We start from the raw sequence: 57,671 nt of genomic DNA on the forward strand, positions 1-57,671 counted from the left end.
TTCACCGTGGGCGTCAGGCCCCACCGTCAGGAGACACACTGTGACCTCGACCGCATCCCGCTCCGCTGACCCGTCGCCGCTCGAGGCTCCGGTCAGGCCGCTGGCCACACAACTGGCCGACGCTGTCGTCGCGCTTCAGTGGACCGATGTGCCACTGAAGGTGCGCGAGACCGCTAAAGAGCACCTGCTCGACGCTGTCGGCCTGGCACTGGCCGCGACGACCCTTGACTTCGGATCGGCGATCCACGAGGCCGGAGTGCGCCTCGACGGCGCCAAGGGTTCCGGTGTGGCGACCGTGCTCGGCTTCGGCAGCGGCCTCACCCCGGCTTACGCGGCGCTGGTCAACGGCACCCTGATGCACGGACTGGACTTCGACGACACCCACATTGGCGCGATCTACCACGCGAGCGCGCCCGCCGCCGCGGCCGCGCTCGCGGTGGGCGAGGAGGTCGGCGCCACCGGAGCAGACCTCCTGCTGGCCTACATCGTCGGCCTCGAAGTCGGCTGCAGGCTCGCGAAGGCCGGCGCCGGACGCTTCCACTTGCGTGGATTTCACCCCACCGGGGTCATCGGCACCTTCGCCGCCGCGTGCGTCGCGGCAAAGCTCCGCCAGACCGACGCTGCGACACTGGAAAACGCCCTCGGGCTTTGCGGAAGCCAGGCCGCCGGCATTCTCGAGCTCCACGACTCCTGGCTCAAGCGCATGCACCCGGGCTGGGCAGCTCACGCCGCGATCTCCGCCGTAACCATGGCGCAAGCGGGATTCCGTGGTCCCGCAACGGTCTTCGAAGGCCAAGGCGGCCTCTATCAAGCCCACATCGGCGAGAAACCGACGGCCACAGACCTGGCCATCGCCGACATCGGTGAAGTGTGGTGGACACCGGACATCGCGCTGAAACCCTACCCGTGCTGCCATTTCACCCACGCATTCGTCGACGCGGCGGCCAACATCCTCGGTGACCTCAAGGTCGACCGGCTGACCGCGGACGACGTTGCCGAGATCACCTGCACCGTGCCCGCCATGGTCATCCCGATGGTGTGTGAACCGCGCGACCGCAAGATCGCGCCACCCGCGATCTACGACGCCCTTTTCAGCGTCCCGTACGTCACCGCTGCCCGGCTCCTGGGCCGTTCGATGGACCTGGCCATGTTCTATGACCAGCCCCTCGACGACCCCGACACCCTGGCGCTCGCCGCCAAGGTCTCCTGCACCCCCGACCCCGACACTGCCTTCCCCTGGCATTTCCCCGGAACTGTCTTCGTGACGCTCCAGGACGGCCGGACGCTGCGGTCCCACGTCGCTGACAGCCGGGGCACGAAAGAACACCCCTTGGCCCGCGACGAAATCCTCGCGAAATTCGATCAAACAGCAGGACGCACCATGTCCGGCCACGAGGCGCAACGCCTGGGAGAACTCGTACTGGGTTTGGAGCACCACACCACCGCCGACCTGATGGCTGCGGCGACCCTCGATTCCTGATGGCCACGCCGGCTACAAGTCGGGAGGATCCGAACCCATCACCAGTGGTACTCCAGATCGCTCCCAAAACAGAACATGACTGCCGCAGCTGAAACAAGGTAGGCAAACCCGATCGCAACGAAGCGTATGTGTATTGCTATCCAAAGGCTGATGGATGACTGACGTGACTGCCGCAAGCGCGCTACCAGATCTTCTCCTTGAATCGGCCGCGGGCAAGGACTCCGAGTTACGCACGAGCACCGCAAACAGCAGTCTCCCGGATTCCTTGTCTTCGGGTTTTACGCCGGAGTCGCCCGGTCGTCGCGCAGGTCCGGTCGAGCGGCGGGATCTGGGCTCGCTGTTGCCTGCCCGGATGGCCCACTGGCTCGGGGAGCACGTTGACGCGCTGGCCGCGGCGATACTTGAGGAGATCCAGAATTCAGTCCCACAATTCCGGCTCGACACGACCACCAACCACGGCATCAGGCGAGCTGTCGGGCAATGCGTCGAGAGAGCCCTTGCCGCAGCAAAACCGGATGAAAACTGGAACCTGCTCTTCCGCACGTTCGGGAGGATCGAATTCGAGGAGGGCCGCAGTCTCGATTTCCTGCAGACCGCCTACGGGATAGGTGGCCGGGCGGCCTGGCAACACATCTCCGCGGGCGGTCGGGCGCTCGGGCTGACCACCGATGTTCTCTGTCGGTGCGCCGACGCCATCTTCGCGTATGTCGAGGAGATCTCCGCCTTGTCGATCGAGGGCTACGCCGTCGCGCAGAATCATTCGGCCGCTGCCCTCTCGCGGCACCGTCGGCGGTTGCTGGAACTGCTGGTGGCAGACACGCCTGCCACCGGGCGGATCGTGGCTGAGCACGCGACATCAGCGCACTGGGACCTGCCGCCCGACGTTGCCGTCGTCGTGCTCGAGCCCCGCACCGTGCACCCTGGTATCGGGATTCCCGACCTGCCTGGCGAGATACTGGCCGCTTTTGACGGTGGTCAACCGTGGCTGCTTACCGCCAACCCTGCCAGGGACATGCGGGACTTGGCCGGCAAGCTGGGAGACTGGCGAGTAGCGGTGGGGCCGACCGTCCCGCTCGCCAGTGCCGCCAGCTCGCTGGCTCGGGCGCGACAGACCATGCGGCTGCTCAAGCGCGGTGTCATCGCCGACACGGCCGTCGTCTGGTGCGCCGACCACCTCTCGACATTGTGCCTGCTCGCCGACGAAGTCCTGCTCGAGGAACTGTGTGCTCGCGCGTTGGCGCCGTTGGCCGGTTTGACGCCCAAGCGACGAGCCCGCCTGTGCGATACCTTGCTGACTTGGCTGCAGTCCCGTGGCAGCGCGCCCGAGATCGCCGCCATCCTCAAGGTCCACCCGCAAACCGTCCGATACCGGCTGCATCAGCTGACCGACTTGTTCGGAGAGCGGCTCGACAATGCCGACGACCGGCTGGACATGGAGATCGCGCTTCGCGCCGAGCACCTGCTCGCGGCGGCAGAGCCACGGCGGCCCGTAGGACTCGCGTAGCGGCACTGCGTTGACAAACGCCATGCCGCTCACACCGGGTGGTCGGGTTCATGGTCGAGATGTCGAATCGGCCGCAGTCGCCCGCACTAGTTCGGTGGGTAAGGAGACCGGCCGGACCGCCCGGCGCGCCGCTTTGGTGTGGCACGTTTGTCCGCTCAGCAGCCCTAGCCGACGATTTGCGGCTGCTGGGTGGTGTGAGTGAGATGGTCGCGGCCGTCGCGGGTGAAGTAGTGCAACAGGGTGAACCCGCACTCGATCCAGTTCGGCCAGGAGACGGTGTTCGTGGAGAAATTGTCAGGCACGACCTGCCGTCGTCCGGTCGGGAACCGGGCGCAGCTCTGGCCCAGGAGCTCCTGCTAGCGCTTGCGGCACGTGTGATGGAGGCGATACCCGCCCTGCGCCGGGCGGCGGACCTCGCTGGAGCTCCGTGAGGATGACCGTCAGGACGCTGTCTTCGCGGTTTGCGCCGTGTTGCTCGGAGTCAGCACCGCGGCTACGGCTTCGGCCAACGACGCGGCCGGGTTCAGCGGTCGTGTGCGCCAACGGGCCAGAACGTGCCCGTCGGGCCGAACCAGCACCGCTCCACCCGTCTCGATCTCATAGAGCCGGCGCCAGTGCCCTGGGGACACCGCGTCGACGAAATCCGCCTGATCGGCGCTGTCACCAGCCGGGTGAACGCCGTGGACGGCCAGCAGGATTCCGTGCTCCTCGCCGACCTGACCTGCTGGCGTGCGCCAGTCGCCCGCGTCACCAGCGACGAGCACTGTCCAGCCGCCGGTGACCAGGTCGATCGTCGTGATGTCCGGTCCGGCACCGTTTGCTGTACGTACGCGGGCATGAGGGGCGCGAGCCCCTGGGCGAGCGGTCGCGCGGTACACACTGATGGTGGAGTCACGCGCTGGTGAGCCGTCGTCGACCACTGCGGCGCCGCGGTACATGTGGCCGAACTGCTGGCCGAGCGAGTGGAATTGCTCGCGAATGCTGGAGAGGTTCTCCGCGATCCCCGCCCGCAGCTCGGCGCCCTCGGGGGAGGCCAGCAGTGCGAGGGTCTCGGGGTTGTTGAGGGAGGCGTCGGCCTCCATCTGGTGCTCGGCGTTGAGCGTGGACTGGGTCGCGTTGAGCACCGCGACCGGGCGGCGCTCGCTCTCGTAGCTGTCGAGCAGGGATTCTTCGGCGAGCCCGCGCAGTACGAGATCGAGCTTCCAGGCCAGGTTGTGGCTGTCCTGGATGCCGCTGTTCATGCCGAACCCGCCGGTCGGCGGGAACCGGTGGGCGGCGTCGCCGACCAGGAAGAGCGGTCCATCGCGGAATCGTTCCGCGACGCCCATGTCGAGGGTCCATGGCAGCCGCGCGCGCAGGTCGATCTCGAGGGCAGGGTCGCCGACAGCGGCGCGGACGAGGTCGAGGCAGCGCTGGTCGCCGTAGTCGGCGACACTCTCCCCGTCGGCCATGTCGACGGAGTAGACCCAGCGGCGCTCGCCGTCGAAGGGGATCAGGATGCCCTGGGTCGCGATGTTGTGGACGAACCAGAGGATGTGCGGTCGGCGACGGCTGTAGAAGGTCAGATCCGCGTGGAAGTACAGGTTGAGCTTGCGGCCCAGCGGAATGGTGCGCTCCATGGCCATCGCCGCGAGTCCGCGCACTGGGCTCGCCGCCCCGTCTGCGGCGATCACGAACCGGGCTCGCACAGTGTCGACGGAGCTGTCCGCGTTGCGTACTTCGACCTCGCCTACCGGGCCGGCCGTTTCGTCAACGGCCCGGTACCCGACGACCTCGCGGTTCTGCTCGATCGTTACCCGCCCCGAGGCCAGTGCCGCGGCCCGCAGCCGAGACTCGACCAGGTCCTGCGGGCAGCTGCAGAGTGTCTCCGCCGAATAGCGCTCGGCGGTTTCCGCGTCGATGTAGTCGATCGTGGCGAACTCCTCGCCGCGGATCTCGGTTACCCAGCCGAAGGAAGTCGCAAGATCGAGTGGTAGCCCGTCGCCGCGCACCTCGCTGGCGATTCCCCAGGCGCGAAAGAGTTCCATGGTGCGCGCGTTGACGACATGCGCCCGGGGTTGGTCGATGGGCCCGGCGCGGCGCTCCAGCACCTGGACACGCGCTCCAGCGCGGCCGAGTTGGAGGGCGGTCGAGAGACCGACCGGTCCTGCGCCCACGATCAGGACGTCGGGCCGGTTCTGGGGTTGCCTAGACATCGTGGTTCTCCAAAGTGGGGACGGCGAGGGTCTGAGAGGGCGTCCGGAAACTGATGTCATGTCGTCCAGTTTGGCGCCTAGGGCCGCTGACTGACGGGGGCTGGCACGCGGTCTGTTCTGGTGAAGGGGACTTTGCGAGGTTGAGTCGAGGGAAGGTCCCCTTCGGTCGCGACCCCAGGCTTTGCCGTGTGCCCTGATGGGAGCCTTCACGGCGTTTAACGCTGTCATGGTGGCCTTCAGGGGCACACATGAAACGGTCATCGCGGTATAGAAGGGGCGAATGGGTGGATTTTTCGTCCTTTGTGGAGGGTAAGCGGCTTTGAAGGACAGGTGCTCGAGGCTTCGAGCTGCGGCTGCTACGTCAGTTCTCAGACGCGTTCTGAGAAAAAGACAGTGCGGGGCTCATCGGGGGTTTGATCCTCAGCAGGCGTGGGAAGTTCGGCCCGAAGGTCTCGGCGGCGTGATGACCGGGCGCGCCTGTGCCGGGTCAGCGCGGCGTCGTTCTCGCCGGTGAGAACGGCCCGCTCCGAGGTGCACGATCCCGGTCGCCTCGTCGATCCGGATGTCTCCCAGCTGGTGCGGCGAACGGACGATTCCGTTGCCCCTCGGTGGGTAGTCCGAATGTACGGAGGGATTGACTATGAGTCAATCTCGGGTATTGACTGGTGTCGTCCTTCCCGTGGCCGCTCAGCGAATCGAGCTTGCTGATCATGAGTTCTCCCCAGGTTGATGTGGTGGTCGTCGGTGCCGGGCCGGTCGGGCTGAGCACCGCCCTGCAGCTCGGCCGCGCTGGGATCCGCACCCTGGTTGTCGAGCGCCACGACGGGCTCGCACATCACCCGAAAGCTGTCGGTGTGCATGCGCGCACGATGGAGCTGTTCCGGCAGTTCGGCATCGCGGACGCCGTGCGCCGGGTGGGCCTGCCTCCTGAGCGCACACTCGGCATCGCCTGGTTGACCAGGATGAACGGCATCGAGCTCGGAACCATCTTCCTGGCCGAGGATGCCGGGAAGTTCGCCGAATTCAGCGCGCAGAGCCCCGAAGCGCCCTTGTTCGCGCCGCAGCACCGCGTCGAGCCGGTGCTCTGCGCGGCGACAACGGAGTCGCCGCAGGTCGAGCTGCGGATGCGCACGACCGTCACCGAAATCGTTCAAGGCCCGGACACTGCCGAGGTCGTCCTGGTCACGGAGGACGGCGGAACCGAAACCATCCGTACCCGCTATGTCGTGGCGGCGGACGGAGCGCGGAGCCGGATCCGGGAGCGTCACGGTTTCGGGGACGTCGCCGGCGAACCGTACGGCGAGTCGGTGAACGTGTACTTCCGCGCCGACCTCGACGGGGTTGTCGCCGGTCGCCCCTACTTGCTGTGGTGGATCGCGAACCGAGACGTGCAGGGCACCTTCTGGCCCACTGACTCCGACGGTCACTGGATCTTCAACTTCGAAGGCGACTCGAGCCGGCCGGACGAATACTTCAGCGAGGCGCTGTGCGCCGGCCTGATCCGAGAGGCATCTGGGCTCTCCGACCTCGGCATCGAGGTGCGCAGCGTGCTGCGTTGGAGACACGAGCAGGCCGTCGCCGACCGCTGGCGGATCGGCCGCATCCTACTGGTGGGCGACGCCGCGCACCGATTCCCACCGCACGGTGGCTTCGGGATGAACAGCGGAATCCAGGACTCGGTGAACCTGGCCTGGAAGCTGGCCGCGGTGGTCCGGGGGCAAGCCGGCGAAGAGCTCCTCGACACCTATGAGGCCGAACGCAAACCCGTGGCGGAGTACAACATCGAGCAGGTCGCGCTCAACACCAAACGGATGGCGGAGACCGGCTGGCTGATGAGCGACCGCGGAATCCTCGACGCCATCGAGCTACCCGAGGGGGAGGCCGCGCGGCGCACGATCGCCGAAGCGATTCCGAAACAGCGTGAGCAATTCTGGTCCCAGGGCCAGCAGTTCGGTCGGATCTACCATGCCGGAGCCGTTGTGGCGGACGGCTCCGCCCCGGTCGAGTCGTCGGTGGACACCTACCGCCCCACAACGTATCCCGGTGCGCGGCTTCCGCACTTCTGGCTGACCGACGCCCGTGGCGGCACCCGTCTCTCCACCATTGACTTGCTGGGCGGCGGATTCGTGCTGTTCACGATGAGCGGCCCGGCCGGCAGATGGCGCGTCGCGGCCAAGCGGGTCTCGGACGAGCTCGGCGTCCCGATCGCGGTTCACCACCTCGGCTCGGACCTGCGACCGGTCGATTCCAGCGACCTCGCCCTGTTGGAGATCGAGCCGGGCGGTGCCCTGCTGGTCCGCCCGGACTCCCACGTCGGGTTCCGCGCCAGGACTTCGCCGGTTGATCCGGCAGCCGAGCTGCGAGCGGCCCTGACCACGATTCTCCGCCGTGCCTAGTGGTGGCGCACGGCCCAGCCAGATCACTGTGCGTTCGCCACCGCGGGGACGCGAAGAACCACCTACCAACATCGCGCGTGTCGACCTCGATCAGGCCGGGCGCCCGGCATCCGAGACAAGACGTCGTTGAGGTTGCCGACCGCTAATGTCCCTTCACTGGGTACCGGCTTCGGTCCGCCGGTGGACGGTCAGTCTTCGCGCCCGACGCCAGCAAGGTGGGCGTCGTTCTCGACCAGCGCGCGTTTGGTTGTCGAGATGCCGAACACACCGAAGACCGCCCCACCGAGGATGATGACCGCTGCCATGGTGATGAAATATCCGCCGAAGCCGATCGTCGCGAACAGCGGGGCGATGACGAACCCGCTGCCGAAGACCGCGACGCGGCCGAGCCCGGTTGCCGTACCGGCGCCCACCCCACGCAGATGTGTCGGGAACACTGCGGGCAGGTAGGAGTAGAGGAAGACCGTCTGGGTCTGGAGCAGCATGCTGAGCAGGAAACCCGAGACGAGAACGAGGACGCTCTGGTTCGCGAGGCCGAACACCACCATCACGGTGCCCACGGCGATGGTGGTGCCGAACAGGGCGTGTTTACGTTCGATCCGGTCGACGATCGGCCAGGCCAGCAGGGCCCCGGGTACCGCGGCGAGTGAGAACAAGGACGTCAGCATGAGACTGTGTGACGTGCTGGCGCCTCGTTGCACGAGAAGCGTCGGGATGTAGGCGTTCACGCTGAAGAATCCGACACCGACCAGGATGGCGCCGACGCAGGTGACCACGAGGTTGCGCGCAGTGGCGCCATGCAGCAGTTCCGTCAGCCTGCCCGACTGGACGCTGGCCGGATCACTCGGGGTGGGCAGCGGTCCACCGATCTTGGCTTCGGCCTCGGATTCAAGTATGGACACGGTCTCGTTCGCCTGCGCCGCGTAGCCCATCGAACTCTGCCAGCGCACGGACTCCGGGAGAGCGTGGATCGCCACCACACCGGCGATTGCGCCGAGCGAACCGAACACGAAGATCCAGCGCCACATTCCGGGTCCGAGGGAGATGACCAGGCGCGCGACCCACGCCGCGAGGGGAACTCCCAGCAGTCCGATGGCGAGCAGCATCGACTGATAACGCCCGCGTGCGCACTGGGGGAACATTTCTGCCACGTACACGATCAGCACACCGGTCATGGCCTGGATACCGAATCCGGTGAAGAATCGCATCACGATCAACAGTGGAAGGCTGCTTGCGACGATAGTCAGCAGCGAGAACGTCGAGAATATCATCACAGCCATGATGATGGTTTTCTTCCGGCCGATCCGGTCCGAGATCCTGCCCCCGACGATAGCGCCGGCGAAGTTGCCGAGGAAGGCCACAGAAGTGGCCATGGCCGTGTCGCCCAATGACAGATGCCACTCCTGAGAGAGTTGTGGCGCGGCATAGGAGAACGAGTAGATGTCGACGACATCGAAGGCGAACAGCACACCCAGCAGGGTGCACCAGATTTTTTGAGTACGAACGACGACAGGTAGCGAACTCAGACGGGCAGCGGCCGAATAGCTCGCGCGTTCGCCCTTTGCTGACGTCTCCGAAATTGACATGGTGGACTCCTCGTTGAGTACATCGGAACAGTTGACGCCAGACGCGCGGCAGCGCGACAGCTAGGCGGTCAGGCTCGCGCGCTGTGTCATTCGCCCGGCCGGGCGCCGATGCTGACCACGGCAACGACGCACGGTTCGTCATAGACGTTCTTCCAGGAATGGCCGACGCCGCCCATCACCACGAGGTTGCCCGGCACCAGCGTCCGTATCTGCCCGCTCGACAGTTCCAGGTCGACCTTTCCGGAGAGGATGACCTCTAACTCGATGGTGTCTGTCTGGTGCATGGTGGGGTCGGTGAACTCGGCGCGATGGAAGTTCGCTTGCGCGCTTTCATCTGCGGTGAACCGCCGCTTTCCCGCGGAGTGCGACGGGTAGCAGGTCACGCCGAACGTGATGGCGCCGACGCCGGGAAACGCGACATCGGCCGGGGTCGAGCCGATGTCGAACGGGAGTACCGGGGTCGAGGAAGCGGCCCAGAACTTCACCCGCTCCGACGCCCCGGGATGGGTGCGGCAAGGTGGTTCGTCGACGTCGAGGAAGGCGATTTCACCGGCAGCGTCGGTTCCCGCGACCACCAACTGAAAACCTTGGAGAAATTCCGACTGCGACTTGTCCAACGGCACATCCATCGTGGCCCCTTCGAATATTCGGGCTCGCGCCCGACTCCATAGATCCTTACGCGGGTGGCCATCACGCCGTGGTCAGGTGCAGCAGCTCGGACACGTCGGCGCATGACTCGATGTCACCGACAACCTTCACGATGGCGTTCACGTTGTCCGTCGGCAGTGCTCGACGCGCGTTCGACTCGAACTTGGCGGTGATGTCTTCGGTCGACATCGGCCATTGCCGGGAGCCGCGACTGTCGGGAATTCGCTTGTGGATCGAGCGCCCGTCGCGCAGGTGCACGGTCACGTCGCCGGTGAAGTGGGCGGGGTAGTCGCTGTGCTCGTCGGGCGGACAGACCACTTTGCGGGCGACGGCGAGTACCGCGGGATCGTCGAGCGGTTCGTCGTAGAAGGCCGCCAGATCGACACTGCCCCGCACCAGCGTCAGTGCGACGGCATATTGCACGCTGAACAGTGCCTGGTAGAGCGTCTGCGGCGCGATCTTCGTCTCGGTCGGTTCGGTGACCGAGCGCATCATTCGGGCAGCGATGGGACACTCGATGCGGTCGATGTCCTCCGGACTCAGCGCTGCGGCGCCCAGTTCGGCGAGCACCTCACGGGCACCGTCGATGAACGCGTGCGTCATGTGGCAACACGGATAAGGCTTGATGGCGATCTCGCTAGTCATCCAGCGTGATCCGAGGTCGTCGATGCGCAGTGTCGAGGCGTCCGGCACCTCGGCGAGATGGGTCGCGAACAGACCGCGCGGTCCTTCGAACACGCTCGTGGGGCCAAGGAAGCCGGCGCCCGCGACAGTCGAGGCGACGAGACCGGAATGCGCCGCCCAGCCAGGATGGAAGCGTTTGAGCCAGGACTCACGTACCTCCAGGATCCCGGCGGCCTGGCTCCCGCAGAGACCGAGAGCGTTGACCATCGTCGCCACGGACTGCCGCCGCAGCCGACCGGCGACCGTGGCCGCGGCGAACGCACCGGCGATACCGGTGGGATGGAAGCCACGGTCGTGGAATCGGCCGGCACCGATGCGGGCGATGCGGCAACCGATCTCCAGCCCCAGAACGTAGGCCACGAGCGCCGACGCTCCGTCCGCCTCCTGGGCTTCCGCGACGGCGAGGGTGGCGGCCAGCGACGGTGCCGTCGCGTGGTAGATCGCACCGATGTGCGTGTCATCGAAGTCGAGGCCATGGATCAACGTGCCGTTGGCAAGGGCGGCGGACGCGGCGGGCAGCGCCGTGCCGAATCCGATCACGTGGCTCTCGGTGCCGTGTCCCAGGTGCCTCGCGGCGTCGTGGATGGCCCTGCCGAAGTCCAGGGGCGTCGCGGCGAGTGCGGTGCCCACACCGTCGAGCAGGTGCGCGCGGGCGACGGCACGGACCGGCTCCGGAATGTCATCGAGCGACAGATCGTGCGCGAACTCGGCGATCCGTTCGGCCAGGTAGCCCGGCTGTCCTGCTGTTCGATGATCCATGAGAACTCCTCGCGATAGGCGCCGATGCCCTACGCAGCGTGCCCGATGACTGCGCCGGCATCGTCTGTGCCGGGTACCGTTGTCCACGGCCCGTGCCGGTGGCAAGCGAAGTTTCGCCAGGTGAAAGTCACCTCAGAGTTCGTCGGCGAGATCCTGGACAACGACGTCGGAACCCTCAAGCCGGGTGGCTGAGCGGGGGCCGAGGATCGCGGCAACGCGCGGCGCCAAGTCCGATGCCGCCGCGACGAGCGGGCCGGCGAGGCTTCGCATCCTGGCTTCGGGCATCCGCCGTTCGGAGCCGGCAAGGGCGATCGCGCTCAGAGCGACGCCGTCGTCGGGGTCGATCAGCGCGACGGCCACGCCGTTCATGTTGGTGTGGTTGGCGCTGAACGACAGGGCGTAGCCATCTGAGCGGGCCTGCATGATCTGCCGGCGAACGACCGACTTCCTCCGGGGGCTCAGGCCGGAGTCGATGATCGCCTCCGCGTCCGCCTCGGGCAGGTTCGCGAGAATCACCAGGCCGCTACAGCCGGACGTCAGCGGGGACCTTTCCCGTTTCCGCACGACTCGGTGTTCGGGGTTGTTCGCGGGCTCGACCGCGAGAATCATCGTGCGCTGCTGCCCGCTGCGCAGGTGCAGCGTCGCGGTTTCCTCGGCCATCGCAGAGAGTCGAGCGAGCACCGGCTTCGCGCGATTCATGAGCGCCGGGGCAGGACCGATCAACGAGGCGAGCGCGATCGAGCGCGGACCGATTCGGTAGCCACTGCGACCGATGTGGTCAAGGAAGCCTTGCTGGTGCAGGCTCCGCAACACCCGATACGTGCTCGGCGTGGAGAGCCCCGCAGCCGCGGCGATCGCGGGCAGCGTCGCCGGCTGGTCCATGCCGGCCAACACCTCGAGCAACCTCAGTGCCCGGTAATGGCTGTCCCCGGAAGGGGATCGACGATCTCCGTCGCTGCTGCCCACGCGCACTCACGCCTTTCCGAAGTTGCGTGTAGCGAAAGTTCTGTTGGTGTCGCAGCCTACCCCACCACACACTGGGCTACCTGCAAACGCAGGCAGAGACAGCGAGGTGGCCCGTGTCAGACGGTAAGCGCACTATGGCTTTGATTGGCTTTCTCCAAGCGCAGAATTGTTCCAATTACGTTGGCTCCTGGCGTAACCCGTCGACGATGACGGATTTCCTGACGCCTGAATATTTCACCCGCATCGCGCGCACCCTGGAAGACGCGAAGTTCGACATGGCGTTCTTCGACGACCGGCTGGCGATGCCCGATATCTACGGGCGAAGTCACGAACTCGCCGTGCGTCATGGAATTCGGTCCGTCAAGATGGACCCGACTCCGATTCTGATGGCGATGGCCGGTGCCACCACCCATCTCGGTCTCGGTGCCACCTATTCCACGACGTACTACGAGCCCTTCCACGTCGCAAGGTTGTTCGCGACGCTCGACCTGATGACGCACGGTCGCGTCGCTTGGAACGTCGTGACGTCGTTAAACGATTCGGAGGCAGCGAACTTCGGCGCGCGTGAGCATCTGGAACACGATCTGCGCTACGACCGGGCCGACGAGTTTCTGGAGGTGGTCACCGAACTGTGGTCGGCTTGGGACACGGACGCTATCCGCCTGGACAAGGCGGCCGGACTGTTCGCAGACCCGGCCAAGGTGCACCGCATCGATCACTCCGGGGCTTTCTTCCGTGTCACGGGCACCTTTCCAGTGCCGCGATCGCCGCAGGGGCAACCTGTACTGCTACAGGCGGGCGCCAGCGGCCGCGGCTCCCAGTTCGCGGGTCGATGGGCAGAGGTGATCTTCGCGTCGTACGCCGACCGTGAATCCGGCATCAGCAAATACCAGGCGATGCGGGCGGCGGTCCGTGACGCAGGCAGGGACCCGGACGCGATCACCATCGCACCCGCGGTCACCGTCATCGTCGGTGAGACCGAGGAAATCGCGGAACACAAACGTGCGCTGCTCGCCGACCTGGCGCGACCCGAGGACGGTCTGGCGTTGCTGTGCGAAGTGCTCAACGTCGACCTCTCTGACCGGCCGCTCGACGAACCCTTCACCGACGCGGAGTTGGCTGCGATGTCCTGGCAGGGTTTGCGCGACCGAGTGATCACGGTCAGCGGCAGCGCACATCCCTCGGTCAGCGATTTCGTCCGGTACTCCGGCCGCGGCACCCTCAACGAGGGAGCGACGTTCGTCGGCACCCCGAGTCAGGTCGCCGACCAGATGGAAAGCTGGTTCGGCGTGTGCTGCGACGGGTTCGTACTGTCCGCGCCAGCGGTGCCCGGCTCCTACGAAGACTTCGCCCGGCTCGTCGTGCCCGAGTTGCAGCGACGTGGTTTGGCGCGGACCGAATACCCGGGAGCCACCTTGCGTGACACGCTCGGCCTGACCGCTCCGAGCGCGCGGGCCCAGCGCGTCCCGGATCTCACTCAAGCCGCCCTGTGACTACCGGCGTGAGGATCCTGACGCCCGTCGGCATGCTCGGGTACGGCTACCCGATCAACGACTTCTGGGCCGCTGTCGACCGTGGCGTCGACGCCATCGTGGTCGACTCAGGTTCGACCGATCCCGGTCCGATCATGCTTGGCACGGGGACGCTGCTGGTCACCGAGGATTCCTACGTCCGCGACCTGCGCCCGTTGCTGCAGGCCGCGGGCACGCGCGGCATTCCGCTGGTGATCAGTTCTGCCGGTGGAGCGGGAACCAACGCACAGGTCGACTGGATGGTCGAACTCGTGGACAGGATCGCGACCGAAGAAGGGCTCTCGCTTCGGGTCGCGTCGGTGTACGCGGACATCGACCCGGCCATCGTCCTGGATCAACTCGACAAGGGACGGATTCGGCCGAACGTCCTGGGCGATCTGCCGACGCACGCCAGCGTGCACGACACGACGGCGATCGTCGCACAGATGGGTGCCGAACCGCTCGTCCCGCTCCTGACCGAGGACCACCCGGTCGACGTCGTGGTAGCGGGTCGTGCTTACGATCCGGCACCCCACGCCGCCTTCTGCCTCAGCCGTGGCATCGATCCCGCCATCGCCTGGCATATGGGCAAGATCATGGAATGCGGCGCCATGTGCGCCATTCCCAAGAGCGGCGGAGTAGTCGCCACGGTGTACCGCGACGCGTTCGAGTTGACGCCGATCAGCGCGCACCAAGCGTGCACTCCGCTGTCGGTGGCGGCGCACACGTTGTACGAGAAGGGCCGTCCCGACCTGTTGGTCGGGCCTTCCGGTGTGCTGGATGTGCGGCACTGCACGTATACCGCCGTGGACGACCGCACCGTGCGCGTGCAGAACAGCCGTTTCGAGCCGGCGAGGACAGCAACGGTGAAGCTTGAGGGTGCCAGTCCGGTGGGCTACCGAAGTGTGTTCATCGGAGGGATACGCGATCCTCTGCTGATTCGACAGATAGAGGACTTTCTCGACCAGGTGCGGGTCCACGTCGGTGTGCTGCAGCCGGACCTCGCGAACGGCGAGGCGAGCCTGAGATTCCATGTCTACGGGAAGAACGGGACGATGGGTGACTGGGAGCCGCATGGCGGCGTCGGACACGAGGTGGCGATTCTCGGCGAGGTGACCGCGCCGACCCAGGAACGTGCCACCGCGGTGTGTACGAGTGCTCGCGTCGCGGTGCTGCACAAGAGCTATCCGGGACAGAAGGCGACCGCGGGGAACCTCGCCCTGCCGTTGACCCCGCTCGACATCCCGATCGGCCCGGTCTTCGAGTTCACCCTCTATCACGTGATGGACAGCGAAGGGCTTCGGCTCTTCTCGACGGAAACCCGAAAGGTGGGCATCTGATGGGCACCATCGCGCTCGGCGAACTCGCCGACGTCGTCCGCAGCAAGAACGCGGGACCGTACGAGATCACCTTCGACGTGCTCTTCAACGACTACCGAACGTACGCGCATGTACGCGACCACGGCGATCTCACCGAGCAGGTCATGGCGAGTCTGTTCCGCATCCCCCTCGGCGACATCGTCTACTGCTCCTTCTTCGAACCGGCCCAATCGTTCAAACTCACGGTGCTGCGTCGTAACAGCGGGCAGGGCGGCGTGGGGGAGCGGGACACCTTCGGGTGCCAGCAGCACGCTCCGCTACTGGGACTGCCGATACCGGCCCTGTCGACGGGCCCCGACCTCGCCACAGGAGGCTAGCGATGGACACTTCCAAGGAGCATGTGGTCGGGTCGCCCGCGACGCTGGCAGTTCGGTTTCGGCAGGCCATGGCGACCCTTTGTACGCCGGTCACGGTCGTGACCGGCATGGACGGGGACCGTCCGCACGGTACGACCGTCAGCGCGTTCGGCTCTTTGCCGATGGATCCGACCATGGTCACCGTCGCGCTCGACAGAGGTTCGGCTCTGCTGGCGATGGTGCGCAGGACTCGGCGATTCGGTGTCAACGTACTGGGCAGTGACCAGTCCGATCTGGCGCTGAGGTTCGCGCGCAAAGGCACTGACAAGTTCGTCGGCGTCGAGTGGCACGCCGCTGAGGGCCTTCCCCGACTGACCGGCACGCAGACGTGGTTAAGCTGCGACGCGGCCGAACTGGTTGATGGCGGCGATCACGTCATCGCGCTCGGCCTGGTCACCGAGATCGACACTGTTCCGACATCGCCCCTGACCTACTGCGCACGGTCATTCGGCACGCATCTGGACCACGAGCATGATTGAGCCCAACGAGCAGGCGACGCCGTCCGGCCGCCCAGGTGTGGACAAGACGATGACCATGGCCGACGCGGTCGCCCACTTCGTCCACGACGGCGACACCGTCTCACTCGAGGGGTTCACCCACCTGATCCCGACCGCCGCGGGACACGAGATCATCCGTCAGGGCCGCAGGGGTCTCACTGTCGTCCGGATGACCGCGGACATCGTGGTGGATCAGCTGCTGGCCGGTGGGTGCGTGGCCAAGCTGGTCTCGTCCTTTGTCGGCAATTCCTCCGCCGGGTCGCTCGGCGAGTTGCGCCGCCGGGTCGAACACAGCGTGCCCGACCCGCTGGAGTTCGAGGAATACAGCCACTATGGCCTGGTGTGCCGCTACCTCGCGGGAGCCCAACGCCTACCCTTCTACCCCCTGCGCTCCTACGCTGGCAGTGATCTGCCCACAGTCAATCCAGAACTACGCAAGATCACCTCGCCTTACCCCGGCCCCGGTGGCCGACCGGAACAGGTTTACGTCGTACCACCAGTCAACCCGGACGTCACCATCGTCCACGCTCAGCGCGCGGACCGGTACGGCAACACCCAGATCTGGGGACTGACCGGCGTGCAAGCCGAAGCCGTGTATGCCGCAGGGAAGGCGATCGTCGTTGTGGAGGAAGTCGTCGCCGACGAGGTCGTCCGCTCTGACCCCAACCGGACGGTCATCCCCGGGCACGCCGTGGACGCCGTCGTCGAGTGCCCCAGGGGAGCCCATCCATCCTTCGTCCAGGGCCACTACGACCGCGACAACGCGTTCTACCGCTCCTGGTCGTCGATCAGCAAGGATCCCGCCCGGCTGCGTGACTGGCTGGCGCAGTGGGTGTACGGCACACGTGACCACGCGGAGTACGTCGCCAACCTCGGCGCTGACTTCTGGTCCGAACTCGCGGTTGGGGAGGCCCTGAGCCAGCCGGTGGACTACGGGCGGCGACTGTGACCGAGGCGCACGCCCCGTGCGGTAGGCCGATGGCACCCTGCGGATCCCCTGAACGAAAGCGAGTCCGAGATGAACGTCCTCCCCGCGGCCGCGACCTCCTCGGAGCTGCTGGCGGTGGTCGCCTCGCGTGCACTGGTGGGCAAGAATGTCGTGTTCGCCGGCATCGGCCTGCCCACCCTTGCCTCGTCCCTCGCCCAACTCACGGTCGCACCCGGCCTCGAGATCGTCTACGAGTCCGGCGTGTGCGGCGCCCACCCATCGCACCTGCCTGAAACCATCGCCGACTCCGTACTCATCACCGGGGCCGAAGCTGTGCTGTCTCTGCCTGCCCTCTTCGGGTACGTCCTACAGGGCGGACACATCGACGTCGGCTTCCTGGGCGCCGCCCAGATCGACCAGTGGGGGAACCTCAACTCGTCCGTCATCGGCCCGTGGGACCACCCGACTGTGCGCCTGCCCGGGTCGGGGGGAGCCGTGGAGGTCATCGCCAACGCCCGAGAGAGTTTTGTGGTGATGCGCCGCCACAATCCCCGTTCCTTCACTAAAACCCTCGACTTCTGCACCTCCCCCGGCCCCGACCGCGCCATGGCCGAGGGCGTCTACCCACTCGGGGCGGGGGTGACCCGAGTCATCACTGAACTCGGCATCCTGGCACGACCGGGTGCAGGGGAGGAGTTGCGTCTGGCGGCTACCCATCTCGGTGTCACGGTCGATCAGGTCCGCGACGCCACCGGCTGGGACCTGCAGGTCGCTGACACCGTAGGCACCATCGCGCCGCCAACCCTGGCCGAACTGCGTCTGCTGCGCGAGGACGTCGATCCTGGTCGCGTCTACCTACGTTAGACGACACCAGAAACGAGCGGTGCGTGAATAACGACAATATTTCGGTCCCGCACCGTCGGCCAACCAGAAAGGCACCAAGCAATGTTGAGCCGCCCCGAGGCTTCCGGACAGTGGGCCTTTTTCATCGTCGTCTGGTGTGTTGGCAGGTAAGGGCTTGGGGTTGTTTGAGGTTCCCCCCGGGGACCGGACACCGGGGTTTTATGCCGCGTGGGCGATAGCTTGACGATAGCTTTCGTGCGGCGTTCGGTGTCCGAGTGTCGAATGTAGACGGTCGTGATTGTAGTAACCCAGATAGGCGAACACTGCCCGGCGGGCGTTGTCGCGGGTGGCCCACACTGGGGTCCCGATCTCGGTTTTGAGAGTCGCGAAGAACGACTCCGCGACGGCGTTGGTGTGTCACGACCCGACCCGGCCCATCGACGGTCGCATACCCGCCTCCGCGAGTGCGGTGCGGAAGGTCGACGAGGTGTACTGCGAACCGCGATCAGAGTGGAAAATCGCATCAGCCCCGGTCAGGCCACGTCTGGCGGCGAGGTTGACCGCGTCGCACACCAGCTCCGCACGCATGTGCTCGGCCATCGCGTGACCGGCCACTTCGCGGGTATGCAGGTCGAGCACCGTCGCCATTATGTGGAATCAAAGTTGATCAAGTCGGCCCTGTCTGACGTCGACAATCGGCAGCAAGGTCACCGTAGGCGGGATCGCGAGCTGGCCGGGTGTGAGACCGCTCGGCGTTGGGACGTCGACAAGCCGGCCGATGAGCGTGTCGACTGCGGCCTGCCCGTCATCGACAGCGGCGCGTTCGTCATCGGTGAGCGGGACAGAAGCCAGCATCCGCTGCAGATTGTCCTTAGCCTCCAACAGTTGCGCTTTTGTTGATCCCTTCGGGGTGTAGAAGTCGCAGCGCGCGCAAGCCATCCGGTGCGGGCACTGCTCGAAGAAGGTGTAGCCGCAGTAGCCGTGGCCCAGGTCGTAGTGCTGCCAAGGATGGTCGGCGGCGGTCCCGTTGGTGACGGCGTCGCGGTCGAGGAGAACTTCGATGGTGCGCACGTTGCGGGCGAAGTAACCCGCGTCGCTGTAGGCCTGAGCGAGGGTGTTCGGGGTGATCTTCGCGTAGTGCTGGGTCGAGGCCGGTGTCCGGTGGCCCAGCCACGCCTGCAACTCGAACAGCGTCATCGGCTCTTTGGCGTTGTAGAGCTGGCTGGCGATCGTGGACCGGGCGCGGTGGCTGGTGATCTTCCCACGGACGTCGGCGTCGGGAACTCCGGCTTTGCGACACAACGCCGGGATGATCGTCCGGTTGATGTAGTTGCGGGCGACGGGATGCGCGCGGACCGCGAACAGCACGTTGACGCTCTCGCCGGTCTTGCGGTCGATCGTCTTGGGCTGAGCCGGGCGCAGCACCTGCCAGGCCTCGATCGCTTGCCCGAGCAACGGATCGACGGGTTTGGTGAACGCGGTGCCGGTCTTGTGGACCGGGACGTCGAGCAAGCAGACCGCGTCGTCGGCCAGGACGTCGGCCGCATCCTGACGGATCGGGGAGCCTTCGTGCTGCCAGCGGACGCATCCGACGGGCAGCCGGACGACCTCATCGCTGCGCAGCCCGGCGAACAACCAGGTAAGGGTGACCGCCCGGATGAGTTCCATCGGGTAGTAGGACCCAGCGGAGCTGGCCGGGAAGTCCTCGGGGACGAGGTTCAGCCCGGCCCACAACAACTTGGCCCACACGTCGTCGGCGATCACCCGCGGATCGGTGCCGATCAGCGCGGTGACACTACGCGACGGCGCCAGCGCCCGGTTCGGGTCAAACCGGCGCCGGATCCACTCCCACTCCTGGCAGTCACGGAAGAAGACCCGGCTGGTCGTGAGGTGATGGACTTTGGTCCTGGCGGCGATGGGTTGCCCGACTCGGTCGCCCAGCGCGTTCGTGCGCCAGACGTAGTCACCGATGTTCATCCGGTCGACCGCGGCGACCCACGCGGCGCACAACGCCCGGTCCCACTGGCCGGGTTCGGTGATCTCCGGGTGCTCAGCGGCCAACCACCGGCCGGCTTTGGCCATGATGCAGCGTACGATCGAGCGGACGCGTGGGGTCAGCGTCGAGGTTGTATGCCACCGTTCGACCCACTCGGCCCAGGCAGGGGCGACACCGTCGAGCTCGTCCATGTGATAGCTGCCGAACCGGGCCGGCGGGTCGCAGTGCCCGGCCGCGGCGGCAACCCGTTGCAGCCCGAATACCTCGCGGCGGTGATGGGTAGTGGCCAGTGACGGGTGTTCTCGAAGCCTGGTGAACGCCTCGTTCGTCAGGTCTATCAGGTGAGGACTGCGGTTGAGCAGGAGGAACTGGCTAACGTTCCGGGCAGCGGCCGTCCAGTGCCGTCGTGCCCTCGGTAGCCCCACGAACCGAGCAGCGATGCGACCTCTGCGAGGGTGGCGTCGACGGTGCCCGGACCGAACACGAGCCCGGCCAGGTAAAGCCGGTCGAACATCCCGATCTGATGGAAGTCGTCGAACTCGCCGAGCAGGTAGGCCAGCGCGATCGTGAACGGCCGCACTGTCGTGGACGCCCGCCAGGGAACCGCCGCGCGAAACATCGAGGCGTCGGCTCCCAGCAGGGTCCACCAGTCGCCTGGGGTGAACGACCAGTACGACCTGCCCGTTTCGGCGCAATGCAACAGAATCCGCGCGACCGCGTCGTTCCCGGCCAGTCGGTGCGCCGCGTCGTCGTGATGATGCAGCACGGCCAGTGCGTCGTCCAAAGGCCGCACCAAGCCGGTCACAGCAGACCACGACGACTCGTCGAGGACGGCGCCACGGGCGCGGCTTCGCCGCAACCCTTCCGCGCCCAGCGCCGCCAACGCAGCGGTCTCGGCACTCGACAGCGACATTCGCCGGTCGTAGCGCCCCGTGTCCAGCCCGAGCAAGAAGGAACCAGCCGACGCCGATTCCGTCTCGGCTGCCGGCAGCCGAGACGCTGACGCGCTCACCGGCTCTCCCCGCCGTCGGCGAGTGTCTCGACGCGCCAGGAGTGGATCTGCGCCATGCCGGCGTTGAGCTTCGCGGCCAGATCCCGGCCGGAGAGGTGGATGTAAGCCATCGTCGAGTCCGTGCTGCGATGCCCGGCGAACGTCGCGATCGCATGCAGCTCCCATCCCATCCGCGCCAGATCCGTCAGGCACAAATGCCGCAGCGTGTGGGTTGCGAACTGAGGAACATCAGCGGCCAGCGCGACGCGGCGCACCACCTTCGACCAGGTCCACAACGTCAACGGCTGCCCCGGATTGCGCCGTGACTCGGACAAGAACAGTGGTCCACGGGCACTGCTGAACGTGGCCCGGTGCACCAGATACTCCGCGAGCAGCGCCCCGGTTGCCGCCGAGTACGGAACTGCCCGACCGCGCCGAGTCTTCGTGGTCTCCGCTCGGATCCGCAACATCCGGTGGCCCGGATCGATGTCGTCGGTGCGCAGCGCACACAGCTCTTCGCGGCGCAGTGCCGCGTCGTAGGCCAACGCGAGCATCACCCGGTTGCGGACCGGCTCGCCGCGGAACACGTCAAGGACGTCACGCCACTGCTGATCGTTCGGTATCCACGGCAACTTGACCATCCGCGGGACCAGACCCCGACCGCCGGCACCGAACCCACCGCGCGGGGTGTAGCGACCCCGACCGACCGGGTTCGACTCCCGGACACCCTCCTCGATGAGGAAGTCGTAGAACAATCGCACCGACACCAGGCGTTGCTGCAGCGTGGCGTTGGCCAGCCCGGAACCCGAATCCAGCACGACAACGTTGGGACCGCGACTGCTGGGACGCGTAGTGAGCTCCCGCACGAACAACGCCACCTGGGAACGGTTGGCAGTCAGCGGATCGATGCCCTCACGTTCGCAGACCAGCAGATACTCGCCCAGCCCCCGCGCGTACGCATCGATCGTGCGCGGTGCTCGCCCCAGGTCGGTCCAGATCTGCAGCCATTCCGCCGCGCGCGGGTGCCGGCCGAGGACCGGCCACTTCTCCATGATGATCATTGACCGGCTCAACGGCACGACCCAGCGCGCACTGAACCCCCAGAACCAAGATCCACTCAGTCGGGTGATTCCACGTAACTAACAAGTACAGCCAGCCCTCCTGTGTAGGGAGATAGGTGATGTCACCGACGAACCGTTCGCCGGGCGCGTCGGTGGTGAAGCCCTGGCTGATCAGATCCGGTGTGGGCGCGGCGGTGGTGTCCTGCTTGGTCAGTGATCGGCGACGCCGGCGCGTGAGACCGGCGATCTCGGTGGCCAACCGCTACTCCGCCGCGGCGTAGGCGGCTCTGGCGGGCTCGACGGCGATCCACTCGTAGAACCCAGGGCGGCGCACACTGATGGGCCCCGCGTCCGCCACGCTCAGCGGCGTTCGGCATGGCCGCATGCTTACTCTCGCGCTGTTCGCAGCCACCACTGCCGCAGGAGGAGGCGGCAGTACGTCGTCCGATGGCCCCAAGGAACTCACCTACTGGGCTTCCAATCAGGGCACCAACCTCGACAACGACAAGGCGGTCCTGCGGCCCGGGCTCGAGGTCGTGCCGTGGCCGGACCTGCTCAACCAGATCCTCGCCGCCACCACGTCCGGCCAGGACCCGACGTGCTCAACATCGGCAACACCTCGTCGGCCTCGCTGCAGGCGACCGGTGCGTTCCTGCCCTTCGAGGACGTCTCGCCAGACAAGATCGGCGGCAAGTCCCGCTTGCTCGGCCCGTCGCTGGCCGCCATCGAGGCGAACGGCCAGCCGCTGTCGGCGTACCGGTCTGCGGCCAGGCTTACGGCCTCTGCTACAACAAGAAGCTGTCCGCTGAAGCCGGTATCGCCACCCCATCGGCGACCTGGGAAGAACTGGTCACGGACGGCAGGAAGCTGATCAAGCCGACAAGGGCCAGTGGGCTGTCTCTCCAGACCGGTCAGGTCACCGAGAACAGCCACCACGCCGCGATCCTCGGCGCCCAGCAGGGCGCGAACCTGTTCACCCAGGACGGTAAGCCGCAGCTCGCCTCCGACCCGTCGGTCATGGAGCGGATTCGCCTGCCGGAGCGGGATCATGTCGTGGCCATCGTCTGGCCTGCCGTCTACCGTGCGCCGACGTAGCGGGCCTGCGGATATCGCGCTGAAGCGCGGGTGTCGATGACAATGGGGCGCCGACCGGTCTTTTCACGCTGGTCGGCGCCCCGTGCCCAGAAAGTCAGTATGAGGATTTCAATACACGGTGATCATCGCGTGCCGGTGCAGGTCTTGACAGTGCCGGCTTGGATGGTGCAGGTGCTGCCCTTTCCGCCACCGGTAACCTCGCCGGCGTTGTCGGCCACGGTGACCGTGTTGACGCCGACGACGGTTTTGTCGTCCGGGTCGTCGCCGTAGACCGCGCCGCCGTCGGTGTTGGTCGCCACCTTGATGGTGTCGTCGCCACCATCCCCGGAGACGACACCACGCTGGGTCTTGCCCCCGCCGATGTCCGTGCCGTTGTTGATGTCGACGGTGATGACGTCGTTGCCCGCGGTGCCCTGCGGAGGTACGGCGCAGCCATGTTCCTCCAGGGATTTGACGATTTCGCTTAGTGGCGAGCGGAGCGGTTCGGCGTCCTTGATGGCTTTCTTGATTGTGGCGACGTCGTCGGGGCTGCCCAGTTTGTCGGGGCGGCTCAGCAGCCTGGCCAGGTCGGTGTCGAGAAAGTTCTCGAATCCGGCCAGCAGGTCTTTGGCATCGGTTTCGAGGTCGTTGGCGTCAAGGCCGCCGACCACCGCGCCCAGTTGGCGGTAGTCACCCGGGATGTCGAGGTCAAACTGGTTGGGAGCCTTCTCGATCACCGACTTCAGGTCGGCCAGGATGGGCTTGAGTTTGTCGAGCAGCGGCGTGAACTTCTGGTTGACGTCGGTGCACAGAGGCGCGGTGGGGATCGCGGCGTCGCCGCGGACGCGGCCGTAGTTTTCGTGCACGGTGATCTTGTCGGCCCCGTTGCCGCCCTGGACGTGCGCGTTGGTGTCCACCTCGCCCTTGATGGCGATGGTGTTGTCACCGAAGCCACCGTACACCGCTGCGGAGTCGGCTACGTTGCCTGCCACCTCGATGGTCTTGTGACCGTCCTCCCCGCCTTCGATAGACGCCTGGTCCGCAAGCCTGTCTGCGTGGACAACGTCATCGCCGCCGCCGCTGAACACGGCGCTGTCGTGTCCCATCGTGCCTACGTCGATCTTGTCGGCGCCGTCACCGGAGTAGATCCTGGCCGCCTTGGCGTAGAGAGGGGTGTTCTTCTGCTCGTCGGTGAGGGCGGTGAACCACGCGGGGTCGACTCCAGCGGGATTGTTGAGGCTTTTGACCGTGAAGGTGTTGTCGCCCGCGCCGCCGTGGAGCGAACCGTTGAATGACATCGTTCCTACGGTGAAGGTGTCATTGCCGTCACCGCCGTCGACGTAGGCGCTGACGAACGGCGAGTAGGGCTGGTCGGCGCCGTTCATCGAGCCGATGTCGAAGGTGTCGTTCCCGGGGCCGCCCAGCAACTTGGCGACGTCGTTGAGAGAGGTGACGGTGAACCGGTCGTTCCCCGCGCCGCCGAGTATCCTGGACAGGCCGCTCACCGGTTTTCCGGTGAGGTTGAACGTGTCGTTTCCGTCGCCGCCGCTCAGTGATCCTTGGAACACCTCGTCCGCGCTGATTGTGTCGTCGCCAGGGCCGCCGTCGATGCTGTCCAGGACGTTCTTGGCGGTGCCGATGTGCAGGATGTCGTTGCCGTTGCCGCCGTAGACGCCGGACACCATGTGCCCGTTCTCCTCGCCCACGTCGTTGGGGAAGGCGACGTACCCGACGTCGATCTGGTCAGCCCCGTTGCCGCCGTCGACTGTGCCTCCCAGCGCTTCGATGGACTTGCTCGGCTCCTTTTGATTGCTTTTGACGAAACCGGTGCTGCCGACCTTCAACGTGTCGTTGCCGTCACCGCCGAGCACTTTTCCTTTCTCTCCGACGTTGCCTGCGGGGAAGGTGGTACCGGGGAATCGCTCAGCGCATTTTGGATCCTCGGGGCCGCCGCCGACGGTGACTGTGTCGTCGCCCGCCCCAGCGTCGACGAGGCCGCCCTTACGGCTCGACGCGCCGAGGCCCGCGTCCGGGCAGTACAGGCCGCCGACATCGAAAACGGAAATGGTGTCGTCACCGTCGCCGCCGAGAATAGTTGCGCCCTGCAGCACGTCGCCCTTCACGGTGATGACGTCCTTACCGGCGCTGCCGGTGATCTTCGCCCCGCTTGCCAGGTTCCCCTTGACGGTGATCGCGGTCGCCTTTTCGACACCAAGGTCGATCACGCCACTCAGGTCCCCGTCACAGGTGATAAGGGACTCCTGCACGGCACAACCCGGCGGCAACGGCGCTGCCTGCGCGACAGCGTGACTGTTCAGCAAGACCATCGCGGAAACGGAAAGCAGGCACAGTGACCGCCTTCCCGAAAGAGAATTCCTGCGCATTGAGATGAATCCCTTCGCAAAAGGTTTCGTGGTGCCGTTCGTCGAGCATCCGCCGGACTGGCGGTCGAGGTCAGCGGAACGGGAATCGTCTCGCTCGTCGGTTCAGCGGCGCGTGGCTGTAGCCGTAATCACGTCGCTGTTAGGGCTGTTCTGTCGTTGGCAGCGTTGTCCACGCTCACGACGACCGCAATGGGTTGGCCGCGAATCTGACGATGGCCGATGCTTGAGAGTGACCGTCGCCTACCCCGGGTGAGGTTAGGATGTTTTCCATTCGATGAGGATGAGCGTCTCGCCTGGTGGCGTTGTCACCGCTGGTAGCCGTCACTGCCCTCCGTGACAGGGCCGGTTACTATAATCGGACGACTGCGTTACCCAAGGGTGGATATTTCACGTATTCACCCGGCTGAATGATATTGTTCCCACCGCGCAACGGGCCTGTGCCGGACCCGGCATAGCTGGGCTGCCCGTGCGAGTGGACCCCACTGAGTGCACATCATGGGCGCGGTTAATGCTGCCGGTGTGGCGAAAGTGCCTCATGGGCTCACAGTTCGTTCAGGACACGGATCTGCGCGACGATCTGGGGGCGCATGCTCTCTGGTGTTCGGCACTCCGGGAGGGTTCGTCCTCGAAGTCGCCGGGTAAGCCGCTGTGCCAGGCCGTCCTGGCTCGGGTCGGCGTGCGCAGCGGTCCCTTCTCAACCTCGGCGGAGTCTCAGCCGATGACTTGCAGGTCATTGCTCTTCTCCACACGCCAGGGATCTCTCAGTGGCAGTCGGGAGAGGTCAGGGAATCCGAAGTATTTCCTCGGAAACCGCACTGAAGGCATCTGGTTCGACCTTGAGCAAACCGTCGAACGGCTGAGTGAGGTCGAGCAGCACGTAACCGGTCCCCGCGAGGACCGCGGTCATGGTGGCGATCAGGATGAGGTGTCGGGGTCGCGCGGTGAAGCCGATCGTGATCGGGAAGGCCACCATGCCCGCGGCGCCGACGAGTGCCGCGACCAGGGTCAGCTGTCCCGTGGGACTGAGTCCGCCTGCCTGGCCGATGCGGGTCCGGCGGTTGTCGGTCACTTCCCGGAGCCGGGTCAGGCACTGATCACGGGCGCTCTTCACCTGGTCCGGCGTGACCGGGAGTTGGATGATCTCCGTGTGCAGCGAGAACAGCAGTTCGCCCGTGTGCGGATCGGAGCCTCCGAGGCGCAACTGCGGCCATTCGTCCTTCTCAACCGCCTCGGCGTAGTCCCGGATCAGGGTGCGGATGTGGTCCCGCTGAGGCTGCGGCGCCACGCCGAGCTGCCAGTAGGTGTCTGCCAGGGCTGCGGCTTCGGCGGCCGCGTTGTCTTCGACCGTGTTGGCGTTCTCCCAGACGATCACGATGTAGAACGCGAGCGCCACGATGAACAGGCCGCTGAGGATGCTGCCGATGAACCCGCGAGAGTCGCTGTCGCCGTCGTCAGCGTGTTCGGATTGCCGCCGCTTGCGTCCGAGTAGGACGGTGACGGCGATTACGAGAACGATCGCGCCGGCGACCACTGCGGCGGCGGACATCGGCACCGTCACAACGTCCTGGCCAAGACTTGCCGAACAGTGTTCCTCATGAAAGACACTCGCTCCTCCATCGGTTTCTCGTTCCGCTCCATCATTGGTCCGGACGTCCCGCTGTGCCACCGAAGAGCGCGGAATCCATCAGTCAAGAGGCGTTCGTCAGCCAGTAGTGGACGAGGCGAGGTCGAGATCACCGACTGTTCGGAACTGCGCGGATCTGCGGCGGTCGAAGCTCCACGATCGGGGTTCGTTCTCACCTGGCGGATACGGGGGGTGAATCTGGCAGGCCGGGGGCCGGGTGAACCGTTCGTGACAACGCCCGACTCCGCGTGCCAACCTGTCTCCGTCGTGCTGTTTCCGGACCTATTCGTTAGGGGTAGATATGCGGTTGGCGCGGAGTCTGCTGGTGCTGCTACCGGTGCTCGTGCTGCTGGCCGTGCTCACGCCGTCTTTGCCCTCCTTCGCACGCGGGCCGGATCCTTGGGAGGTCAAGTTCAATCAGTCCCTGTATGGGGATTTCGTTTTGGCGGGCAACGCTGTGATGACCTGTCCGACTTCCCCGGCGAACGGTGTTGGAGTTGCGTATCCGCCTTCAGCGTGCGCGGACGCCCAGCAGCGCAAAGGCGAGGGGCTCGGGGCGCTGAACAACAGTCACGCGATGATCTGGTCCGATATCGACAAGGACGACACGACGTTCAATTCCTCGAGTGCTCGTGTGGCCATTCCATCGGGGGCGACCGTCGCCTATGCCCAGCTGGGTTGGGCAGGCGACGTGGGGAGAAAGGAAGGAGCGCCCTGCGGTCGGGGCAAGTCCAAGCCGCCGGGTACGCCGGAAAAGCAGGCTGTGTCGTTGACCGTCAACGACGGTAAGCCGACGCTGCTCGAGCCCAGCCGCTTCACCATGGTCGTTGACGACCCGGCTCGCTTGGCCGCGACTGATCAGCAGTTCTATAGTGCACAGTCCGATGTCACTACGGAATTCGCCCAGGCTCAGGGCGACACCACGGTGACGGTGGGAAACGTCTGGACCCCGGAGGGGAACGACTGTTTCGGCGGCTGGACGCTCACCGTGGTTTGGAAGTTCGTCGGCCCGACAGCGCAGCATGCTCCGGCGAAGAAGAACGTCGTGGTCTACGGCGGACACGTCCGGGTTTCGACCGCCACGAGCAGGGTGCAGATCGTGCCTTCGTCGATGCACGCGGCCGGAGGTTCGGCGCGGATCGGGCTCTCCGCCTACGAGGGTGACTGGGCGACTGCGGGGGATCAGTTCCTGGTCAACGGCGTCGCGCAAGGCGATCGTGAGAAAGGTATACAGGCGAACAACTTCTTCACGTCGCATGCCGACGGCAGCGTGAAGCCGGATGTGGTCAACAACATGAGTGTCGACGCCACGACGGTCACGGCCTCCGACCAGGTCATCCGGCCGGGCGCGACCAGCGCCCAGGTGGCCTTCACCAGACGTGACGATGCCTACCTCGTGCAGAGCATGGTCGTGGCGTTCCCCTTGCCCGAGCTCACAGTGACCACTCGGCCCGACCATTCCGTCGTCCATCCCGGTGACGCGGTAGTGCAGTCGGTCTCGGTGGCCAATGTTGGGGGAGCGCCCGCGGGTGATGTATCCGTGCGAGTGGGCTCCGAGCCCACGTGTGTCCGCAAGATCGGGGCACTCGCCGCGGGCGCGGCCTCGGCCGTCACCTGTGACCTCACGGCCGAAGGCGACGACTATACGACCGAAGCCAAGGTGACGGGACAGAGCCTGGCGGGCGACGCGCTGGCCGCCGGGGCGACCAGCGCGGTCGAGGTGCTTCGCCCCGCGGTGCAGGTCAGTCAGACCGCCGAGCCGGCGACGGTCCTCGATGGGCAGTCCGTCCAGGTCAAGACTTTGGTGCGCAACACCGGCGACACCCCGCTGTCGGGATTGGCACTGCACAACAACCACCTCGCTGCGTGTGACCGGACCGACCTCGCCGCGGTGGCGCCGGGTCAGACGGCCAGTGCGGACTGTGTGGTCATCGCGAGTGGCGATGGTGCGACCAATACCGCGACGGTCACGGCCGGGGACAAACTGGAGCGGCAGGTCTCTGCCACCACCGACGCGGCCTTCACCGTGGTCCATCCGTTGCTGGCCCTCGCCGCGGTGTGGTCCGCCGATCGAGCCGCTCGCGGGGAGCGCGTCACGATCACGGTGACGGCAGCAAATCCATCTACGGTGCCCTTCCAGGATGTTGAGGTGATCGGAGAGCCGGCGCCCTGCCGTCGTGCCCTGGGGACGCTGCAACCGGGCCAGCGTATCGAATACACCTGCGAGATCACGATCGAGTCCGACGTCGACACCGAACTGCGGATCAGTGGTGTGCCGGTAGTCAACGGAGTGCCGTTCACAGATGCCCGGGCGATGACGCGAGTGACCGGGTTCGCCTCCGTCCGCATCTCGCTGTCGCCGATCCCCGTGACGCCGTCACCGCAGCCTGCGGCCGCGGCCGTCACGCCGCAGCCTGCGCCCGCGGCGGTCACACCGCAGCCGCCGCCGGTTGAAGTCGCGAAGGCCTCGCCGATGTCGAAGCCCGCGGTGGGGGCCATCGCCGCTGTACTGGCGATGGTGAGCATGGTCCTTGTCGTCAGCGCGACCTCAGGCCTCGGCAAGTCGTAACGGAAGATTCACTCCCTGGGACAGAAAAAGTGACAAAATGGCTCTTTACCGAATGCCGGTCTCCAGTGAGGATGAGAAATAGATCTTCGTGAGGGAATAATCTGAATAGTCGTTAGCCGGATGGGAAGGGTTTGTCATGACCACCACCGTTTCGCACGATCTGTACTACCGAAAAATGGACCACGTCTTCGACATGCTCGACGTGACGAAGGACGCGCACCTGGCCGAGGATGACTTCGCTGAACTGGCGGCCGGCATCTCGGCGATCGTGCCGGGGCAGCATAATCAGCAGAAGATCGCGGCCTTCAGGGACGCCATGCTCGGATGGTTCCACGCGCTGCTTCTGGCGCAGGGCTTACCGATGGACGGCAGTATGGAACGGGAGCAGTTCCGTGCCGCGATGGTCAAGGTCATCCTGGGGGAGGGCAGGTATGTCGAGGTGTTCGAACCCGTCGCGGTAACGTGGTTCCGATTGTACGACGCAGACGACAGCAATTCTCTGAGCCTCGAAGAATTTCAGGTGTTGAGCAGGGCGCTACAGATATCCGAGGCCGATACCGAGGCCGGATTCTGCAAGTTCGACTTCAATGGGGACGGAGAGTTGTCCGAAGAGGAGTTCCTCACGGTCGCTCGCCAGTTCTACGCGGGCGAAGATCCGGACGCGCCCGGAAACTGGCTGTATGGTCCGTTCTAAACAGAAGTACCTCGGTAGTCCCTCATGCCTGTCGCCAACTAGGCGACGGGCATGAGGACGAACAGTGACCTTCGCAGAGCTGAAGGACGCTTCGTACTGTGACGCTGCCGTGAGGCCGGCAGGGGGCAGCACAATGCGGATACGACGTCGCTGGGACCTTACACCACGTGGTGCAAAGAACTCGCCGGCCGATCAAGGGAGGAGCGTCAGGTTGGCCCTGCGATGGTTGCCGAGCGCTGCTTCGAGTGTCGTACTCGGCTGTCCGTTCGTGTGGCGCCGGGCGAGGGCATAACGTCCTCATGCAAACTTTGTCCACCTTTCCGGTGACTCCGTTGGCGGTGGCGTGCGGCTGTTGCCACTGTTCGGTTGTGGCACTCCGAAGCAGAGGGGGACGGCAGTGGTCGACACCGCCCGCAGGACCGCGGGTCCTCGGGATAGGTTTGAGCGGTGGGCCGCGCTGGTCTCGCGGTGGCGCAAGGCGGTGATCGGTGGCTGGCTTTTCGTTGTCGTGATGGGACTCTTCGGGCTGCCGCAGCTGCTGGGCGCGCTGACCTCGCCGCCGTTCGAGGTACCGGGCTCGGAGTCGGCACGGGCCAGTGAGGTGCTCAGCGAAGGCATGCCGTGGATCGGCAAGGACCTGATGCTGACCGTGCTGCACGCCGACGGGCCAATGGCGGCCGACCCGGTGTTCCGTGACGCGACCCGGGCCGCCACGGCCGCGTTGTCCCGGCAGCCCGGCGTGACCGGAGTGCTGCCCCTGCCAGTCGCCGGGGACCACGCACCGGTCTCCGCTGTCATGGAACCGTTGCGCGGCCTGTGGAAGGACCCTCACACCGCGTACCTCGTGGTCGGCACCTCCGGTGACAGCAGGCAGCGCCAGGACCTTGCGCCGGCGCAGCGAGCCGCCGCGGACCACGCGGCCGGTGCCGCCTCGGCCGGCGCGGTGCATGCCTACGCGGTGGGGGTATCGGCCTACGGCCAGGCCGCGCAGTTGGTGGAGGCCACCGATCTGCTGCGCATCGAGCTCGTCGCGGTCCCGGTCGCGATCCTGGTGCTGCTGCTCGGGCTGCGGGCGGTGGTGGCGGCGCTGCTGCCGGTGGTGGTGGCGGGCGCGTCGGTGATCGTCACCTTCGCCGGTTTCGCCGCGACGATCGGCGTTCTGCGTCCGGACGGCATGCTGCTGAGCGGTGTCGGCGCGGTCGGGCTTGGCGTTGGCGTCGACTACGCGTTGTTCGTGGTCGGCCGTTACCGGGAGGAACTGGCCGAGGGCGCGTGTCCCGAGCGGGCGATCGGGGTGGCGCTGGCCACCAGCGGGCGCACTGTGGTGTATTCGGGCGTGATCGTGTTCCTGTCGGCGGCGGGCATGCTGCTGGTGCGGTGGCCGGTGTTCCAGCAGTTCGCGTTCGGGATCGCCGCGGTGATCGTGGTGGCGCTGGTGGCCTCGCTGACCTTGCTGCCCGCGCTGCTGGTGTCTACGACCCGGTGGCTGGAATGGTCGCCGCGCTGGCTGCGGCCGGGAAGCCCGGTGCCCGCCTCCGGCGACGACAGGCTCGCACGCTGGGCACAGCACCTGATGCGACATCCGTGGCCCTACACCGTCGGCGTCTTCGCCGGCCTGCTGCTGCTCGCCTTGCCCGCCATGGATCTCAAGCTGGGCTTCGATCTGGAGCGACGCGCGCTGGCCGAGACTCCGTTCGGGCACGGGCTCGCGGTGATGGAACAGGACATGCCCGGAGCGCCCGGTAACGTCATGGTGCTCGTGCGGCGGCCGGAGTCCGCGGCCGAACCCGGTACCGGAGCCCTGCTGGCAGCGCTGAGGGCAGACCGTGCCGTCACCGCAGTGACCAAAGCGGACAACGGGCACGATCTCACCGTGTTGGTGCTGTTCGGCGCCAGTCCGGCGGACTCGGCGGGCGTGGTCGACCTGGTACGGCGGATCCGCGCGGACATCGCCCCCGCTACGGCGCCGCCGGGCACCACGGTGCTGGTCGGCGGCTCCGGTGCGCTGATGGCCGACGTCCTCGCCGAGGTGACAGGCAAGCTGTGGTGGGTGGTGGGAATCGTTCTGGTGCTGATGTTCGGGCTGTTGGTCGTGCAGTTGCGCAGCTTGCTGCTGCCGCTCAAGGCGATCGTGATGAACCTGCTCGCCACCGCGTCGGCGTTCGGGCTCGCGGTCGTGCTGTTCCAGCGGGGAGCGGCGCAGGACGTGCTGAGCTTCACCAGCGTGGGCACGGTCTGGCCGCAGATCCCGATCCTTGTGTTCGGGCTGCTGTTCGGGCTGTCGATGGACTACGAGATGTTCCTGGTGCGGCGGATCCAGGAGGAGTACCGGCGTACTGGCGACAACACCGCCTCGGTGGTGGTGGGACTGCGCCGCACGGCGCGGCCCATCGCGCTGGCCGCGGTCATCCTCGCGACGGCCTTCGGCAGCGTGCTGCTGTCCCGGCTGACCGGCCTGAAGGTCTTCGGCTTCACCATCGCCGCGGCGCTGCTCATTGACGCCACCGTGATCCGTCTCGTGCTCGTTCCCGCACTGATGCGCATCCTCGGCCGCTGGAACTGGTGGCTGCCCGCCCGGGTGCTCCGGAGCCCGAGGTGACTGGCGAGCGGCCGGTGTCCGCGGTGGACTGGGCGGCTCTCCGCCTGCAGGACCGGTATCCGCGCAACCCGATGGAGGTCGGCGCCATCCTTCGCTTCGGCGGTCCCTCGCCGCGAGTGGGTGAGTTCCGGCGGCACCTGGCCGCCAGCGTTCCCGAGCTGTGGACTGTGCTGGTGAGGCCGCCGGGACGGCGACGGCCGGGCTGGGCCGCGCGTGAGCCTGACTGGGAGGGCCTGGTGCGCCATCGCGCGCTGCCGGAAACATCGGGGGAGACGGGACTGCGCCTTGCCGCAGAAGAAATTCAGGCTGCGCCGCTTCCCCGCGAGGGGCACCTGTGGCGGACCTGGCTGCTCGACGGTTACGCCGAAGACGAGTGGGCGCTCGTCATCCAATGTAGTCACGCGCAGTTCGACGCCGCCGGGCTGTGGGGACTCGCCGCGCGTTGCTTCCCCTCGGCGGATGCCCGCCCGGCGAGACCAGCGCGGCCACCGCGGAAAAGTGTGGACCTGTGGACGGTCCTCAAAGGCCTGGCTCGGTACGCGCGTGGCTTCTTTCCCCTCTCCGGACGAACTTTCTCGTCCCACGGCCTCACCGGTGAGCGACGGCTGGTGTTCGAGACCGTCGAGCTCGCCCGCCTCACCCGCATCGGTCATCGCCACGGCGCCACGGTCAACGAAGTCTTCCTCGCCGCGCTGGCCGGCGCGTTGCGCGCCTGGCCGCACACGCCCTGGCGAACCGGCCGCCCGGGCGCGGTGTGGACGTTGCTCGGGATCGACATCCGCGCGTTGGACGGGACACCCGGGCCGGGCAACCGGCTGGCGGTCACCCGGTACCGGCTGCCCTGCGACGAAGCCGACGCGACGGTCCGGCTGAGGCTGCTGGTCCGGACCGGGAGCGCGACCAAGAGCAGTGGTGCGGCCAATGTGGGCCGGGCCGGTATCCGGTTGCTGCCGGACTGGCTGCTGGGGCTGCTCGCGCGGTGGTCCCTGTCGCGGTGGTACACGGAGATGATAGTCGCGAACGTGCCCGGCCCGGCGATCCCGCCTGTGTTCGGAGGACGGAACCTGCGCAGCACTGTCCCGCTCGGCCTGCTCCAGCACGGACGCCCACTGGGAGTGTTCCTTAGTTCCGTTGCCGGGCAAGCGACGCTCAACGTCACCACCGACTCGTCGCTGCCATCCGGGGCCGGGCTGGTGCGGTTGTGGCTGGCCGCCCTTGACGAACTGGACGGGTGACTAGGGCGTGGCCAGTTGCCAGCCCCGGATACTCGCTTCGAGGTAGCCGAGACCGATCGGCGGCGCCGTAGCCGGACCGAGCAGGGCGCGCACCCGTGCGTCGTCGAAGCGGCGGTGGTGCCGGGTGTAGGCCAGCAGGGACGCGTGGTCGCGGACGACGGTCTCCAGCGGCGAGGGATGCGCCGGGGCTCTTGGCACCAGCTGGAAACGCACCGGCAGGACGCGGTTGAACGCGGTCAGCAGATCGCTCACCAGGGTGTCGCGCGGGTGCACCACGTGGTAAGTATCCACACCGGCTGATTGGTGTCCGGCCAGCCGGACCATCGTGTTTGCGGCGTGCTCTGCCTGCAGCAGGTTGAGCACGGCGGTGCCGTCACCGGGCACCCGGACCACGGGCGGAGCAACGGGAGCGCAGTTGGAGAGCGGCCCCTCGATGAGCTCCGCGAGCGCGCTGAGCGGATGCCGCGGCAGGTCCGGCCCCAGCGGCAGGTCGCTGACGAGCCCGGCGGGCCGGAACACCGTCACCGGCAGCTGCGTCTCGGCCGCCCACTGCCGGAGCAGCACTTCGGCCTCGTACTTCGTTCTTTCGTAGGAATTCTCGAAGCCGCGGCCCGCGTCCAGCCAGTCTTCGCCGATCAGGCCGTGGCGGCGGGCTCCCGCCACGGCGATCGTGCTGACATGCCGGACCGCGGGCCGCCGCGGCGCGGCCGCCGCCAGCTCCAGCACGTGCCGCACACCGGTGACGTTGACACGCCGCAGCTGCTCCAGGTCCGCGCCCGGGGAGATGTCGGCCGCGCAGTGCCACAGCACGTCCAGCCCGCCGGCCAGGTCCGTGAACTCCGGTTCCGGCAGTCCCAGTCGTGGCCGCGTGATGTCGGCTCGGACCACGCGCACGCGGCTCTCGGTGCCTGTCAACCGCAGGAACCGGTCGATCCGCCCGCGCACCGCCGACTCCTCGGCGCGGGCCAGCACGGTAATTCTGCTGTGCCGCGACAGAAGCTCGCGCAGCAAATGCAGGCCCAGGAATCCGGTGGCACCAGTCATCACCACTCCGCGGTCAACCACCGGCTCAGCTCACCACCGGAGTCATCCGCGCGAGCACGGTGCGAGCGAGATCGGCCAGCGTGCTTCCGGCGATCGCCAGCACGGGCAGATCGCAGCCGAGCAGGCGGCGGACAGCCACTAGCATTTCCGTCGCCAACAAGGAATCGAGCCCGAGCTGGTCCAGCCGCTGCGTCGGATCTATCCGGTCCGGAGTGGTCTGAAGCACGGCCGCGAGCAGCTTGATCAGTGCTTCCTGGACGAGTTCGTGCGCTTCCTCGGGTGTCGTGCCGGTCAGCGACTGGAGGAACTCGTCGCGGTCCTGCCCGGGACCTTCCGCCACCGGCGGCACCACCAGGGCGAACCGCGATCCCCGGACACCGGTCAGGATCTCACGCAGCCGGCTCCAGTTGATTCCGGCGACAACCAGCACATCGCTGCCAGAGCCGAGCAGCGCATCGAGCCCGGCCAGCGCCGCCTCGGGCTCCATCAGGCGGATTCCCATGCCGGACAGCATTTCTTCGGTACCGGTGCGGGCGACGTAACCGATCTCGCCGATGGCACCCCACTCGACCACGCTCCCCGGCAGGCCGCGGGCACGCCGGTTCCTGGCCACGGCGGCTAGTACTGAGTTGCCCGCACAGTAATTGCTCTGCCCGACCTGCCCTACCACCGCGGTCAGCGAGGAATACAAGACGAAGAAGTCGAGCTCCCGATCGGCGGTGAGTTCGTCGAGGACGAGCGCGCCCTGCGCCTTGGGTGCCAGTGCCGTGCGGACACGATCTTCGTCGAGGTCGAGCACTGTCGCGTCGTCGAGCTGCATCGCGGCGTGCACCACTCCGCGCACCGGGTGGCCACTCGCGTCGACCGCGGCGAAGACCTCCCGCAGAGCGCCGGAATCGGTCACATCGGCCGCGTAGGCGGTGGCGGCGACACCGCGCGTTGCCAAGTCGGCGATGAGACCGGCCGCTTCAGGGGAATTCGATCCCCGGCGCCCCAGCAAAGCCAAGTGCCGCGCGCCATGGTCCGCCAACCATCGGGTCGTCGCCGCGCCGAATCCGCTCAGGCCGCCGGTAACGAGGTAGGTCGCGGCCGGATCGAGCCGCGGCCGGTCCGGCAGGCGCTCGATCGGCGGCCGCTGCTCGAACGAGACGACCACCTTGCCGATATGCCGGGAGTGCCGAAGCAGCTCGAAGGCCTCGCCGATCCGGGCGGCCGGGTACACCGTGTGCGGCAGAGCGGCAGATTCCGTCGCCAGCGCGCCGAACCGCGAGGCGGCCACGGCCGGATGCGCGGGATCCATGGTGCTCAGGTCCACGCAGAAGAAGCTGATGTTGCGCTCCATCGCGCGCAGCAGCACCCGCTTGTTCTCCAGCACGTCCCGCTTGCCGAGCTCGACGAAACGCCCGTGCGGGCGCAGCAGTTCGAGGCTGCGCGGCACCGCCTCCCCTGCTAGGGAGTTGAGCACGACGTCGACGCCCCGGCCGCCCGTGACGGCCAGGATCTCGGCGGCGAACGTCAGGCCGCGGGAGTCGAAAACGTGCTCGGCTCCGAGCGTCCGCAGCAGTTGCCGCTTGACCGCAGAGCCCGCGGTCGCGATGACCGTCGCCCCGCGCCGCCGGGCGTACCGCAGCGCGGCGAGGCCGACCCCACCGGCTCCACCGTGCACCAGCACCACCTCGCCCGGAGCCAGCCTCGACAGAAAACCCAGGCTGTGCTCGACGGTGGCGGTCGCCACAGGCAAGGTGGCGGCCTCGGCCCACGACATCCCGGGCGGGACCAGCGCGAGGTCCGCGGCGTCGGCGACCGTGTGCGACGCCAGCGTTGCCGGGGCAAGGCCGAAGACCCGGTCGCCCGGCCGCAGGCCGACGACTTCCGCGCCCACCTCGACGGCCACTCCCGCACACTCGAAACCGAGGCCCCGGGCGGCGAACGTGCCGTGGATCGCCTCCGGCGGCAGCGCGCCGACAGCCGTCAGCACGTCCCGGTAGTTCAAGGCCGCGGCCTCGATACTGACGAGCACCTCGTGCGCCCCCGGCCGGGCCGTCTCCGCCGGGCCCCAGGAGAGCCGGTAGGACAGACCAGGATCCAGCAGACGCAAGGCATAGGGCGCGGAAGAGCCGGGCACCGGAACCAGGAAAGTGGACGCCAGTAACCGGGGGACGAACCGCCCCGGACCGGTCAGTACTACTTCATCCTCTTGGGACGGCGAGAGGATTTCCCGAGCCAGCCGATCCGCGTCTTTTTCACCGCGGGAGAGGGAGATCCGGCGCAGGTTGAGCTCGGGTTGCTCGTTGGCCAGTACTCGGGCGGCGCCCCAGGCTGCGGCGTCAGCCGGAGTCTCGGGTCGTTCGGGGAACGGTAGTGCGCCACTCGGCCGCGTCACCAGCCAGCAGGTTATGTCTACTTCGGACGCCAGCTGGCCGAGCCTCGCCGCGACTCGGCGCAGCAACGCCGACCGCTTCACCATCCGGTCGGTGGCCTCAGCCGGAGTTTCCACCCGATCCGGAGCGGCGAGCAGCAGCACCACTCGCAGCGGTCCGCCGGCACGCCCGAGTCCATCCACTGTGGACATTTCGACTTCGCCGCCCGATCCGGTGAGTATCTCGGCCAGTGCGGTGGCGAATCCCGCCTCCGAGTCGTCCTCGGGCACCACTGCCCACCGGACTCCGAGGGGGGACGGCGGCAGCGGCACGACGGATTCGGACACCGGGGCGCGAGTGGCCACGAGAACCGAAGCGGTGCTGCGCAACGGTTCCTCGTCGGCGCCAAGCCTAGCCAGGTCAGTGAAGCCTGCCTGATGCAGGACCTCAAGCCACTGAGTGCGGGACAGCAGTGGCGAGCCGGTCCTCAACTCGGTGTCGGTGTAGCCCCAGAAGCCCTCCAGCAGCCCGAACGGCACGACCATCAGCTCGGGATCGTGCACCTCGAAAGCCAGCAACAGGCCACCGCCGGCCAGCAGCCACCCCAGCTCCCGGGTGGAACCGACCACATCGGCTGTGACGTGCAGCGCGTTGGCGGCGATCACCAGATCGAACCCTGCCTCCGGGAAGCCCTGCGCACCGAGGTCCTGTTCGAGGTCCAGCGAGTGGTACTCGACGAAGTCGTAGGCCGCGAACCTGCTGCGCGCGCAGGGAAAGAAGGCGGTGCTGACGTCGGTGAAGACGTACTGTGTGCGGTCCGCCGGTAGCAGCGGCAGCAGCGCGGCCGTGGTCCCGCCGGTCCCGCCGCCGACCTCCAGCACGCGCAGCGGCCGGTCCGCCGGCCAGCCGGCCACGATCTCGGTGAGCACGTTCCCCAGCAGTTCGTTGTGGTAGCGGGACAGCGGCGTCACGTCGTAGGACTGCTCGATGAACGTGGCACAGTCGGTGAAGACCACCTCCAGCGGATCCGCCCGGCCGAGCAGCAGCTCCGGTAGCAGGCTCGCGACATGGTCGACGAGCACCAGTTCGCAGGCCTGGCCGGGAAAGTCCGCCAGCAGCCGCTCAAGTACGCGGCCAGGCTCCCCGTCCCGGTACCGCACCGCTATCGACAGCAGGAGTTCGACCAGCCGCTCGTAGCCGGGCCGCACTCCGGCTGCCAGGAGGTCCTCCCACGTGAAAGCCGCCTGCTGGGGGAGGATCCTTCGCAGGGCGGCACGAATGTGGTGGGCGATAGCCTCTTTCGCCCGAGGCAGGTAATCCCCGGCGATGTGTGCGAAAGCCTCGGACACTGGACGTAGAGCCGCCGCCGCGGCAAGCTCCGAAGCACCCGGCATCGGCGTACCCGTCACCGTAACGGTTTCGTAGGGAGCCGCCCGCAGCACGGTGACGTAGCTCCGGGCCGCCTCGGCCGCGGTTATGTCGAACCGTCGCAGCCACGCATCCCGCGTTTCGAGCGCGACCACGCCGTCCTCACCGCAGATTGTGATGTCCCACCGCGCGTAATCGCGCTCGCTCGCCACGGCCCGTACGTGCACGAAGCCGCGCGCGGGAGGCTGATGCCACAGCCGGACTGTCCCGAGCAGGTGGGGGAGGAAAGTGTCGCCGCCAGGCAGCAGCGGAGCTCCTGCCTGGAGTGCGCCGTCGAGCAATGCCGGATGGACCTCGTATCCCGTCTGCGCCAGATCGAGCCGGTAGGCCGCGACAACCTCGCCCGGCCCGTGGCGGATCTCCGTGAGCACACGGAACGCCGGGCCGTAGCCGAGCCCGCATCGCGTCGCTGCCGCGTAGAGTTCGGCGGCGTCGAGGTGGCCGGGCAGCCTTGCCAGCAGCCCAGGGAGATCGACAGCGGCGGGCTCCGGCTCCCAGTGCCGCCGCACGCGCCCGGTGGCGTGCTCTTGCCAGTCCAGCCCGGCACCGGTGCGGCTGGCCGCCCGCCACACACCGTCCTCTTCGGACAACGAGAACTGGAGGGTGGTGTCCGGTGGATCCTGCGGCAGTACCAGTGCCGTGTGCATCCGCAGGCCGGTGACCTCCACCGCGGCCTCGTGTACCCGGCGACCCGCCGCGAGCGCCATCTCGGCGAACGCGGCCGCGGGCAGCACCACCGCCCCGCCCACCTGGTGGTCTGCCAGCCACGGCACGCGCGCCGGTTCGACGGTGTCGCGCCAGGTCGGCTCCAGCACGTTCATCCGCTGGCCGAGCAGCGGATGGTCGGTGCTGCCGTCGCCGCCGTCGCGCGACCAGCCGTGCCGGGTGCCGTTCCAGTGGCGCTCGCGCTGCCAGGGATAGGCCGCAAGGTCCAGCACCCGGCCGGGCTCGGGAAAGTAGCTCGCCCAGTCGATATCCGCACCAGCTTCGAGCAGGTGCTCGACGATGGTGTCCACCGTGGTCACGCCGCCGCGTTCGAGAGTGCCCAGCACGGCCGCCTCGGAGGCCACCCGCCGCAGGTAGGTGCGCAGCACCGGATGCGGCCCGACCTCCACGAAAACGTCGACACCTTCGGCAAGCAAGCCGGTGACCGCGTCGGCGAACAACACCGGCTCACGGACGTTGCGCCACCAATAGCCCGCGTCGAGCTCCGTGCCGTCGACCGCGGTCCCGGTCACCGTGGAGATCATCGGCAGCCGGGTCGCCACCGGCCTCAGCCCGGCGAGCCGGTCGCGCAGCGGTCCCTCGATCGGATCCATCGAGCGGCTGTGGAACGCGTGGTCGAGCTTCAGCTCGCGAAAGAAGACACCTTGCTCCGCCAGCCGCGTTCCCAGCTCGGCCAACGCGCTCGCGTCGCCGCTCACCGTGACGTCCTGCGCGCTGTTGATCCCGGCGATCTCCAGCGTGGGCCAGGGGAGCAGCGCTGCGCGGGCGTCCGCGGGGGACAGGCCCACCGCGGCCATCCGGCCCCGGCCTGCGGTGGGCGACTGGGCGCGGCTGCGCTCGGCGATGACCCGGCAGGCGTCGTCGAGCTCCAGCGCACCGGCCACGTACGCGGCCGCTACCTCGCCCACGCTGTGGCCGGTCACGGCGGCCGGAGTGACTCCCTTGGCCCGCAGCGATTCCGCCAGGCCGAGCTGCACCGCGAACAGTGCCGGTTGCGCGAAGTCCGTTGAGGACAGCCGCGGGCTCCGGCCCGCCAGCTCGTCGAGCACCGACCAGCCCAGGTACGGGCGCAGCGCCGCGTCGACCTTCGACACCGCGGCCCGGAATACCGGATCGGCCAACAGCAGGTCCGCGCCCATCCCCGCCCAAGCGGAACCGTTGCCGGAGAAAACAAACCCGACTCGGCCCCGCTGAGCCGCTTGCCCAGGGCCAAGGACCGGGGAGGTCAGCCTTTGCACGGCCTGCTGGCTGTTGGTGGCGAGAATGGCCAGCCTGTGTGGATGGTGGCTGCGCCGCCGCGTCGCGGTGAAGCAGAGGTCGTAGAATTCTTCCGCCGGAGCATCGCCGAGTTGCTTGGCCAGGAGCCCTGCAACCTTCGTCAGCGCCTCTGGCGTGCGCGCGGAGACCACCAGGGGAAGCTTGCCGTGCCTCGGTTCGGCTCTGGCGGATCCGGCCGGAGCCGAACCGAGGACCACGTGCGCGTTTGTGCCGCCGAACCCGAACGAGTTGATCCCGGTCACCGCAGGCCCGTCGGCCCGCCACACTGTCGCCGAGATCGCCGGAGCCAGGGCGAGCCGGTCGAAATCGATCTCCGGATTGAGCGGGGAAGCGTGCAGCGATGCGGGAATCTCCCGGTGCCGTAGCACGAGGATCGCTTTGAGCAATCCCGCGATGCCCGAGGCCGCTTCGAGGTGGCCGAGGTTGGTCTTGACCGAACCGATCGGCAGCGGCCAGGTGCGGGCGCCGAGCGCCTGGCCGATGGCTTCGCACTCCACTGGATCGCCCGCCGCTGTGCCGGTACCGTGCGCTTCGAGGTACCCGACCTCGTCCGGCTCGATCCCGGCCCGCGCGTAGACCTCCCGCAGCAACGCGGCCTGTGCGTCGGCGCTGGGCAGTGCCAGTCCCGCCGTCCGGCCGTCGTTGTTGATTCCGGAGCCGCGGATCACCGCGTGCACCCGGTCGCCGTCGGCGAGCGCGTCGGACAGCCGCTTCAGCACCAGTACGCCGCCGCCTTCCGCGCGGACGAAGCCGTCGGCCTCGGCGGAGAAGGCGCGGCAGCGTCCGGTCGGGGACAGCATCGTCGCCTGCGCGAACCCGACGAAGGTGTGCGGGTTGAGCAGTACGTTCACCCCGCCGACCAGCATCACGGGCCCGGCTCCGCCTCGCAGGCTCTCGCAGGCTTGGTGCAGCGCGACCAGCGACGACGAGCATGCCGTGTCGACGGTCATGCTCGGCCCGTGGAAGTCGAAGAAGTGGGAGAGCCGGTTGGCCGCGATCGCGGCCGAAACCCCGGTGTTGGTGTAGGCGTTGGCGCTGCCGGGGTCCGACTGCTGGACGCCGCCGTAGCCGACCTCGGACAGCCCGACGAAGACGCCCGCGCCGGTTCCGGCCAGCGCACGCCAGTCGGCACCGGCGTCGTCGAGCGCTTCCACCGCCATCTCCAGCAGCAGTCGCTGCTGCGGATCCATCCGGCTCGCCTCGCGCGGGGAGATACCGAAGAACCCGGCGTCGAACTCGGCGAGATCGACGCCGGTGAGTACTCCGGCGGCGGCGGTGTAGCTGCGGCCCGGCCGCCGCCCCGGCGCGACGAACCGGTCGGTGTCGAACCGCTCCGGGGGAATCGTGCTCACCAGGTCCAGCCCCGCCGACAGCGCCGACCACAGACCGCCGAGATCGCTGATCCCGCCGGGCAGTCGGCAGGCCACACCGGTGATGGCGATGTCCCCGGCCGGGGCGGTGACGACGGGCTCGGGCATGGTTCTCCTCGGGCTGGCGGCAGGCATTCCGTGAATCGATCCTTGCCCTCGCCGGAGTGAATAGTCGACTCTCTGAACGAGTGACTGGCTCCCCTTTCGAGTGCTAACGCACGGTGAACACGATTCCGCTGAAAATCGCTAGGCCTTATCGCGCCCACTGTCCACGGTCTTCACCCGAAAGCTTGAGGCACAGAGGTACCCCGGGTTCTGTGGAGTGATTTCGGGGCAGCACGGTTCATTTTCACATTCGCGCGTGTGATCATGGGTGACCTAAGTCCTGTCTGCGGAAACAGAGCTAAGGAGCCGAAATGACGTATCCCGATGAGACGAAGGCCAGTCCGCGCCGCGCGGCCGGAGCGCGATGGGGTGCCGTCGCGGGCGTCGCCGTGCTCACCGTGGGTGCGAGCATGGCCGGCTCCCAGTTCTTCGGCGCCGGCAAGGACACCACCCCGGTGGTTCTCCAGGCCGCGGCCTCCTCGTCGGCGACAGCCTCGGGTCAGGTCATCTGTACGATGATTCTGGCGGTGGAAGCGTCCGGGATGAAAAGCACCGCCACTCCTGTCGAAATCGCGCTCACTCCGCAGACCTTCACCTGCGGCGAGGGCGGGGCCTCGAAGATCATCGGCGGTAAGTTCGAGGCAGCGGAGAAAACGAAGGGCACCGGAAACTGTCACGCGTTCACACTGGACAAAACCAGTGTCAACATTGCCTGGACCACCACAAATGAAGCAGACGCCAAGACGAGCAAGCTCACGATCGACTCGGTGTCCTATAAGGATGACGAGCTGCCCGTCGTGGGAAAGGTCACTGTCACCGGTGAGCTCGAAGGTGCCACAGCCACGCTTTATCCGGACCCGGAGGACCTGGCCAAGATGACCGAAACCGTCGACGCGCAGTGTCAGGAAGGCAAGGAGAACAAGGTGATCAAGACCTCGGGCTCGTTCAAGGTGGCCTTCGCGCCGAAGAAGACCTGACCCGGGCGGCGGCAGCTCGTCACAGGAGCAGCAAGCGCTGCGACTTGGCCGCTTCGGGATTTGCCTACGGGCAGGAAGACCGTGACGAGCCATCGCTGCTCGTCGGCGCTGCTATCGGCGAGTTGCTGGACTCCGGCGCCGCTGGTGGTGGTTAGGTAATCGTCACCAACTCGGGTGCCCTCTTTTCGTCAGGACCCGTTCTGCGTGTACGGCTTTCCGGCGACAGGAACGAGCTCAGTCAGCGGCACAGGGCAGCGGGTATCGCAGGTGTAGTACGCCAGTTCCCCGGGTTTGCTGATCGAGCTGCGTACCAGTAGCAAGTGCTCCTCCGCGCCGGGATCCCAGCAGCGGCCGGTCGTACAAGGCGGTGCCCTTGCTGCGCACGCCGCCGAGAGTCGTCGCCGCCCCTTGGCGCGGAGCGCTGCGAGCCAACTCGTTCATGAGGATCTCTGATCCGCCTGCGGTCGGGAATCTGTCCTCGCACGGGTGGGTCACGCCAATTCTACCAAGAGGTTGGCTGCTACCCCGGACGCCAAGGGGCTCCCGTGATCCGTCCACAGGTCGACAGGTTTACTGCGCGTCGCAGGTAACTTGCGTACGCAGAGCCTGTTTGAGGAAGTGCTCCGGCCTCCGAAGTGGCGTATGACGTCTTTGATGGGGTTTTTCAGCGAGGGCTCCTGAATTTCCTCCGTGGCGACAAAGACGCTACTGATAGGTTGCGGGTAAACGTGGAGAACGTGCTTGACGAGCTCGTGGTAGCTTGCGGAGTGTGAGTGCCAGACCACGGTCGTAGCCTATCCGTGGCGCAGGCCGTGCACCTGAGCGCGGAGTCATGCGTGCAATGTCGAGTGGTCCCCGCCGTAGTGTCTGGTGTAGTCGGGTTCATTGATGGGAGCACGAAGGAGATCGTCAGGCAGGTCGAATGCTTCGACGAGGTCGAGTGCGTCGGGCAGCAGTCTTTCGCAGACGGTGTTGACCAGATTGTCGCGGGCGATGATGTGTGCTTCGGTCACTAGCCGCTCGGTGAGGTACCAGCCCAGGTGGTCGTCGAGGTCTTCGACGGCATACAGGGTGATCAGGTGCTCGAGCCCGCTACGGGCGCGACGGTCGGTGACGGTGTCCACCGCCTCCCCGAAACTTTCGAGGATCAGCCGATGACTGTGCGCGTTGGCGAATTCGAGAGCAAGAGGGAGTCGGTTGTTCCAAGTTTCGAAGGGTTCTTGACCTCGTCGACGTGCCAGCGTCAGCTCTCCGGCGAGTTGCTCGAACAATCGTCGTTCTCGTGTTTCAGCGAGTTCAAGCCACAATGCCCGGTCGCCGAGGACGCGGGCCGATGTTCGCGTCGGCAGCGCGCTTTCCGGGGGTTGATAGTGCTCTCCAGAAACGAGGGCGCGCCCGGCTTCGAGTAGGATAAGGTGACTGTCGCCCGCCGCCGGATTCAGGGCGTGCGCCAGCCCGTGGTAGTCGATCAGCCGGTTGGCCGAGAACATCCCGTGCGCGCCGCTGCGCAGTCCGGACTCGCGGGTGACGCGTTCCGCGGCTTGGCAGGCCGTGGCCTTCGCCAGGCCCAGCGTACGGCCGAGCGCCCCCGGCGACCACGGACCCGGCGATGCCGGGCCGGCTCCGGTCTGCGCGTCGATCCACGCGCGTTTGGCGCGGTTGACTAGGCAGGTCGTGGCGTAGGTGGTGGCGAGGGCACCGAACAGTGCGCGTTGCTGGGTGCGAAACCCCACGACAACACGGTCGGCGGAGTACCGGGCCCGGCTGACGCGGTGGTAGGCGTGGCGGAGGGCGATGGTGATCGCGGCGCGGCTGACCGCGGCCAGCGCCGCAGCGGACGCGGTCCACGCGTTTTCCCGGACGGTGAGCGACCGTTGCAACCGGCTTGCGGGACCGCCGAGCGGGTCGCGCAGCGTGCCGTCATCGTCCAAGGTCGCCGAATCCCGCAGGAGTGCGTGCTTCGGCAGCCGGAGGTGGTCGAAGGCGATGATCGCGTAGTCAAGGGGAAGGACCGGCGTCTCCGGAAGCGCATGGACGAGCACTCCAGGCAGTGGTCCCGTGTTGTCACGCAGCCGGACGACGAAGGGGAACACTCCATGGTCGGTCTCGCCGACCAGCAACCGCGCGTAGACCACACCGATCTTGGCGATTTCGGAGAGCCCGTTGTTGGACATGAACTTCTGCGCGCCAGGATCCGGTGTGTGCAGAATGAACTCGCGAGTGTCCGCCTGGTAGTGCGCCTCGGTGCGGATGGCGGAGTGACTGTTGCCGTGCCCGAGTTCGGTGACCACCAACGTGCCGATGGACGACATCGTGTCAAGGTCTTCCTGGTAGGGCGTGAGATCGTCACGGCCGGCGCCGAACTCGGCGATAGCGTTGACACTCAAGCAGTAGTGGATGGTCAGCGCCAGGAATACCGGGGGGCTGGCCACTGCGGCCGTTTCGAGGACCACCAGGAGACTGCGCGGGTCCTTGAGCAGCGTGGTCGCCGGCGGGACGTGTTCGTTGACGAACCGCATGCGGTTGTAGGTCAGGCGGCAACCGCCTTGGTGAGTGAGCCCTTCGACCGGCCGGAAGATCTCGTCGGTGAACACGGCGGCCGTGGTCTGGCGCAGGGTTGAGTCGTCGTCATGGAGCAGAGCGCGCAGCTGAGCTTGGAAGGCGGTCATCGTCGCTCCAATCGCGCGTTTCGGTTCGTAGTGGACGCTCGTGCGTTGCTGGTGATCCCGCGGACCCGCGCGAGCATTGTCCCGTCGGGCGCCTGGGCGATCGCCACGCCGGAAGCCGGGTCGGCGGACAGGACTATCCGATCCTCGTGCCGGTCCAGCAGACGCACGTCGTCGAGTTCGGTGAACAGCTCAAGGTGTTCTATTCCGACGGGCACTGCCGGCTCGCCGTCGCTCGGGGATACGGCGGACGTGGCGAGCAGGGACAGCTGGAGCAGTGCGTCCACGAGCAGCGCGGGGGTGGTCAACGTGCTGAAGATCGCCGCCCAGTTTTCCAGCCGCGGGCTGAACCTCGCCGTCGCGAGCGTGGGCGTGATCCTTACCTCGGCGAGTGACGCGAAAGGTCCACTAAGGACGATTGAACTGTCGGGCGAGTAGTAGACGGGGACGGTGGTTCTGCCGTCACTGCTGGGCACAGGCGCACTGGGGGGATGAGGACGGTCGGTGGTGAGGGTGATCGTGACCTCGGCGTTGAACAGGTCCCGGCGGAACACCACGCCGCCGGAGGTAGACAGGTCGCTGAACACCTGGACGGGAACATCCGGCCGAAGTGGCTCGTCACCGAGCCGGAACCGGTAGACACGCGTGTGGCCGGGCGGTGCGGTGACGGGGAAGAAGAAGTTCGCGTTCCTCACCGCGACGGCCGTTCTCCCTGGACTCGCGGACGCCGCGGCCTGGACCGCCAGTTCGATGATCAACGCGGCGGGCAGCGTGGGCGTGCCCTTAAGCAAGTGGTGCGCCAGGTAACCGTCACGGACGTCGTCGGGCACCCAGGCCGGGCAACCCGCGGACACCCCGAGCCACGGCCGGACCCTGGCCCGATCGAGTAAGCGGCGTTCGCCTGCCCCGAGGTAGGTGACCACACTTCCTTGTGAAGCGGTGAGCTCGGCGAGATAGATTCTCCGGCCGTCCTCGGTGGACAGTCCGGTCAGATCGCCGATGCTGCGCAGCAGATCGCGGGTCAGCGGTTCGGACGCGAACCCGGCTTCGTCCCACAGGGCCCAGGCGAGGGTGGTTTCGGCTTCCCCGCCCGGACTGTGCCGCCACGCTCCGGCGGCGTTGAGGAAGTCGTTGGCCGAGCAGTACGCCGCTTCGCCCGGCCAGCCCAGCACGGCCAGCAGGGAGCCGAAGTTGTGCCACAGCCGGGGCGGCCTGCTGGCGAAGGCGGCACGCAGGTTGAGGTAGGACAGCAGCTTGGTGTCGCGGACCTGTCGGGCGACCTGCAGCGAGGTAGCGCGGACCGTGCCGCCGTGGTGCAGGCCGGCCGCGTTGATCAGCAGATCGACGCGCTCGTGCCGGGCGTGGATCCGCTCGATCGCTGAGGTCACGGCGTCGGGGTCGGTGAGGTCGCAGACCAGGTGGTGGACCCGGTGGGGTCCGCAGTGGCGGGCCAGCCGGTCGATTGTCGCGCGGACGGCCGCGGCTTCTCGCTTCGCCGTGTGTTCGGCGCTGAGTGCGGCGACTGTGCGCTCCGGACGAGCTCGTTTTCCCGCCGCGATGAACTCGGCCTTTGCGATGGGGGCTGCGCTGTCGCCCGGCGCCTGCCTGCCCAGCACATAGACGTTCGGCCGTGCGGTTTGGGCGAGAGCTTCGAGCAGCTCGGCGGTGAGCCCGCGGCTCCCACCCGCCGCGACGACCACGCTGTCCGGCCCGAGCGGCAAGTTTGCCGTGGACGGTGCGTGGGGTGCTGGGGTCAGGGTGTACTCGGAGCGACGTGGGCCGTCGTGGACGACGACGTGCAGGTCGAGCGGGTGCCGCGATTCGGCGGTCAGCGTGCCGAGTGCGGTCGGTACGTCTTTGTCGGTGGTCAGTACCGCGTAGCTCAGAGCGTCAGGGTTCTCCTTCGCGAGGCTTTTGGCCAGCCCGGTGAACAGCCCGCTCGCCGGATGCGGGGCGCCATCGCGAAGTGCGTCGAGCGCGAGCACCGCGAAGGACGACCCCGCTGTTCCGGTCCACCGGCGCGCGGCGAGATAGGCCAGGTCGTGCAGGACACGAAGCCGGTCGGCAACCGTGAGGTCCTCCGGCGCCGTGATGGAGGCACCGAGGTCTGCGAACACACGAACGTGCCTGACCTCGGCGGGCACGTCGGCGAACCACTCCTCCAGCACAGCTGGTTCTGGTAGTGCCGATCCGGCGGGGAGGCGGCGTGGGGCGAGCGCGGTCGTCGAAGCCGGCATCTTCACACGCTCGAGCAGCGCGGGATCGGAGACGAGAACCAGCGCGCCTTCGGGGATCGCGGGAATCTCCTCGCGAACGGTCCTCGGCACCGCCGCACTGAGCGCGTAGGTCATCCGGTCGACCGCCGGTGCCGCGGCTTTGCCGGCAGTGATGTGGATGTGCGGGCCGCGGGCCCTGATACTGCCGATCCGGCCGTCGCTGGCGTTCGCCAGGTGGCCGAGCAGCGCGAGGATCGGATCCGCGCCCAGATACGTCCGGTCCGATCCGGTCAGCGGACTGGTGCCGGCAGGGGCGGCTGAGAGATCGTTGTCCACCCACTCGGTGCGGATTCGCGCCAGAACCGGCAGTCCGTGTTCGGCAGCGGTGGATTCGCGGGTCAGCACGGTCAGGAACGCGCCTTCGGCGAGGGAGCGGGTGTCCCCGTTTCCGGCCAGCACGTCTGCCAGTTCAGGAGTGCTGTTGCCGTTCACCCCGGCTACGAGCGCCATGTCGAGGTCGTGGTGGCGCAGGTACCGTTCGGCGGTGCGCAGGGCGTCGAGTCCGGAGTCCGGTCCGGTGTCCACCGTGACGTTGAGGCCGTGGTAATTCGCTTGGGCGGCCAGCCTGGCGGGGATGATGTTGGGCATGATGCCGGGGAAGGCGTCTTCGGTGCTCGGGGGCACCAGCGCTCGGACGCTCTCACAGAGTTTCCGTATCTCGGGGGCGAGCTGATCGCCGAGGAAGCGCTGCAGATCGCCGAGATAGCAGCGCAGGGCGTAGTGGACAGCACGCCGGGTCGGACCCATGTGCCCTACGACGATGCCCGTGGTGTCGTTGAGGGTGTCGCAGGCCGCGCGCACTCGCTCGTCGAGACGTGCGGCCGCGCGCAGCAGCATGATCTGGCCGCGGTCCATGTTGCGCAGGGTCGCCGGGGGCAGTCTGACCTCGCCGAACTGCGGCAGGGGGTAGTGGTCGCCGAAAGTCACCGCAGGCGCCGGTGCCTGCTGCCGGAGCCAGCGTTCGACCGTCGCCTGGCCGGGATCGCCGGGGAGGTCGGCCGCCCAGCCGACCACCACGATGTCCTCGGTTGACGTGGGCCGCCGGCGTTCTCCGGCCGGTCCGGTCGGCGCGTCGGTGAGCAGGAGGTGGGCGTTGGTTCCGCCGAAGCCGAACGAGGACACCGCCACTCGCCGCGGTCGCCCGGCCCGCAGTGGCGTCGGGGCCAGGGGGGTGGTGAACCTGCTGTCAGCCAGGGCGGCAATGGGATTGCGCAGGTAGCGCTGCGCGGGGACGTAGCCGTGCCGCAGGCCTTGCAGTGCTTGGATCAGCGAGATCAGTCCCGCGGTCCACCCCGTGTGCCCGACGATCGGCTTGTTGGACGAGAGCAACGCCGGCGGCCCAGCAGCTGCCACCTCCCGCAGGCTGGCCAGTTCCGTGCTGTCCCCGGCTTGGGTTCCGGTGGCGTGCGCGATCACCCAGTCCACGGATTCGGGATCGGTGCCGCTCTTGAGGTAGGCCCGTCGCAGGGCCAGCGCCTGCCCAGCGGCGTTCGGCGCGTAGATCGCTTTTCCCCGGCCGTCACAGGAAAGCCCGACCGCCTCGATGACGCCCAGCACGTGGTCGCCGTCTTCGCGGGCCCGGCGGAGCCGTTTCAACACGACCACACCGGCCCCGTCGGAGAACAGCACGCCATTGGCGTCGCGGTCGAAAGACCGTACCTCCCCGGAGCGAGAAAGTCCTTGAAGCTTGGAGAACAACACGAGGTTGCGTGCGCTGTAGGCGAACGCGCCGCCGCACACGGCCACGTCCGCGTCGCCGTCGAGCAGCGTTTTGAGCCCCAGGTCGACGCTGTACAGCGCGGATGAGCATGCGGTGTCGACCATGAGAAGCTCAGTGTCGTCCGGCAAAAGGCCTCTGATGGCGTTGCGGCCGACGCGGTGCGGGAAGTACTCGTGAGCCGCGCCACCAAGCCGGTCGTAGCGCGCACGCAGGTCGTGTGCGATCTGCTCACCCGCGGTGCCCAGCCTGGCGAGGTAGCCGGACAGGACGAGCCGTTCCTCCAGCTCCTGACTGCCATCCGCGGTGTAGCCGAGGGCGGCGAAGAACCGGTCGGTCTTTCGGGTGGTCACCGTTTCCAGCGCGGTGTAGAGGCTGTGCCGCAGCCACATCGTGGTCGATTCGCGGCTGGGGACTTCGCCTTCTCGAAGCTCCGCCAGCAGGCGGGGGTGTGGTTCGAACGCCGTGATGAAGCCGGATTCGCGAGCGTAGGCGCGGTCCTCCTCCGCCGGGTCGACGGCGTGGAACGACTCGATGTCGAACAGCACCGGTTCGCCGAAGACGTGACCCGGCCCCGAGAGCATGCTCCAGAGCTCGTCGGGATTGTTGGCGCCCGGGGCCACCACACCCATGCCGATCACGGCGACGGCCCCGTCGTCGTCCTGTTCGGTGGTGCCCGGTACTGCGGTCACCTCGTTGACCTTGGTGACTCTGGCTACCTGATGTGGCGCCGCGGGAGGTGACAGCATCAACGAGCCAAGGGACAGCCCGCCGTCGGCGACGATGGTCTGTCCGGTGATCCACGACGCTGAGCCCGAGGCGAGAAAGACCACCAGCTCGGCCAGTTCCGCCTCCGAGCCGAGCCGGTGTCCCAGCGGTGTTGCCTCACGCACCCGCTCGGCCAGCTCGTCAGCTCGGGGGAACTTCGTGGCGACCTTGCCGTCGAGCAGCCCGCCCGACGCGGTGTTGACCCGGATACCGGCCGGCGCGAACTCCACGGCGAGGTAGCGGGTGAGCGCTTCGACGGCGGCCTTCGACGTGCCGACGGTGGCGTAGTCGCTGATCACCAGCGAGCTGCCGACGGAGGACAGGTTGACGATGGCCGCGTCCTGACGTCCCGCCATCAGCTTCGCGGCGGCGCGGGAGCACCACAGGCTGCCCCGCAGGTTGGTGTCGAAGGCACGTTGCCAGTGGGACTCGTCCAGCTCGTCGAGGGGAAGCAGAGCCCCGGCCGCGGCGTTGTTCACCAGGACGTCCAGCCCGCCGTGCCGTTGCCGGATCGTCTCGAACAGAGCGTCGACCTGCGGGCGGTTCGCGACGGAGCCGCGGAGCAGTTCGGCTGAGCCGACCTCGTTGAGGGAGGCGAGCAAGCGAGGCGCGTCGGTGCTCGCGTGGAAGTAGTTGACGACCACATGCGCCCCGCGGGCGACGAACGCCCGGCTGATCTGCGCCCCCAGCCCTCGCGCGCCCCCGGTGACCAGCACTACGCGTCCGGCGAACTCACGGCCAGGTTCGGTGTTCACCGAAGCGCCCCGTCGCGGCTGGACACCACGTGGTCGGCGATGTGCCCGAGCGACGCGAACTCCCACACCCGCAGCTCGCCGGGGTCGTCGTGCAATCCGAACTCCTCGATCACCTTGGCTAGCAGCGAGGTCTGCTTCAACGAGTCGACGCCGAGCTCTGCCTCGAGCGCCGTGCCCTCGGTGAGCAGCTCGACCGGGTATTCCAGTGCCGTCGCGTACAGCTGCTGCAGACGGAGCAGGACATCCGGCCGTGACGCCTCGTTGACCTCCGCCCTCGCGGGGACGGCGGGGACGGCGACGGCTTCCCTTCGCGCGGAGGGGATGGAGGTCGGCTGCGGCGCGATGGGGGCTACCACCGCGGCCTCCGGTGAGTCCATCTGTGCCGTCGCCCCGGTTGAGGCGGCTTCGGCGGTGGCCGGGCCGTTTCCCGCCGCTGCCCGTAGCTGCGCGGACTCGTTCTCGGGGGCCAGCAGGGGCGCGAAGGTCTGCACTCCGGGAACGGTGGCCCTCACACAGCGGGTCAGGGCGTTGAGCGCACCGATCTCGACGAACCTGTGATAGTCCTGGGCGTGCAGCGTGCGGACGGCGTCGGTGAACCGGACAGGGAGCACCAGGCAGTCGGCGATGGCCTGGCGCAGGTCGTCTCCGTCGTCGTAGCGACGGCCGTGGATCGGTGACAGCACAGCTTGCCGCAACGGTCGTTGCCGGACAGTGGCCATCAACTCGAGGAAGTCGCTGACGGCAGGCCGCATCGACGGATGGTGTGAGGCGTAGGGAAGGTGGAGCTTGGCGAAGAAGAAGCCCAGCGCTTCGGCGGCCTCGCCGGCTCGGGCTATCGCGTCGATGGGGCCGGAGAGCACTGTCTGCCTGGGCGCGTTGGTGCAGCCGATCACCAAGTCAGGTTCTTCGACCAGCCCGATCAAGTGCTCGACGACGGTCTCGTTGGCGCCGATGGCCGCCATCGCGCCCCGGCCCTCCCAGGGACGCAGGACTTCGGTCCTCGCGCACACGAGCCGCACACCGTCGGTGAGGTCGAACGCGCCGGCGCAGACCAGCGCCGCCATCTCACCGAAGCTGTGCCCGACCAGCAGGTGCGGTTTGGCGCCTTCGGCAATCAGCACCCGGTAGGTGGCGATGGACGTTCCGAAGATCGCCAGCTGGAGTAGCTCGGCTTGGCGGGCCAGCAGGTCCTTGATCTGCGCTTCGTGCGGCCCGAAGAGCACGTCGGACACCGAGGGGACGCCATGCCTGGCGGCCTCGTCGTCTATTTCGGCGAAGGTCTCGCCGACCTGCGGGAACTCGGAGTGCGCCTGGCGCAGCACCCCGCTGGAGTAGGCCCCGAGGCCGGGGAACAGGAAGGCGGTGCGGTCACGCATGAACAGTCCTTTTCTGTGCGGAACAGGCTGCCCGAGTGCGGGGCGGCGCGGGAAGTGGCTCACGATTCGATGCGGCCGAGACTGAGCAGTTCGAGCATCATCGGGCCGCCGACGTAGGCCGTGGCGCCACCGTCGACGGTCAGGCAGGACCCGGTTACCAGCCGGGAGGCGTCGGTGGCCAGGAAGATCGCGGCGCCGACCACGTCCTCAGGTGTGCCCCACCGCCCGGCGGGCACTGCGCTCAGCAGGCCGGCCGACGCTTCGGGGTTCTCGGCGAAGGTCTTGGTCAGCTCCGTGCTGATCCAGCCCGGAGTCAGCGCGTTGACCCGGACACCCCGCGACGCCCACTCGGCGGCCAGGGTGCGGCTGAGCGAGATGATCGCAGCCTTGGACGCGGCATACGGCGAGAGCATCGGTACGCCGCCAACCCCGGCTATCGACGAGACGTTCACGACTGAACCGCTGCCGCGCTGGAGGAAATGCCGGCCCAGCTCCCGGCACAGCTGCACCACGGTGTCGAAGTTCAGGCGCATCACCTCGGCCCAGTCGCCGGCGTCGAGTTCGATGAACGGGCCCGCGCAGTCGAACCCACCAGCGTTGTTGACTAGGACGTCGATTTGTCCAAGTTCGGTCAGTGCCGTCGAGACGGCGGTCCGCAGTTGTCTCGGATCGCTGAGATCGCAGGTCAGCACTACCGCCCGGCGCCCTAATTCTTCGATCTCGCCAGCGAGCTTTTCCAGCTCGCTGGTGCCGCGGGCGAGTATGCCGACATCGGCTCCCGCCTCGGCGTAGGCCAATGCTATCGCTTTTCCTATGCCCCGGGACGCGCCGGTCACGAGAGCAGTCCTCCCGGCCAGGCTGAACAAATCATTCACGGTGAGCACTCATTCCTCTTTATGGGAGCCTATTCAGCTACTTGGGTGTAGTCGGTCCACCTGAAGACGTGCAGAGTGTGACTGTCGACGTCGGCAGTCTCCGGTGTTGCGACGAAGTGTTCGTAGCGGTTCCCGCAGCACACCTTGATCTCCTCGGTGGCCGCATCTGCCCAGAGCGTCCGCTGATTCCGCGCGAGGCTGGCAGGTCCGCCCAGAAGGACGGCATTGGGCTCTTTCTCGTCATTCATGACTGCCTCCAGAAAGGACGCGTGTCTTCACGTGCAGATGCATCATCAGTGCGCATTCGTGAAATTCCCGTTCGCCCGACTGCTTCTGCCGAATCGCTCGCCAGTACAAGTAGGCTCCCTATTGTCTGCGTGGGCAACGGGGAGACCGAGTTGAAAGCGTCTAACTTCCCGGCGAAGTTGACAGCCGGATTCTCCCCAGGACTGGATCCGGGGTACAAGGGCGGGGACAATGAGCGCTCCACGATGCGTCAACGATCGACTGCGTTCCCTGATCACCGAGGTGGGCTGGTCGGGAGGCGAGCTGGCCAAGGCGGTCAACATGGTCGCGGCGGAGACCGGTCTGAGGCTGAGCTATGGCCGCGCCTCCGTCGGACAATGGCTGGCAGGCGCGCGGCCCAGGTCGCCCGGTCCGGAACTGGTCGCGGAGGCGTTGTCGCGGGCGTTGCGACGTCCAGTCGCCGTCGCGGACACCGGCCTTTCGAGAGTCGTGGCTGCCGGAGAAGGAGAGTTCGATGTGAGGATGGAGCTTGTGCATCTGGCGGACGCGACGAGTGCAACTCGGCGGGACGTCCTTCGACACTGTGTCTATAACCTGGGCGCGCTGGCGGCGGCCGGAATCGCGGAGTCGCTGCCCGTGAGGGATTTCTCGGGTGCGCGGGACGTCGGCCGGATCGGCCGAACCGAAGTCGAAGCCGCTGCTGCCGCATTGCGGCTCTTCTCCGACGCCGAGGGCGTCCTCGGGGCCGGCATTATGCGCCGCCCCCTCGCCGACTACCTCGCGGGGACCGTGGCGCCGTGGTTGGCCGCCGCCTCGACGGCCACGGTGCGACAGCAATTCCTGTCTGTCGCTGCAGAGCTCGCCTATTTGTGCGGCTTCATGTGCTTCGACGATGAACTGCACGGGGCGGCACAGCGCTACTACCGTCTGTCGCTCAGACTCTCGGGCGAAGCTGAAGACGTACGAGGTTATGCCGTGGCCCTACGGTCCATGAGCTCCCAGGCATATATCCTGGGGCACTATCGACAGGCCGCAGACCTGGCCGAGGCCGCGGTCGAGACAGCGGCCACGAAAGTGTCGCCGTCGACCAAGGCCTTCCTGGCCGGCCAGCTCGCCGTGTCGGCGGCCGCCACTGAAGACTCCGGCGCGGCGACCGCGCACTTGATCGCCGCTGAGCGCCACCTCGATGGCTCGTCGGACCCCGCAGCGACGACCGGGGCTTACCATCATGCGTCCCTGGCGCATCAACGCGCGGTGGTTCGCGCGCGCCTCGGTGACAAGGTGGGTGCCATCGCCGCGCTGGCGGAGTCGATCCGCCGGCGCCCGGCGGGCGAGCAGCGTGCCGAGGTGATCATGCTTGCGCGGCGGGCTGAGCTTCAGCTCGATTGCGGTCACGTCGAGGAGGCGGCGGTCACCTGGGGCCGGTTCGTGGACGTGTATCCGGCTGTTCGAAGTGGCCGCGCGTGTACCGCCCTGCGCACGATGAAGGCGCGGTTACGCCCCTATCAGAAGATTCCCCTCATTGGGTCATTGCTGCACCAGGCGGCAACACTGAATGGATGAGCGTCAGGGGGTCTGTCGCTACCGGCCGTAAAACCGCCCTGCTCGTTCGGCTGTCGGGGTATCCCGACGTGTACAGCTGTTCTGCCTGCCGCGCGCAGGCAGACTCACGAAACTACTATTAGTAATCATGTTATTACTGAGTGTTTTCGAGCTGGCCGATGTCATCCAGAAGACGCATCGCGTCCTAGGACGTTCCCGGTGAACCGATCGGTTGAGCGACGCAGGTTTGCCACCTCCCCCGTAGCGCGGGGTGAGGTCGCCGTGGGCTGGTTCGATCATCCAGCCCGAGGGCCTGTCGAAAGCCCGGCGGCCCCGTTCATCGCCGCAAGCCTGCGAGCACGCGGACTACGTGTGACCGAAAGATTTCTGCCGACGTGTCCAGGGGACGAAGACGCGGCGGCGGTGGCGATCACAGTGTCCTATCTCGACACCGACGGCCACGCTGTCGGCCTCGCCGCGGCCGCGGGGCCTGGTGATCCTGATGCGCTTCGTGCCGTCGAGGACGTCATCGGAGAGTGGGCGGCGATGCTGCGCACGCGTCGGGTTTTCCAGGCTGCGACGCCCGCTGCCTGCTCGGGCGTGAGGCGTGCGCAGGCGATGTTCGAGCACGAAACCGCAGCCGGACGCCCGCTGCGTGTCAGTGGCGGAGGGTTCGGTCGCGGTGAGCAGCGCCAGGGTGACCCGATTTTCATTCCGGCGCAGGGTGTCGAACCGGCGGTTCGGGCCGCAGCGTTTGCTCGCGGCGACGTGGTCGACGCGACCTGTCCGCTCGTCGGCGCTGTCCAGGTCGACGTGCGGCGCTTCGCCGCACGCGGTGACGTGGTTGTGGTCGTCGCCGGACCCGGCGCGCTCCCGGCATTGGTACAGCAGGCCCCCGACGCGGTCCGCGTCGTTCGCCGTCTCGACGATGTCGACGCGCTGAATCTCGATGAGGACCGGGTCTCTTTCGTGATCGGAGGTGGAGTGGTAGCTGAGAACGCAGCAAAGCTGCTCGCCGCATTGAGAACGAAGTATCCGAGGCTGCGCGGACAGCATCCCGATGGGATTTGCTACGCCACGTCCGACCAACTGGAAACCGTGCAGGGGGTCGCCAAGGCCTCCGACCTAGTGCTCGTACTCGGTAAGAAGGGGGCACCGGGGGTGCGGTACCTGACCGGATTGGCTGCCCAGCAGTCCGCACCTGTTCATCAGGTTGCCGGCCTGGAAGATTTTGAGCCCACCTGGCTGGCCTGGACCTCGACCATCGGCATTGTGGTCGACCTCTCGGCAAAACCCCAATTGGAGGTCGAATTGATACGCGCGCTGTCGGGCATGGGGCCCCTGTCTCTGGTTCGCCGTGGGGTGACCACCGAAACCGCGAAAGTGCCGTGACTCCACAGATAGGCCCACCAGCTAGGGACCGAATGGGTCATGCTGACCTCGAGTAATGTCAACGATGGCTAGGCTCACGGTTGCGCTTGGCACCACGCCTGGGCCGGATATGCGGCGATGACGTTGCGCACCCGCGAGCCGCCCTTGGCTGCTCGCGGGTGCGCAATTCCCGCAAGCCGCCCCGCGGTCCGCGCTCTGAGGGTGTTCGGTTCGCGCGACCGTTTGACTACATGTAGGTCGCTCCCAAGAGCGCGAGGAGACTCAGTTTCCCCCACCGCGAGCGGCCTCTTCTCGGGGAGGTGACGGTGCAGGTTGACGGCCGCGATCTTGAGCAGACTGGGTGAGTGAGGTGTTTGCTGTCGGGAACGACAAACACCCTTCTGGCTCCGAGGTGAGCGCTGCGACGGCTATTGCCAGGTGCACGGTGGTCCATGCCTGTGTTTTGCCCATCAGATCGGCAGCGAGATCGAAGACGGCCTGCCTGTGACCGTGTCTGGCGCGATGCTCGGCGAAGACAAGTTCGAGGTCGGCGACACTGGTTCGGAGTTCAGAAAGAGTGGCATCGACTGAGAGACGAGGGGCATGACGGTTCACGATGATCATCATCGCCGATATTGCGGAGTGCCGCATTCCCGTCCACCCGTTCAGATTGATGATCAATGATGGGCGGGCAGCCGCCGGAGAAACTGCCACGTCCTGCCGCCACGTCTGCCCGCGACAGACCTGCGCACCGCACGTGGTCAGTCGGTGGCCTGCGGGTCGGGGTCGGCCGACCGTAGTTCGGTGTTGCGGCGCTCGGAGTCGGACAGCT

At 67.2% G+C, this 57,671-nt stretch carries 40 protein-coding genes and 2 pseudogenes (2 of these 42 running past the window's edge); 20 read left to right on the forward strand and 22 right to left on the reverse strand.

The window, feature by feature from the left end; all coding sequences use genetic code 11:
- The 3 genes from QMK34_RS04175 to QMK34_RS04185 form a co-directional block, all read left to right on the forward strand.
- Nucleotides 1-44 carry the 3' portion of a flavin reductase family protein gene (locus tag QMK34_RS04175; protein ID WP_326411649.1) on the forward strand. 1,198 nt of this gene lie to the left of the window's left edge, so only the last 44 of its 1,242 coding nucleotides appear in the window; the start codon falls outside the window, past its left edge; its stop codon occupies nt 42-44.
- On the forward strand, nt 41-1,480 hold the full coding sequence (locus QMK34_RS04180; RefSeq protein ID WP_326411652.1) for an MmgE/PrpD family protein: 1,440 nt from the start codon (nt 41-43) through the stop codon (nt 1,478-1,480). Before QMK34_RS04175 ends, QMK34_RS04180 begins: the two co-directional genes overlap by 4 nt.
- 154 nt (nt 1,481-1,634) lie before the next feature.
- Nucleotides 1,635-2,984 carry a helix-turn-helix domain-containing protein gene (locus QMK34_RS04185; protein WP_326411654.1) on the forward strand — a complete coding sequence of 450 codons (1,350 nt, stop codon included), beginning with the start codon at nt 1,635-1,637 and terminating at the stop codon, nt 2,982-2,984.
- Between the two features lie 164 nt (nt 2,985-3,148).
- Here QMK34_RS04185 and QMK34_RS04190 read toward each other — a convergent pair whose 3' ends face one another.
- Nucleotides 3,149-3,286 carry a hypothetical protein gene (locus QMK34_RS04190; protein ID WP_326411656.1) on the reverse strand — a complete coding sequence of 46 codons (138 nt, stop codon included), beginning with the start codon at nt 3,284-3,286 and terminating at the stop codon, nt 3,149-3,151.
- A 138-nt stretch (nt 3,287-3,424) separates the two neighbouring features.
- Complete coding sequence (locus QMK34_RS04195; protein ID WP_326411657.1) at nt 3,425-5,179, reverse strand: FAD-dependent oxidoreductase; 1,755 nt, start codon at nt 5,177-5,179, stop codon at nt 3,425-3,427.
- A 710-nt stretch (nt 5,180-5,889) separates the two neighbouring features.
- On the opposite strand from QMK34_RS04195, the gene QMK34_RS04200 reads away from it, so the two are divergent.
- Nucleotides 5,890-7,575: an FAD-dependent oxidoreductase gene (locus QMK34_RS04200; protein ID WP_326411659.1), complete on the forward strand. Its 1,686-nt coding sequence runs from the start codon at nt 5,890-5,892 to the stop codon at nt 7,573-7,575.
- A gap of 188 nt (nt 7,576-7,763) precedes the next feature.
- Here QMK34_RS04200 and QMK34_RS04205 read toward each other — a convergent pair whose 3' ends face one another.
- The 4 genes from QMK34_RS04205 to QMK34_RS04220 all read right to left on the reverse strand — a co-directional run bounded on the left by QMK34_RS04205 (nt 7,764) and on the right by QMK34_RS04220 (nt 12,218).
- Nucleotides 7,764-9,161 carry an MFS transporter gene (locus QMK34_RS04205; RefSeq protein WP_326411660.1) on the reverse strand — a complete coding sequence of 466 codons (1,398 nt, stop codon included), beginning with the start codon at nt 9,159-9,161 and terminating at the stop codon, nt 7,764-7,766.
- 86 nt (nt 9,162-9,247) lie between these two features.
- Complete coding sequence (locus QMK34_RS04210) at nt 9,248-9,736, reverse strand: hypothetical protein (RefSeq protein ID WP_326411662.1); 489 nt, start codon at nt 9,734-9,736, stop codon at nt 9,248-9,250.
- A gap of 115 nt (nt 9,737-9,851) precedes the next feature.
- On the reverse strand, nt 9,852-11,252 hold the full coding sequence (locus tag QMK34_RS04215) for an MmgE/PrpD family protein (protein WP_326411664.1): 1,401 nt from the start codon (nt 11,250-11,252) through the stop codon (nt 9,852-9,854).
- Nucleotides 11,253-11,384: 132 nt separating this feature from the next.
- Complete coding sequence (locus QMK34_RS04220) at nt 11,385-12,218, reverse strand: IclR family transcriptional regulator (RefSeq protein ID WP_326411666.1); 834 nt, start codon at nt 12,216-12,218, stop codon at nt 11,385-11,387.
- Between the two features lie 134 nt (nt 12,219-12,352).
- Between QMK34_RS04220 and QMK34_RS04225 the strand changes: the two genes are divergently transcribed.
- From QMK34_RS04225 to QMK34_RS04250, 6 genes are all read left to right on the forward strand, one after another.
- Nucleotides 12,353-13,711: an LLM class flavin-dependent oxidoreductase gene (locus QMK34_RS04225; RefSeq protein WP_326411668.1), complete on the forward strand. Its 1,359-nt coding sequence runs from the start codon at nt 12,353-12,355 to the stop codon at nt 13,709-13,711.
- An 8-nt stretch (nt 13,712-13,719) separates the two neighbouring features.
- Nucleotides 13,720-15,069: an acyclic terpene utilization AtuA family protein gene (locus QMK34_RS04230; protein ID WP_326411670.1), complete on the forward strand. Its 1,350-nt coding sequence runs from the start codon at nt 13,720-13,722 to the stop codon at nt 15,067-15,069.
- Nucleotides 15,069-15,425 carry a DUF4387 domain-containing protein gene (locus QMK34_RS04235; protein WP_326411672.1) on the forward strand — a complete coding sequence of 119 codons (357 nt, stop codon included), beginning with the start codon at nt 15,069-15,071 and terminating at the stop codon, nt 15,423-15,425. Before QMK34_RS04230 ends, QMK34_RS04235 begins: the two co-directional genes overlap by 1 nt.
- A 2-nt stretch (nt 15,426-15,427) precedes the next feature.
- Nucleotides 15,428-15,943: a flavin reductase family protein gene (locus tag QMK34_RS04240; protein WP_326411674.1), complete on the forward strand. Its 516-nt coding sequence runs from the start codon at nt 15,428-15,430 to the stop codon at nt 15,941-15,943.
- Nucleotides 15,936-16,910, forward strand: coding sequence for a CoA transferase subunit A (locus QMK34_RS04245; protein ID WP_326411676.1), 975 nt, complete (start codon nt 15,936-15,938; stop codon nt 16,908-16,910). The genes QMK34_RS04240 and QMK34_RS04245 overlap by 8 nt, the downstream gene beginning before the upstream one ends.
- A 69-nt stretch (nt 16,911-16,979) precedes the next feature.
- Nucleotides 16,980-17,753, forward strand: a complete 774-nt coding sequence (locus tag QMK34_RS04250; protein WP_326411678.1) for a CoA-transferase subunit beta — start codon at nt 16,980-16,982, stop codon at nt 17,751-17,753.
- Between the two features lie 198 nt (nt 17,754-17,951).
- Here QMK34_RS04250 and QMK34_RS47690 read toward each other — a convergent pair.
- From QMK34_RS47690 to QMK34_RS04270, 5 genes and pseudogenes are all read right to left on the reverse strand, one after another.
- Nucleotides 17,952-18,134, reverse strand: a pseudogene (locus QMK34_RS47690) (IS3 family transposase); the annotation flags it as partial.
- A 15-nt stretch (nt 18,135-18,149) separates the two neighbouring features.
- On the reverse strand, nt 18,150-18,371 hold the full coding sequence (locus QMK34_RS04255; protein WP_326411680.1) for a DDE-type integrase/transposase/recombinase: 222 nt from the start codon (nt 18,369-18,371) through the stop codon (nt 18,150-18,152).
- 18 nt (nt 18,372-18,389) lie between these two features.
- Complete coding sequence (locus QMK34_RS04260; protein ID WP_326411682.1) at nt 18,390-19,919, reverse strand: tyrosine-type recombinase/integrase; 1,530 nt, start codon at nt 19,917-19,919, stop codon at nt 18,390-18,392.
- A gap of 146 nt (nt 19,920-20,065) precedes the next feature.
- Entirely contained in the window at nt 20,066-20,740 is a 675-nt protein-coding gene (locus QMK34_RS04265) for a hypothetical protein (protein ID WP_326411684.1), read from the reverse strand.
- Complete coding sequence (locus QMK34_RS04270; protein ID WP_326411686.1) at nt 20,737-21,771, reverse strand: tyrosine-type recombinase/integrase; 1,035 nt, start codon at nt 21,769-21,771, stop codon at nt 20,737-20,739. The genes QMK34_RS04265 and QMK34_RS04270 overlap by 4 nt, the downstream gene beginning before the upstream one ends.
- A 128-nt stretch (nt 21,772-21,899) precedes the next feature.
- Here QMK34_RS04270 and QMK34_RS04275 point away from each other — a divergent pair, with 128 nt between their 5' ends.
- The 3 genes from QMK34_RS04275 (at nt 21,900) to QMK34_RS04285 (ending at nt 22,875) form a co-directional block, all read left to right on the forward strand.
- The gene (locus QMK34_RS04275; RefSeq protein WP_326411745.1) at nt 21,900-22,061 is read left to right on the forward strand and encodes a hypothetical protein; all 162 of its coding nucleotides are present in this window, start codon (nt 21,900-21,902) and stop codon (nt 22,059-22,061) included.
- A gap of 260 nt (nt 22,062-22,321) precedes the next feature.
- Complete coding sequence (locus QMK34_RS04280; protein WP_326411747.1) at nt 22,322-22,651, forward strand: hypothetical protein; 330 nt, start codon at nt 22,322-22,324, stop codon at nt 22,649-22,651.
- Nucleotides 22,579-22,875 carry a hypothetical protein gene (locus QMK34_RS04285; protein ID WP_326411737.1) on the forward strand — a complete coding sequence of 99 codons (297 nt, stop codon included), beginning with the start codon at nt 22,579-22,581 and terminating at the stop codon, nt 22,873-22,875. Before QMK34_RS04280 ends, QMK34_RS04285 begins: the two co-directional genes overlap by 73 nt.
- Before the next feature lie 122 nt (nt 22,876-22,997).
- Here the strand turns inward: QMK34_RS04285 and QMK34_RS04290 are convergent, their stop codons facing one another.
- Both QMK34_RS04290 and QMK34_RS04295 read right to left on the reverse strand, forming a co-directional pair.
- The gene (locus QMK34_RS04290; RefSeq protein WP_326411688.1) at nt 22,998-25,181 is read right to left on the reverse strand and encodes a hypothetical protein; all 2,184 of its coding nucleotides are present in this window, start codon (nt 25,179-25,181) and stop codon (nt 22,998-23,000) included.
- Nucleotides 25,182-26,019: 838 nt separating this feature from the next.
- Complete coding sequence (locus tag QMK34_RS04295; RefSeq protein ID WP_326411690.1) at nt 26,020-26,784, reverse strand: bestrophin-like domain; 765 nt, start codon at nt 26,782-26,784, stop codon at nt 26,020-26,022.
- A 421-nt stretch (nt 26,785-27,205) separates the two neighbouring features.
- Between QMK34_RS04295 and QMK34_RS04300 the strand changes: the two genes are divergently transcribed.
- The 4 genes from QMK34_RS04300 to QMK34_RS04315 all read left to right on the forward strand — a co-directional run bounded on the left by QMK34_RS04300 (nt 27,206) and on the right by QMK34_RS04315 (nt 33,959).
- Nucleotides 27,206-29,431: a hypothetical protein gene (locus QMK34_RS04300; protein WP_326411692.1), complete on the forward strand. Its 2,226-nt coding sequence runs from the start codon at nt 27,206-27,208 to the stop codon at nt 29,429-29,431.
- Nucleotides 29,432-29,567: 136 nt separating this feature from the next.
- Nucleotides 29,568-30,125: an EF-hand domain-containing protein gene (locus QMK34_RS04305; protein WP_326411695.1), complete on the forward strand. Its 558-nt coding sequence runs from the start codon at nt 29,568-29,570 to the stop codon at nt 30,123-30,125.
- A gap of 511 nt (nt 30,126-30,636) precedes the next feature.
- Nucleotides 30,637-32,724 (forward strand): MMPL family transporter, encoded by a 2,088-nt coding sequence (locus tag QMK34_RS04310; RefSeq protein WP_326411697.1) that lies wholly within the window; start codon nt 30,637-30,639, stop codon nt 32,722-32,724.
- Nucleotides 32,721-33,959 (forward strand): wax ester/triacylglycerol synthase domain-containing protein, encoded by a 1,239-nt coding sequence (locus QMK34_RS04315; protein WP_326411699.1) that lies wholly within the window; start codon nt 32,721-32,723, stop codon nt 33,957-33,959. The genes QMK34_RS04310 and QMK34_RS04315 overlap by 4 nt, the downstream gene beginning before the upstream one ends.
- Here the strand turns inward: QMK34_RS04315 and QMK34_RS04320 are convergent, their stop codons facing one another.
- Both QMK34_RS04320 and QMK34_RS04325 read right to left on the reverse strand, forming a co-directional pair.
- Nucleotides 33,960-35,003, reverse strand: coding sequence for an SDR family oxidoreductase (locus QMK34_RS04320; protein ID WP_326411701.1), 1,044 nt, complete (start codon nt 35,001-35,003; stop codon nt 33,960-33,962).
- Between the two features lie 25 nt (nt 35,004-35,028).
- Complete coding sequence (locus tag QMK34_RS04325) at nt 35,029-42,273, reverse strand: SDR family NAD(P)-dependent oxidoreductase (RefSeq protein WP_326411703.1); 7,245 nt, start codon at nt 42,271-42,273, stop codon at nt 35,029-35,031.
- Nucleotides 42,274-42,680: 407 nt separating this feature from the next.
- On the opposite strand from QMK34_RS04325, the gene QMK34_RS04330 reads away from it, so the two are divergent.
- Complete coding sequence (locus tag QMK34_RS04330) at nt 42,681-43,247, forward strand: hypothetical protein (protein WP_326411705.1); 567 nt, start codon at nt 42,681-42,683, stop codon at nt 43,245-43,247.
- Nucleotides 43,248-44,077: 830 nt separating this feature from the next.
- On the opposite strand, the gene QMK34_RS04335 is transcribed toward QMK34_RS04330, so the two are convergent.
- From QMK34_RS04335 to QMK34_RS04355, 5 genes are read right to left on the reverse strand one after another with little or no spacing between them, the layout of a single operon-like run.
- On the reverse strand, nt 44,078-45,916 hold the full coding sequence (locus QMK34_RS04335) for an acyl-CoA dehydrogenase (RefSeq protein WP_326411707.1): 1,839 nt from the start codon (nt 45,914-45,916) through the stop codon (nt 44,078-44,080).
- Nucleotides 45,913-51,429 carry an SDR family oxidoreductase gene (locus QMK34_RS04340; RefSeq protein WP_326411709.1) on the reverse strand — a complete coding sequence of 1,839 codons (5,517 nt, stop codon included), beginning with the start codon at nt 51,427-51,429 and terminating at the stop codon, nt 45,913-45,915. Before QMK34_RS04340 ends, QMK34_RS04335 begins: the two co-directional genes overlap by 4 nt.
- Nucleotides 51,426-52,805, reverse strand: a complete 1,380-nt coding sequence (locus QMK34_RS04345; RefSeq protein ID WP_326411711.1) for an acyltransferase domain-containing protein — start codon at nt 52,803-52,805, stop codon at nt 51,426-51,428. The genes QMK34_RS04340 and QMK34_RS04345 overlap by 4 nt, the downstream gene beginning before the upstream one ends.
- Before the next feature lie 59 nt (nt 52,806-52,864).
- A complete protein-coding gene (locus QMK34_RS04350) occupies nt 52,865-53,689 on the reverse strand; it encodes an SDR family NAD(P)-dependent oxidoreductase (RefSeq protein WP_326411713.1) in 825 nt (274 codons plus the stop codon).
- Nucleotides 53,690-53,709: 20 nt separating this feature from the next.
- Nucleotides 53,710-53,928 carry a DUF5988 family protein gene (locus QMK34_RS04355; protein ID WP_326411715.1) on the reverse strand — a complete coding sequence of 73 codons (219 nt, stop codon included), beginning with the start codon at nt 53,926-53,928 and terminating at the stop codon, nt 53,710-53,712.
- Nucleotides 53,929-54,157: 229 nt separating this feature from the next.
- Here QMK34_RS04355 and QMK34_RS04360 point away from each other — a divergent pair, with 229 nt between their 5' ends.
- Nucleotides 54,158-55,489: a hypothetical protein gene (locus tag QMK34_RS04360; RefSeq protein WP_326411717.1), complete on the forward strand. Its 1,332-nt coding sequence runs from the start codon at nt 54,158-54,160 to the stop codon at nt 55,487-55,489.
- Nucleotides 55,490-55,903: 414 nt separating this feature from the next.
- Nucleotides 55,904-56,860, forward strand: coding sequence for a hypothetical protein (locus tag QMK34_RS04365; RefSeq protein ID WP_326411719.1), 957 nt, complete (start codon nt 55,904-55,906; stop codon nt 56,858-56,860).
- 261 nt (nt 56,861-57,121) lie between these two features.
- Here the strand turns inward: QMK34_RS04365 and QMK34_RS04370 are convergent, their stop codons facing one another.
- Together QMK34_RS04370 and QMK34_RS04375 are read right to left on the reverse strand one after the other, a co-directional pair.
- Complete coding sequence (locus tag QMK34_RS04370) at nt 57,122-57,466, reverse strand: hypothetical protein (RefSeq protein WP_326411721.1); 345 nt, start codon at nt 57,464-57,466, stop codon at nt 57,122-57,124.
- A gap of 134 nt (nt 57,467-57,600) precedes the next feature.
- Nucleotides 57,601-57,671 (reverse strand): annotated as a pseudogene (locus QMK34_RS04375) (MerR family transcriptional regulator) (its annotated part continues 142 nt past the right edge of the window); the annotation flags it as partial.

The organism is Amycolatopsis sp. H20-H5 (genome assembly GCF_035828755.1).
In the GTDB taxonomy this organism is placed as follows: Bacteria; Actinomycetota; Actinomycetes; order Mycobacteriales; family Pseudonocardiaceae; genus Amycolatopsis.

Bases quoted from the DNA above. Each gene is read 5' to 3' on its own strand.
- QMK34_RS04185 (WP_326411654.1), top strand. From the start codon at position 1,635: ATGACTGACGTGACTGCCGCAAGCGCGCTACCAGATCTTCTCCTTGAA.
- QMK34_RS04195 (WP_326411657.1), bottom strand. From the start codon at position 5,179: ATGTCTAGGCAACCCCAGAACCGGCCCGACGTCCTGATCGTGGGCGCA.
- QMK34_RS04200 (WP_326411659.1), top strand. From the start codon at position 5,890: ATGAGTTCTCCCCAGGTTGATGTGGTGGTCGTCGGTGCCGGGCCGGTC.
- QMK34_RS04205 (WP_326411660.1), bottom strand. From the start codon at position 9,161: ATGTCAATTTCGGAGACGTCAGCAAAGGGCGAACGCGCGAGCTATTCG.
- QMK34_RS04215 (WP_326411664.1), bottom strand. From the start codon at position 11,252: ATGGATCATCGAACAGCAGGACAGCCGGGCTACCTGGCCGAACGGATC.
- QMK34_RS04225 (WP_326411668.1), top strand. From the start codon at position 12,353: ATGGCTTTGATTGGCTTTCTCCAAGCGCAGAATTGTTCCAATTACGTT.
- QMK34_RS04235 (WP_326411672.1), top strand. From the start codon at position 15,069: ATGGGCACCATCGCGCTCGGCGAACTCGCCGACGTCGTCCGCAGCAAG.
- QMK34_RS04240 (WP_326411674.1), top strand. From the start codon at position 15,428: ATGGACACTTCCAAGGAGCATGTGGTCGGGTCGCCCGCGACGCTGGCA.
- QMK34_RS04245 (WP_326411676.1), top strand. From the start codon at position 15,936: ATGATTGAGCCCAACGAGCAGGCGACGCCGTCCGGCCGCCCAGGTGTG.
- QMK34_RS04250 (WP_326411678.1), top strand. From the start codon at position 16,980: ATGAACGTCCTCCCCGCGGCCGCGACCTCCTCGGAGCTGCTGGCGGTG.
- QMK34_RS04260 (WP_326411682.1), bottom strand. From the start codon at position 19,919: ATGGACGAGCTCGACGGTGTCGCCCCTGCCTGGGCCGAGTGGGTCGAA.
- QMK34_RS04270 (WP_326411686.1), bottom strand. From the start codon at position 21,771: ATGGAGAAGTGGCCGGTCCTCGGCCGGCACCCGCGCGCGGCGGAATGG.
- QMK34_RS04275 (WP_326411745.1), top strand. From the start codon at position 21,900: ATGTCACCGACGAACCGTTCGCCGGGCGCGTCGGTGGTGAAGCCCTGG.
- QMK34_RS04290 (WP_326411688.1), bottom strand. From the start codon at position 25,181: ATGGTCTTGCTGAACAGTCACGCTGTCGCGCAGGCAGCGCCGTTGCCG.
- QMK34_RS04295 (WP_326411690.1), bottom strand. From the start codon at position 26,784: ATGTCCGCCGCCGCAGTGGTCGCCGGCGCGATCGTTCTCGTAATCGCC.
- QMK34_RS04305 (WP_326411695.1), top strand. From the start codon at position 29,568: ATGACCACCACCGTTTCGCACGATCTGTACTACCGAAAAATGGACCAC.
- QMK34_RS04310 (WP_326411697.1), top strand. From the start codon at position 30,637: ATGGGACTCTTCGGGCTGCCGCAGCTGCTGGGCGCGCTGACCTCGCCG.
- QMK34_RS04320 (WP_326411701.1), bottom strand. From the start codon at position 35,003: ATGACTGGTGCCACCGGATTCCTGGGCCTGCATTTGCTGCGCGAGCTT.
- QMK34_RS04325 (WP_326411703.1), bottom strand. From the start codon at position 42,273: ATGCCCGAGCCCGTCGTCACCGCCCCGGCCGGGGACATCGCCATCACC.
- QMK34_RS04330 (WP_326411705.1), top strand. From the start codon at position 42,681: ATGGCCGGCTCCCAGTTCTTCGGCGCCGGCAAGGACACCACCCCGGTG.
- QMK34_RS04335 (WP_326411707.1), bottom strand. From the start codon at position 45,916: ATGACCGCCTTCCAAGCTCAGCTGCGCGCTCTGCTCCATGACGACGAC.
- QMK34_RS04345 (WP_326411711.1), bottom strand. From the start codon at position 52,805: ATGCGTGACCGCACCGCCTTCCTGTTCCCCGGCCTCGGGGCCTACTCC.
- QMK34_RS04355 (WP_326411715.1), bottom strand. From the start codon at position 53,928: ATGAATGACGAGAAAGAGCCCAATGCCGTCCTTCTGGGCGGACCTGCC.
- QMK34_RS04360 (WP_326411717.1), top strand. From the start codon at position 54,158: ATGAGCGCTCCACGATGCGTCAACGATCGACTGCGTTCCCTGATCACC.
- QMK34_RS04370 (WP_326411721.1), bottom strand. From the start codon at position 57,466: ATGATGATCATCGTGAACCGTCATGCCCCTCGTCTCTCAGTCGATGCC.